General features: G+C 64.4%; 56 protein-coding genes and 1 tRNA gene (1 of these 57 only partly in view). 28 read left to right on the top strand and 29 right to left on the bottom strand.

Annotation, left to right across the window (positions count from 1 at the left end; genetic code table 11):
• Window positions 1-326 precede the first annotated feature (326 nt).
• Window positions 327-935, bottom strand: coding sequence for a helix-turn-helix domain-containing protein (locus ACX4ZE_RS15585; RefSeq protein WP_480274153.1), 609 nt, complete (start codon window positions 933-935; stop codon window positions 327-329).
• An 86-nt stretch (window positions 936-1,021) separates the two neighbouring features.
• Here ACX4ZE_RS15585 and ACX4ZE_RS15590 point away from each other — a divergent pair, with 86 nt between their 5' ends.
• The 4 genes from ACX4ZE_RS15590 to nrdF all read left to right on the top strand — a co-directional run bounded on the left by ACX4ZE_RS15590 (window position 1,022) and on the right by nrdF (window position 4,091).
• Window positions 1,022-1,810, top strand: a complete 789-nt coding sequence (locus tag ACX4ZE_RS15590; RefSeq protein WP_480274154.1) for an aldolase — start codon at window positions 1,022-1,024, stop codon at window positions 1,808-1,810.
• 23 nt (window positions 1,811-1,833) lie between these two features.
• Window positions 1,834-2,721 (top strand): dihydrodipicolinate synthase family protein, encoded by an 888-nt coding sequence (locus tag ACX4ZE_RS15595; protein ID WP_480274155.1) that lies wholly within the window; start codon window positions 1,834-1,836, stop codon window positions 2,719-2,721.
• A gap of 205 nt (window positions 2,722-2,926) precedes the next feature.
• Complete coding sequence (locus ACX4ZE_RS15600) at window positions 2,927-3,133, top strand: hypothetical protein (RefSeq protein WP_480274156.1); 207 nt, start codon at window positions 2,927-2,929, stop codon at window positions 3,131-3,133.
• The gene (gene nrdF, locus ACX4ZE_RS15605) at window positions 3,123-4,091 is read left to right on the top strand and encodes a class 1b ribonucleoside-diphosphate reductase subunit beta (RefSeq protein ID WP_480274157.1); all 969 of its coding nucleotides are present in this window, start codon (window positions 3,123-3,125) and stop codon (window positions 4,089-4,091) included. The genes ACX4ZE_RS15600 and nrdF overlap by 11 nt, the downstream gene beginning before the upstream one ends.
• A 39-nt stretch (window positions 4,092-4,130) precedes the next feature.
• Here nrdF and ACX4ZE_RS15610 read toward each other — a convergent pair whose 3' ends face one another.
• Window positions 4,131-4,442, bottom strand: coding sequence for a hypothetical protein (locus tag ACX4ZE_RS15610; protein ID WP_480274158.1), 312 nt, complete (start codon window positions 4,440-4,442; stop codon window positions 4,131-4,133).
• A 209-nt stretch (window positions 4,443-4,651) separates the two neighbouring features.
• On the opposite strand from ACX4ZE_RS15610, the gene ACX4ZE_RS15615 reads away from it, so the two are divergent.
• Window positions 4,652-5,842, top strand: a complete 1,191-nt coding sequence (locus ACX4ZE_RS15615; protein ID WP_480274159.1) for a hypothetical protein — start codon at window positions 4,652-4,654, stop codon at window positions 5,840-5,842.
• Window positions 5,843-5,963: 121 nt separating this feature from the next.
• On the opposite strand, the gene ACX4ZE_RS15620 is transcribed toward ACX4ZE_RS15615, so the two are convergent.
• The 3 genes from ACX4ZE_RS15620 to ACX4ZE_RS15630 all read right to left on the bottom strand — a co-directional run bounded on the left by ACX4ZE_RS15620 (window position 5,964) and on the right by ACX4ZE_RS15630 (window position 8,637).
• Window positions 5,964-7,520, bottom strand: a complete 1,557-nt coding sequence (locus ACX4ZE_RS15620) for a hypothetical protein (RefSeq protein WP_480274160.1) — start codon at window positions 7,518-7,520, stop codon at window positions 5,964-5,966.
• A 379-nt stretch (window positions 7,521-7,899) separates the two neighbouring features.
• Window positions 7,900-7,973 (bottom strand) — tRNA-Val (locus tag ACX4ZE_RS15625).
• A gap of 67 nt (window positions 7,974-8,040) precedes the next feature.
• On the bottom strand, window positions 8,041-8,637 hold the full coding sequence (locus ACX4ZE_RS15630; RefSeq protein WP_480274161.1) for a TetR/AcrR family transcriptional regulator: 597 nt from the start codon (window positions 8,635-8,637) through the stop codon (window positions 8,041-8,043).
• Between the two features lie 104 nt (window positions 8,638-8,741).
• Here ACX4ZE_RS15630 and ACX4ZE_RS15635 point away from each other — a divergent pair, with 104 nt between their 5' ends.
• Entirely contained in the window at window positions 8,742-9,950 is a 1,209-nt protein-coding gene (locus ACX4ZE_RS15635; RefSeq protein ID WP_480274162.1) for an acyl-CoA dehydrogenase family protein, read from the top strand.
• Window positions 9,947-11,002: a phosphotransferase family protein gene (locus ACX4ZE_RS15640; RefSeq protein WP_480274163.1), complete on the top strand. Its 1,056-nt coding sequence runs from the start codon at window positions 9,947-9,949 to the stop codon at window positions 11,000-11,002. The genes ACX4ZE_RS15635 and ACX4ZE_RS15640 overlap by 4 nt, the downstream gene beginning before the upstream one ends.
• A gap of 193 nt (window positions 11,003-11,195) precedes the next feature.
• Here the strand turns inward: ACX4ZE_RS15640 and ACX4ZE_RS15645 are convergent, their stop codons facing one another.
• The 5 genes from ACX4ZE_RS15645 to ACX4ZE_RS15665 form a co-directional block, all read right to left on the bottom strand.
• Window positions 11,196-11,570, bottom strand: a complete 375-nt coding sequence (locus ACX4ZE_RS15645) for a hypothetical protein (RefSeq protein ID WP_480274164.1) — start codon at window positions 11,568-11,570, stop codon at window positions 11,196-11,198.
• Between the two features lie 21 nt (window positions 11,571-11,591).
• Window positions 11,592-12,116, bottom strand: coding sequence for a DUF3558 domain-containing protein (locus ACX4ZE_RS15650; protein ID WP_480274165.1), 525 nt, complete (start codon window positions 12,114-12,116; stop codon window positions 11,592-11,594).
• A 189-nt stretch (window positions 12,117-12,305) separates the two neighbouring features.
• Window positions 12,306-13,574, bottom strand: coding sequence for a lipase family protein (locus ACX4ZE_RS15655; protein ID WP_480274166.1), 1,269 nt, complete (start codon window positions 13,572-13,574; stop codon window positions 12,306-12,308).
• 130 nt (window positions 13,575-13,704) lie between these two features.
• Window positions 13,705-14,382, bottom strand: coding sequence for a DUF8176 domain-containing protein (locus ACX4ZE_RS15660; protein ID WP_480274167.1), 678 nt, complete (start codon window positions 14,380-14,382; stop codon window positions 13,705-13,707).
• Between the two features lie 215 nt (window positions 14,383-14,597).
• Window positions 14,598-15,617, bottom strand: a complete 1,020-nt coding sequence (locus ACX4ZE_RS15665) for a crotonase/enoyl-CoA hydratase family protein (RefSeq protein WP_480274168.1) — start codon at window positions 15,615-15,617, stop codon at window positions 14,598-14,600.
• 105 nt (window positions 15,618-15,722) lie between these two features.
• Between ACX4ZE_RS15665 and ACX4ZE_RS15670 the strand changes: the two genes are divergently transcribed.
• On the top strand, window positions 15,723-16,322 hold the full coding sequence (locus tag ACX4ZE_RS15670) for a TetR/AcrR family transcriptional regulator (protein ID WP_480274169.1): 600 nt from the start codon (window positions 15,723-15,725) through the stop codon (window positions 16,320-16,322).
• Between the two features lie 46 nt (window positions 16,323-16,368).
• Here the strand turns inward: ACX4ZE_RS15670 and ACX4ZE_RS15675 are convergent, their stop codons facing one another.
• A complete protein-coding gene (locus ACX4ZE_RS15675; RefSeq protein WP_480274170.1) occupies window positions 16,369-16,914 on the bottom strand; it encodes an Rv3235 family protein in 546 nt (181 codons plus the stop codon).
• A 297-nt stretch (window positions 16,915-17,211) separates the two neighbouring features.
• Between ACX4ZE_RS15675 and ACX4ZE_RS15680 the strand changes: the two genes are divergently transcribed.
• The gene (locus tag ACX4ZE_RS15680) at window positions 17,212-17,760 is read left to right on the top strand and encodes a YceI family protein (RefSeq protein WP_480274171.1); all 549 of its coding nucleotides are present in this window, start codon (window positions 17,212-17,214) and stop codon (window positions 17,758-17,760) included.
• Between the two features lie 102 nt (window positions 17,761-17,862).
• Here the strand turns inward: ACX4ZE_RS15680 and glpK (ACX4ZE_RS15685) are convergent, their stop codons facing one another.
• Both glpK (ACX4ZE_RS15685) and ACX4ZE_RS15690 read right to left on the bottom strand, forming a co-directional pair.
• A complete protein-coding gene (glpK, locus tag ACX4ZE_RS15685; protein WP_480274172.1) occupies window positions 17,863-19,380 on the bottom strand; it encodes a glycerol kinase GlpK in 1,518 nt (505 codons plus the stop codon).
• Between the two features lie 64 nt (window positions 19,381-19,444).
• Window positions 19,445-20,209 carry an IclR family transcriptional regulator gene (locus ACX4ZE_RS15690; RefSeq protein ID WP_480274173.1) on the bottom strand — a complete coding sequence of 255 codons (765 nt, stop codon included), beginning with the start codon at window positions 20,207-20,209 and terminating at the stop codon, window positions 19,445-19,447.
• 206 nt (window positions 20,210-20,415) lie between these two features.
• On the opposite strand from ACX4ZE_RS15690, the gene glpK (ACX4ZE_RS15695) reads away from it, so the two are divergent.
• The 10 genes from glpK (ACX4ZE_RS15695) (at window position 20,416) to ACX4ZE_RS15740 (ending at window position 31,626) form a co-directional block, all read left to right on the top strand.
• Complete coding sequence (gene glpK / locus ACX4ZE_RS15695; RefSeq protein ID WP_480274174.1) at window positions 20,416-21,936, top strand: glycerol kinase GlpK; 1,521 nt, start codon at window positions 20,416-20,418, stop codon at window positions 21,934-21,936.
• A 76-nt stretch (window positions 21,937-22,012) separates the two neighbouring features.
• Window positions 22,013-23,692 carry a glycerol-3-phosphate dehydrogenase gene (glpD, locus tag ACX4ZE_RS15700; protein ID WP_480274175.1) on the top strand — a complete coding sequence of 560 codons (1,680 nt, stop codon included), beginning with the start codon at window positions 22,013-22,015 and terminating at the stop codon, window positions 23,690-23,692.
• Window positions 23,693-23,893: 201 nt separating this feature from the next.
• Complete coding sequence (locus ACX4ZE_RS15705; RefSeq protein WP_480274176.1) at window positions 23,894-25,111, top strand: cytochrome P450; 1,218 nt, start codon at window positions 23,894-23,896, stop codon at window positions 25,109-25,111.
• Between the two features lie 500 nt (window positions 25,112-25,611).
• Window positions 25,612-26,871, top strand: a complete 1,260-nt coding sequence (locus ACX4ZE_RS15710; protein ID WP_480274177.1) for a phthiocerol/phthiodiolone dimycocerosyl transferase family protein — start codon at window positions 25,612-25,614, stop codon at window positions 26,869-26,871.
• 162 nt (window positions 26,872-27,033) lie between these two features.
• A complete protein-coding gene (locus tag ACX4ZE_RS15715) occupies window positions 27,034-27,357 on the top strand; it encodes a hypothetical protein (protein ID WP_480274178.1) in 324 nt (107 codons plus the stop codon).
• Complete coding sequence (locus ACX4ZE_RS15720) at window positions 27,354-28,646, top strand: hypothetical protein (protein WP_480274179.1); 1,293 nt, start codon at window positions 27,354-27,356, stop codon at window positions 28,644-28,646. Before ACX4ZE_RS15715 ends, ACX4ZE_RS15720 begins: the two co-directional genes overlap by 4 nt.
• 337 nt (window positions 28,647-28,983) lie before the next feature.
• Window positions 28,984-29,625, top strand: a complete 642-nt coding sequence (locus ACX4ZE_RS15725) for a DUF8176 domain-containing protein (RefSeq protein WP_480274180.1) — start codon at window positions 28,984-28,986, stop codon at window positions 29,623-29,625.
• Window positions 29,626-29,729: 104 nt separating this feature from the next.
• Window positions 29,730-30,458: a VIT1/CCC1 transporter family protein gene (locus ACX4ZE_RS15730; protein WP_480274181.1), complete on the top strand. Its 729-nt coding sequence runs from the start codon at window positions 29,730-29,732 to the stop codon at window positions 30,456-30,458.
• A gap of 290 nt (window positions 30,459-30,748) precedes the next feature.
• Window positions 30,749-31,249: a MarR family winged helix-turn-helix transcriptional regulator gene (locus ACX4ZE_RS15735; protein ID WP_480274182.1), complete on the top strand. Its 501-nt coding sequence runs from the start codon at window positions 30,749-30,751 to the stop codon at window positions 31,247-31,249.
• Window positions 31,246-31,626: a DUF5313 family protein gene (locus tag ACX4ZE_RS15740; protein WP_480274183.1), complete on the top strand. Its 381-nt coding sequence runs from the start codon at window positions 31,246-31,248 to the stop codon at window positions 31,624-31,626. Before ACX4ZE_RS15735 ends, ACX4ZE_RS15740 begins: the two co-directional genes overlap by 4 nt.
• 47 nt (window positions 31,627-31,673) lie before the next feature.
• Here ACX4ZE_RS15740 and ACX4ZE_RS15745 read toward each other — a convergent pair whose 3' ends face one another.
• Both ACX4ZE_RS15745 and ACX4ZE_RS15750 read right to left on the bottom strand, forming a co-directional pair.
• Window positions 31,674-32,774 (bottom strand): calcium:cation antiporter, encoded by a 1,101-nt coding sequence (locus tag ACX4ZE_RS15745; protein ID WP_480274184.1) that lies wholly within the window; start codon window positions 32,772-32,774, stop codon window positions 31,674-31,676.
• Between the two features lie 188 nt (window positions 32,775-32,962).
• Entirely contained in the window at window positions 32,963-33,358 is a 396-nt protein-coding gene (locus ACX4ZE_RS15750; protein ID WP_480274209.1) for a nitroreductase/quinone reductase family protein, read from the bottom strand.
• 262 nt (window positions 33,359-33,620) lie between these two features.
• On the opposite strand from ACX4ZE_RS15750, the gene ACX4ZE_RS15755 reads away from it, so the two are divergent.
• The 4 genes from ACX4ZE_RS15755 (at window position 33,621) to ACX4ZE_RS15770 (ending at window position 36,342) form a co-directional block, all read left to right on the top strand.
• Window positions 33,621-34,346, top strand: a complete 726-nt coding sequence (locus ACX4ZE_RS15755; RefSeq protein ID WP_480274185.1) for an HNH endonuclease family protein — start codon at window positions 33,621-33,623, stop codon at window positions 34,344-34,346.
• A 218-nt stretch (window positions 34,347-34,564) separates the two neighbouring features.
• A complete protein-coding gene (locus tag ACX4ZE_RS15760) occupies window positions 34,565-35,440 on the top strand; it encodes an oxidoreductase (RefSeq protein ID WP_480274186.1) in 876 nt (291 codons plus the stop codon).
• A 129-nt stretch (window positions 35,441-35,569) separates the two neighbouring features.
• A complete protein-coding gene (locus ACX4ZE_RS15765) occupies window positions 35,570-35,980 on the top strand; it encodes a transcriptional regulator (protein ID WP_480274210.1) in 411 nt (136 codons plus the stop codon).
• Complete coding sequence (locus ACX4ZE_RS15770) at window positions 35,977-36,342, top strand: DUF3817 domain-containing protein (RefSeq protein ID WP_480274187.1); 366 nt, start codon at window positions 35,977-35,979, stop codon at window positions 36,340-36,342. The genes ACX4ZE_RS15765 and ACX4ZE_RS15770 overlap by 4 nt, the downstream gene beginning before the upstream one ends.
• A gap of 23 nt (window positions 36,343-36,365) precedes the next feature.
• Here the strand turns inward: ACX4ZE_RS15770 and ACX4ZE_RS15775 are convergent, their stop codons facing one another.
• From ACX4ZE_RS15775 to clpS, 10 genes are all read right to left on the bottom strand, one after another.
• The gene (locus tag ACX4ZE_RS15775; protein WP_480274188.1) at window positions 36,366-36,977 is read right to left on the bottom strand and encodes a non-canonical purine NTP pyrophosphatase; all 612 of its coding nucleotides are present in this window, start codon (window positions 36,975-36,977) and stop codon (window positions 36,366-36,368) included.
• Complete coding sequence (gene rph, locus ACX4ZE_RS15780; protein WP_480274189.1) at window positions 36,977-37,747, bottom strand: ribonuclease PH; 771 nt, start codon at window positions 37,745-37,747, stop codon at window positions 36,977-36,979. Before rph ends, ACX4ZE_RS15775 begins: the two co-directional genes overlap by 1 nt.
• 82 nt (window positions 37,748-37,829) lie before the next feature.
• Window positions 37,830-38,594, bottom strand: a complete 765-nt coding sequence (locus ACX4ZE_RS15785; RefSeq protein WP_480274211.1) for a cyclic nucleotide-degrading phosphodiesterase — start codon at window positions 38,592-38,594, stop codon at window positions 37,830-37,832.
• A 69-nt stretch (window positions 38,595-38,663) separates the two neighbouring features.
• Window positions 38,664-39,389 (bottom strand): rhomboid family intramembrane serine protease, encoded by a 726-nt coding sequence (locus ACX4ZE_RS15790; protein WP_480274190.1) that lies wholly within the window; start codon window positions 39,387-39,389, stop codon window positions 38,664-38,666.
• Between the two features lie 64 nt (window positions 39,390-39,453).
• Window positions 39,454-40,416: a PLP-dependent cysteine synthase family protein gene (locus ACX4ZE_RS15795; protein ID WP_480274191.1), complete on the bottom strand. Its 963-nt coding sequence runs from the start codon at window positions 40,414-40,416 to the stop codon at window positions 39,454-39,456.
• A gap of 7 nt (window positions 40,417-40,423) precedes the next feature.
• Window positions 40,424-40,696, bottom strand: a complete 273-nt coding sequence (locus ACX4ZE_RS15800; RefSeq protein ID WP_480274192.1) for a MoaD/ThiS family protein — start codon at window positions 40,694-40,696, stop codon at window positions 40,424-40,426.
• A gap of 59 nt (window positions 40,697-40,755) precedes the next feature.
• Entirely contained in the window at window positions 40,756-41,175 is a 420-nt protein-coding gene (locus ACX4ZE_RS15805; protein ID WP_480274193.1) for a M67 family metallopeptidase, read from the bottom strand.
• 124 nt (window positions 41,176-41,299) lie between these two features.
• Window positions 41,300-42,361, bottom strand: coding sequence for a P1 family peptidase (locus tag ACX4ZE_RS15810; protein WP_480274212.1), 1,062 nt, complete (start codon window positions 42,359-42,361; stop codon window positions 41,300-41,302).
• A 51-nt stretch (window positions 42,362-42,412) separates the two neighbouring features.
• A complete protein-coding gene (aosR, locus tag ACX4ZE_RS15815) occupies window positions 42,413-42,982 on the bottom strand; it encodes an oxidative stress transcriptional regulator AosR (RefSeq protein WP_480274213.1) in 570 nt (189 codons plus the stop codon).
• Window positions 42,983-43,004: 22 nt separating this feature from the next.
• Window positions 43,005-43,343 carry an ATP-dependent Clp protease adapter ClpS gene (gene clpS, locus ACX4ZE_RS15820; protein WP_480274214.1) on the bottom strand — a complete coding sequence of 113 codons (339 nt, stop codon included), beginning with the start codon at window positions 43,341-43,343 and terminating at the stop codon, window positions 43,005-43,007.
• A gap of 159 nt (window positions 43,344-43,502) precedes the next feature.
• Between clpS and ACX4ZE_RS15825 the strand changes: the two genes are divergently transcribed.
• From ACX4ZE_RS15825 to ACX4ZE_RS15835, 3 genes are all read left to right on the top strand, one after another.
• The gene (locus ACX4ZE_RS15825; RefSeq protein ID WP_480274194.1) at window positions 43,503-44,813 is read left to right on the top strand and encodes a nicotinate phosphoribosyltransferase; all 1,311 of its coding nucleotides are present in this window, start codon (window positions 43,503-43,505) and stop codon (window positions 44,811-44,813) included.
• Between the two features lie 153 nt (window positions 44,814-44,966).
• A complete protein-coding gene (locus ACX4ZE_RS15830; RefSeq protein WP_480274215.1) occupies window positions 44,967-45,533 on the top strand; it encodes a nicotinamidase in 567 nt (188 codons plus the stop codon).
• Between the two features lie 57 nt (window positions 45,534-45,590).
• The gene (locus ACX4ZE_RS15835; RefSeq protein WP_480274195.1) at window positions 45,591-47,639 is read left to right on the top strand and encodes an ATP-dependent DNA helicase; all 2,049 of its coding nucleotides are present in this window, start codon (window positions 45,591-45,593) and stop codon (window positions 47,637-47,639) included.
• Between the two features lie 183 nt (window positions 47,640-47,822).
• Here ACX4ZE_RS15835 and ACX4ZE_RS15840 read toward each other — a convergent pair whose 3' ends face one another.
• The 3 genes from ACX4ZE_RS15840 to glgP form a co-directional block, all read right to left on the bottom strand.
• Entirely contained in the window at window positions 47,823-48,356 is a 534-nt protein-coding gene (locus ACX4ZE_RS15840) for a DoxX family protein (RefSeq protein ID WP_480274196.1), read from the bottom strand.
• Between the two features lie 70 nt (window positions 48,357-48,426).
• Window positions 48,427-49,788, bottom strand: a complete 1,362-nt coding sequence (locus ACX4ZE_RS15845; protein ID WP_480274197.1) for an NCS2 family permease — start codon at window positions 49,786-49,788, stop codon at window positions 48,427-48,429.
• A gap of 119 nt (window positions 49,789-49,907) precedes the next feature.
• Entirely contained in the window at window positions 49,908-52,481 is a 2,574-nt protein-coding gene (glgP, locus tag ACX4ZE_RS15850) for an alpha-glucan family phosphorylase (RefSeq protein ID WP_480274198.1), read from the bottom strand.
• Window positions 52,482-52,671: 190 nt separating this feature from the next.
• Between glgP and ACX4ZE_RS15855 the strand changes: the two genes are divergently transcribed.
• Both ACX4ZE_RS15855 and glgB read left to right on the top strand, forming a co-directional pair.
• Window positions 52,672-54,672, top strand: coding sequence for an alpha-1,4-glucan--maltose-1-phosphate maltosyltransferase (locus tag ACX4ZE_RS15855; protein ID WP_480274199.1), 2,001 nt, complete (start codon window positions 52,672-52,674; stop codon window positions 54,670-54,672).
• Window positions 54,672-56,825 (top strand): 1,4-alpha-glucan branching protein GlgB, encoded by a 2,154-nt coding sequence (gene glgB, locus ACX4ZE_RS15860; protein ID WP_480274200.1) that lies wholly within the window; start codon window positions 54,672-54,674, stop codon window positions 56,823-56,825. The genes ACX4ZE_RS15855 and glgB overlap by 1 nt, the downstream gene beginning before the upstream one ends.
• Window positions 56,826-56,946: 121 nt before the next feature.
• On the opposite strand, the gene ACX4ZE_RS15865 is transcribed toward glgB, so the two are convergent.
• Window positions 56,947-57,516: the 3' portion of a tetratricopeptide repeat protein gene (locus ACX4ZE_RS15865; protein ID WP_480274216.1), read on the bottom strand. Its footprint extends 279 nt past the window's final position; the window shows 570 of its 849 coding nt (coding positions 280-849); its start codon lies beyond the right edge, outside the window — the gene reads right to left on this strand; it ends in the stop codon at window positions 56,947-56,949.

Genomic DNA, 57,516 nt, shown 5'->3' on the forward strand with positions numbered 1-57,516 from the left:
GCTCACACGTCAACAGCGGGCGATACTGGCCTTGTCGACCCGTTCGGGACTGCTCCGAGTTCGGTTGGCTGGTGGGTGTGGGCCGTCGCGGTCTGATTGCAGACCGCATATGCGACCAATGTCAGGCAGCCGAGGCCATGTTGCCGACAGCATCGGTGGTCTAGTGTCCGATCCAACTGACGATGGCCGGGCCGTAGCTCCCGCGCTGATGCGCAAGCGACGGTAGTTGAGCACGTTGTGGACAACATCCGGGCGGAGAGTAGCTTTTCCTCGACTACCTCGATGGGACCTATTCGGGGTACTACGGGGCAGCGGAGTCCATCTATCTATGTTGTCCGGAAATTCACCGCCTCCGGCCGCAGTGCGATTCCCGCGACGCCACCCATACCGGATTCTCGTTCGGCGACGACAACCACCAGCTGTGCTCGGTCGGGCGAGATCGACCGGATCCGGTGCGGGGTGGTCGCGGCGAAGTAGAAGCTGTCGCCCTGCCGCAATGTGATCACCTCACCCGGCACCATGATCTCCACCGCGCCGCTGTGCACGAAGATGAATTCATCGCCGATGTGCGCCAGATAGTTCGGGCCCTCATCGGCGGCCGGTGGATCAGTGGCCGGTCGAACGAGGAAGGGCTGCATCGCCTTTCCTAGCACTTGGGTCGCCAGCGGGTGGTAGTCAGCGACCGGTGCGGATAGGTCAGGCGTGTGCTCGTCCGCCCCGTTCACCTGCATCAATGCGGGGTTCGGAGTGTCAGAGAACAGTTGGGCCACATCGGTGTTCAGTGCATCGGCGATCTTCAGGGCCATTGCGATAGACGGCGTGCTCAGCCCACGCTCGACTTTGGACAGATAACTCTTCGTCGCACCGGTCCGCTCGGCGAGTGCCTCGAGCGTGAGACCTGCCCGGCGCCGGTGTGTCCTCAGGTATACCGCCACCTGTCCTCCTCTCACGTGTCGAATCCAAGACTAGCCTGATGACACAATGTGTCTTATAGTCAACTAGTGTCCTCAAGGAGGTTCTGATGGCCACCACAATGACGCTCGGAAAGTCCGAGCTGATGACCATGGCGAAGCGGTCCATGGAGACCGAACTCGAGCTGGGCGACTGGAACGACCGACAGAAGCTCGCCCTGACCTGTCGCTCGCTATACGACGCCGGGCACGATTCCGGCTTGGCTGGGCAGATCTCCGCTCGCGGGGAGCAGCCGGGGACGTTCCTGACCCAACAGCTCGGCCTCGGCTTCGACGAGATCACCGACCGGAATCTGGTGCTTGTCGACGAGGACCTGACCGTGCTGGCGGGAGATGGGATGGCCAATCCGGCCAACCGTTTCCACAGTTGGATCTACCGGGCTCGCCCCGATGTCAACTGCATCGTGCACACCCATCCGCTGCATTGCGCGGCGTTGTCGATGCTGGAGATGCCGTTGCGGGTCGCGCAGATGGACACCACTCCGCTCTACGACGACTGTGCCTTCCTGCGGGATTGGCCGGGGGTGCCGGTCGGCAATGAAGAGGGGGAGATCATCTCCGCCGCGCTCGGCGATAAGCGGGCGATCTTGCTGGCCCACCACGGTCAGCTTGTCGTGGGCGCGACCATCGAAGAAGCGTGCTCGCTGGCACATCTCATCGAGCGCGCAGCCAGGCTGCAGCTCTTGGCGATGGCCGCGGGCGAGATCAAGCCGTTGCCGCCGCAGCAGGCCGAGGAGGCGCACGACTGGACGCTCACGCCACGGCGCAGCCAGGCGAATTTCGCCTATTACGCGCGTAGAGCCCTGCGCAACCACCCGGACACCCTCGCGCAAGCCTGATCCGAAGAGAGGAACAGAAACCCATGCGGGACAACGCTATTTCCGGCATTGTCGCCTATCCGGTGACGCCGTACTCCACCACCGAGCAGGTGGACGCCAATGCCCTTCGCGCACTGCTCGATCGAATGATCGATGCCGGTGTGGACGCGATCGCACCGCTCGGCAGTACCGGCGAAAGCGCCTACCTCGACCGCGCCGAATGGGAGGAGGTCGCCGCCATCTGTGTCGAGCAGACTGCCAGGCGAGTGCCGACGGTGGTCGGGGTGTCGGATCTGACCACCGACGGCACCATCGCACGCGCCCGCTTCGCCGAGGCAGTGGGGGCTACCGCGATCATGGTCCTGCCCATCTCCTACTGGCCGCTCACCGAGCGGGAACTGCGCGAGCACTTCACCGCGGTCGCCGAATCGGTGGGTGTTCCGGTGATGGTCTACAACAATCCCGTCACCACGAGTATCGACATGTCTCCGGAATTCCTGGTCGAACTCGTCGAGCAGACACCTACCATCCGGATGATCAAGGAATCCAGCGGCGATATCGGCCGTATGAACCGGATCAGGGAATTGAGCGGAGGAACCATTCCCTTCTTCAATGGAAGTAATCCGTTAGCACTGCAAGCCTTCCAGGCGGGGGCGGCAGGCTGGTGCACCGCCGCGCCCTGCCTGGTGCCCGAGCAGGTCGTCGACCTGTGGCGGCTGCTGCGCACCGGCGAACACGACCGCGCCGCTGAACTGTTCGCTCGTCTGCGGCCGCTGCTCACCATGCTGGTCAACCGGGGCCTGCCCACTACCGTCAAGGCGGGCCTGCGCGCCCTCGGAGTCGAAGCCGGCGATCCCCGTCGGCCACTGTTGCCCCTGGAACCGGAGGAGACGACGGAGCTGACTGCGCTGATCAGCACGGTGCGCGGCTGAGTACAGCGGGCGTTCGACGCCGAGCCGTGACGCCGCGGCTACCGGACCAACGCCCGCAAACCCGGCACCGATTACACCTTCATCGAACCGACCGCCAGTTGGCAGCGCTACGGACCACTTGCGCGAGCGCTGCCGAGCGGCACTTCGGCATGTCCGTTGACGCCACGCCGGGTGCGACGACGCGAGACCGTGCGGCTGCCGGTAATTGACCTATGACTGCGGTGTGCTGGAGCCTGCGATCAATGGTGAGATCATGGAGTTACAGCACAGCGCGCACCACGCGGCCTATGACATCGAACGATTGCGGTCGCTGGTGAACTGGACGGGTGTCACCGCCCACTTCGATGCGGCACGGGCAGGTCGCCCGATCGGCGGTTCGGCGCACAGGAGAGTGAGCCGCAATGAACGATGATCTCATCAACCGGGTGCACGCGATCAATTGGAATCGGCTGCCCGACTCCAAGGACGCCGAAGTGTGGGATCGATTGACCGGCAATTTCTGGTTGCCGGAGCGAATCCCGTTGTCGAACGACGTGCCGTCGTGGCACTCGCTGACCGACCAGGAGCAGCAGATGGCGATCCGCGTGTTCACCGGGTTGACCCTGCTGGATACCGCGCAGGCGACGGTGGGCGCCATCGCGATGATCGCCGATGCCGCCACCCCGCACGAGGAGGCGGTGTTGACCAATATGGCGTTCATGGAGTCGGTGCACGCCAAGAGCTACAGCTCGATATTCTCGACGCTCTGCTCGACTCGCCGAATCGACGCGGCATTCGACTGGTCGGAGCGCAATCCGCATCTGCAGCGCAAGGCGCGGATCATTGTCGACTACTACCGCGGGGACGACGCGCTCAAACGTAAGTCCGCGTCAGTGATGCTCGAGTCGTTTTTGTTCTATTCGGGCTTCTATCTACCGATGCACTGGTCGACGCGGGGAAAGCTTACCAATACCGCTGACCTCATTCGTCTGATCATCCGAGACGAAGCGGTGCACGGCTATTACATCGGGTACAAGTGCAGGCGTGGGCTTGCCGAATCGACCGAAGCCGAACGCGCGGAGCACCGCGAATACACCTACGACCTGATGCACACGCTGTACGCCAATGAGATCGATTACGCGCGGGATCTCTACGACGAGGCGGGCTGGACGCCCACGGTCCTGGCGTATATGCGATTCAACGCGAACAAGGCACTGACCAATCTCGGCTACGAGCCCGCGTTCGATCGCGCGGAATGCCGGGTCGATCCCGAGTTACTGGCCGCACTCGATCCAGGGGCAGCCGAGAACCACGACTTCTTCTCTGGATCGGGCAGCTCCTATGTGATCGGCGCCCAGGAACCAACCGAAGACGACGACTGGGATTTCTGAGGGTATGCACACTTCTCCAGCACGTGCGGAAACAACCGGCTACGACAGCTCATCCGCTGTCGCGGCGAATTTCACCTCGCCTTGGCCGAAAGACATCACGCCGGGGTGGTTGGCAGCCATAGCGTGCACGATCTGCTGGGCGACGGCCTGCGCACCCCTCCGGGAGGCCAGGCCGCTGACCAGTACTCGCGAGACGCGCTCATAGGCGAACACGCTGGCACTGATCTGGAATGTCTCCGACACCGGTGGCTGTGCCTGCCTCGTGCCGATAGTGAGCGCGATAATCTCGTCGGCACGGATCCATTCCTCACTATCTCGCTCGATGATGCGAATCCACAGCGCACTGGACATCTGGGCGTTTCCCCTTCGGGCCGGATCGATATGGCCGAAGTGTCGCATACGTTCGACCAGGTCAGCGGTATCCCGGTGAAACTATTGGCATGTCCGCACCCCAGTGCGACAGCGGCAGTGGAGCGCGGTGGCGCATTCCAACCGTCGGGCCAATCATTGGTGACCGTTGTGACGAACCTCCTAATAAACATCCGAGCAGAGGTGAACTCATGGGAGTCACAGTCGGGATATCGGCGGAGCAGACCGTAGTGCGCGGAGTCATGCTCTCATTCGAAGCGCGGCAGGGGACGGGACCGATCGTGCTGCAGGAGGTCGAGCAGCCGGTCGGAAGCTCGGCTGCCGCGGCGGTCGCCGCTACCCTCGATGCACTGGTCTCCGCCGCTGGGCCCCACACCAAGGTCGATGATGTCGCCGTCACCTACCGCACGGTGGCCGAGCGACGGGCGATCGTATCGCAGCTGTCGGCGCAATCGCCGTCGCTGGTGTCGATCAGGACAGCACTGCTGGCATTGCTCGACGATCTGCCCGGTCCGGCGACATACAGCACTGTGCTGGTGTTGGAGGTGGGCGATGCGTACACCTCCTATTTCGTAGCCGGTCCGCAGCATGGTGCGCTCCTCGCTTCGGATGCGTGGTCGTTCGGTGTTGTCGATGCCGAGACCGCGGGGCAAGTGGTCAGCCGGGTGCGGCCGGCCCTGGATGCGGCGGGACTGGCGCCGGACGCGGTCGTGCTGTGCGGCTCGGCGGCAGGGAATCCGGAGATCGTGTCCGCGCTGCGGCTCGGGCTCAACGTCCCTGTGATCGGGGGACTCGATTTCGTCTACGCGGCCGCGTACGGTGCCGCACTGGTGGCCACCCCTCGCGCTGAAAATATTTCGGTAGCGACTCCCCCAGCCGCACGTCGGCGCACCGGGCGAACGCTGTTGGCCGCGTCAACGGTCGTTGCCCTGCTCGGGGGGGCCGTGCTCGCGATCACGCAGATACGCGCAGACCACCTCGAGCCGAAATCACCCACCGCTGTCTCCGCGGCAGCGTCGCCATGGGCCTCTCCCACCACGGAGCCACATCCCATGCCGCGCCGGACTGATGAACAGCCACCTGCGCCGCCTCCGCCACCCGCACCGCCTCCGCCACCTGCGGAGCCCGCTCCACCACTCGAGGAAGAACCTCTCCCGTCGGAGGAAGAGTCGACTCCCTCGCATGAGCAGACACCGCAGTACACCGCTCCGGCGGCTCCAGCGACAGCCGCTCCACCGGCAAACGTCGGCGGCACTGCCAACAACATCTTCCTGTTCCCTGGTGAGCCCCCACCTCCGCCGTGGAATGCCGATCACACCGCTGTACACGACTGGTGGGACAACCACACGAAGTTGACCGAACGCTGGCTACACGGCCGATGACGGCAGGCACAGCACCGTCACATGCGCACATCACCGCGTGAATACGGTTGCGGCGGGCGGCTGCTCGGCGAGGCCATGGCCTTGCCGAAAACCGATCAGCGGGAGATGCGCCTGCGCCGACTCAGGACTCTTGTCCAGCAGCCGAGATGGACCGCTGCCTGCTGGTACGAGCGCGGCGGCGTTCGGCCTGCAGTTCGGCGAGTTCCTGCTCGAGGATATCGGCGACGCGGAAGGAGCCAGTGTCGTAGATATCCGGCGTGGGGGCGGCCTGCGGGGCATCATCGGAGGCGGAACCGTCCTTGCCGTTCTTACCTCCGTTCTTCTCGGTGACGCCCTTGGCGTCAGCAGGCGGTCCACTGGTCGTCGCGGTCGCCTTCGGCAGCACGGCGGTGATCTCGGTCTCTGATATCGGGGTACGTGACTTCGCGGGGCCCTTCCGCGAGTCGGCCGGCTTTTCCGCGGCAGGCGCAGGCGGCGTCGCCCGATTCTTGCCCTGGGCCGAGGAATCCGGCTTCGGTGCGATGGGCTTTTCCTCCGGAGCGGGCTGCTTGTCGGCGCCTGCGGCAGAATCGGCCTTGCCTGCCTGCCCGGAAGCGGCGCCCGTGGCCTGTGCCGTCTCGGTAGGACGTGGCTCGAATGCCACCATCGCGTCGAGTGCTTCGATAGTTTCCGGGAGCACCAGCTTCCTGGACGTTTCGGCCGGTGCGCGTTTCTTTTCGGCCTTCCCCGCGGTTATCGGAGCAGGACGCTCAGGTGCGCTGGTCGTTCCAGCGTCTGCCATCGAGTCGTCCTGGGGCATGGCTTCGCGGCGCGGCGCCTGCTGTGTTTCACGTTCTCCTGGATGAGGCGGCGCGTCCGAAGAAGCGGCCGCGCTGTACCCGGGCGCCCGGAGCCGGATACGCTCAGCCGGGTCGGGAAGCTCGCGAATCTGCTCGGTGGCCTTGGCGATGGCGAGGCCGTAACGGATGCTCGCGGCATCATGGATGAGCAGCGCGACACCGATCATCACCGGTGCGATGGCGTGCACGGCAGCGTCGTACCATGCGCTCTCGCGCAGATAGGGGTAGGTGTTGAGGCCGATAGTCAAGGTCAGCAGCGCGATTTCGGCCGCAGCGACCTGGCGCCGGTTGTCCACCACACCCCATTCGGCGACCTTGTTGGTGCCGATCATGATGATGATCAGGCAGACACTGATCATGCCTTCCAGAAGGTAACTGAACCAGTACAGCGGATCGGTCACCCCGCCTGGCGCGATATTGTGCTGCACATTGACTGCGGACCACAGCATGCCTGCTGCCACAACACCGGCCAGAGCGCGCAGCGACCAAGCCCGATGCCGATAAAGCGAGGCCAGCTTCGCGTGCGGGCTGGATTCTCGGCGCTGCGCGGCAATCGCCTTGCGGGCAAGCAGGAGGTCTCGCATGTCGGCCTTCTCGATCGCTTCGGTGGTATGCCTGGCCCGGTCGGAAGCCACGGCAGCGGCCTGCACCTCTTTCCACCGCTGCTCCCGTTCCTGGGTGCGGATACGTTCGGCGAGTTCACGTTCGGCATGCAGTTCGTCCTCCGACAGCGCCTCGGTCAGCGCTGGATCGAACTGGTAGGCGAGCCGGCCACGGGCTTTCTCGACCCTTCTCGCCAGCTGGGTGACCTCATCCTCGATGGGATGTTCGACGACCATCAGCGGTCCTCGTACGGGAGATTCGACGGCAGACAAATAATCGCGTATGGGAACGACACACCCCATTCATAGCCGATGCACCGTGCGCAGCGAAACCGCGCATTTACCACGGCGGTGAACTATCCATCCATGTCATGGGCAACACCTGCGGCACGATGCGATTTCCGCGTCGGCTACATCCTGTTTCGGTGCTATCGGCTACCAGTCCTACACGCATCCGCTTCATCGTGTTCTCCGACACATCGAGCCCTGGGCCGCTCCGGAGCACCGACTGTTCAGGGCAGAGCACGCGCTCGCGCGGAACATTCGGATACGCCGATATCCCTCGAGATTCGCCGAGCCCGATTGATAGCGCTTTCGATGCCCGGTAGTAAAGGAGCCATGGAGGCGTGGAATCGAACCAGCGACCTCCGCCTTGTCGAGTCGGCGCTCTACCAACTGAGCTACTCCATGGCCAACGGAATAGTAACAACTGAGCAAGTATCTGTGACAACTATTTTCACGCTGTGGCCGATCAGCTCTACCGCGCCGGGAATTCGGCGGCTGCCGAGTCGAGTACCCGAGATAATGTTTCGAACAGCAGAGAGTCCAGCTGGTCTTGATCCACATCGTCACGGGCCACCCACTGCACCGTCAATTCTTCGGCCATCGCCCACCACGACCGGACCAGCAAACGCTCGCCGGGCGACGAGGCGGCTCGGCCGAGGGCAGCGAATACCCGGTCGGTCAACTCATCCTGCATCTGATCGATGATCGCCGCTAGCACTCGGTCCTGCCCAGCCGCGCGGAGCAATCCCGTCAGCGGCCCACTGCGTCTGCGCATATAGCGCACGAAGTTGGCGATCATGGACGCGAGCGGATCGGCACCAGGGTCGGGACCGGTGGCGCGCAGGAATCGCTGAGCGGCGGCACCGACGAGTTGGGTGTAGTAGTCCTGTTTGGTCGGAAAGTAGTGGAACAACAACCCACGCGAGATGCCTGCCTGCTGGGCGACCGCGTCGATGGTGATCTGATGCCAGGGGCGGTCGAGGAGCATACCGAGCCCGATCCCGATCAGCTGTCCGCGGCGGTCGTCCGCCGAACGGCGACCGCTGGACTGCGCGGCGCCCTCCGTCATTCGATCTCCTCTAGCGAAGCTCCTCTATTGAGCAATGCTCAACGGTATGCTACCAATGACCGGACCGGAAGTTGAGCAACGCTCAGCAAACCCTGAGGATGGGTATGGACTTCACACATTCCGACCGAGCCGTTCTTCTCACCGACCAGGTGCGGCAATTCGTCCGCGACGAGATCGAGCCCCGCGACCAGGAACACACCGACTTCCTGCGGGAATCACCGTGGGCGGTGCCCCCGGTGGTCGAAGAGCTCAAACAGAAGGCACGGGCGGCGGGCCTGTGGAACCTTTTCCTCCCCGATCCGGAACTCGGCGCGGGTCTGAACAATGTCGACTACGCCCCCATGGCCGAGGCCATGGGTAGTTCCAGTTGGGCGTCGGAGGTGTTCAATTGCAATGCCCCCGACACCGGGAACGCCGAGGTGCTACTGCACTACGGCAGCGCGGAGCAACGGCGGGAATGGCTGCGACCACTGCTGGACGGCACGATTCGCTCGGCATTCTGCATGACCGAACCCGAAGTCGCTTCCTCCGACGCCACCAACATGGCAGCGAAAGCCGTGGTCGACGGCGAGGAGATCGTGCTCGACGGCCGCAAGTGGTGGAGCACCGGTATCGGCCATCCGAACTGCAAGTTCGTCATCTTCATGGGGCTCACCGACCCGGAGGCTCCTCCTTATCAACGCCACTCCATGGTGCTCGTTCCGCTCGACACGCCTGGCGTGCGGATCGAACGCATGCTCACGACTTTCGGCTATCTGGACGAGCCCTACGGACACGGCGAGGTCACCTTCACCGATGTGCGGCTTCCACTGGATGCCGTGATCGCCGGGCCGGGACGTGGATTCGAGATCGCGCAGGGTCGTCTCGGCCCCGGCCGTATCCATCACTGCATGCGCGCCATCGGCTTAGCCGAGCGGGCGCTCGAACTGGCCTGCCGGCGCAGCCTGTCCCGCACCGCATTTGGCAAACCATTGGCTAACCTTGGTGGAAACCGGGAGCGCATCGCAAACGCGCGCGTCGCGATCGACCAGGCCAGGCTGCTGGTCCTACACACCGCGTGGCTGCTGGACACGAAAGGACTGGCAGGCGCGCGCAGCGAGGTCTCCCAGATCAAGGCAGTCGTACCGCGGATGGCGCAAGAGGTGGTCGACATGGCGATCCAAGTGCACGGTGGCGCTGGGCTCTCCGAGGATTTCCCGCTGGCCAGGGCTTTCTCGGGCATTCGTTCGCTGCGTTTCGCCGACGGCCCCGACGAGGTGCACCTCGGAGTAATCGCTCGTCAGGAACTCCGCAAGTACGGAACCGATCGATGAGCGCGTCGGAAGCCACCGCCGTTCGCGCCGAAGACGCCTTCGATGTCGCCGCGATGCACGAGTGGCTCACCGACCGGATGCCCGGCCTCGCCGGGCCGCCACAAGTGCGCCAATTCTCCGGCGGTGCTTCGAATCTCACCTATCTGCTGCGCTATCCGGAACGGGATCTGATCCTGCGTCGCCCGCCCGGCGGCACCAAAGCTGCTTCCGCGCACGATATGGGCCGGGAATTCCGGGTGCAACAACGGTTGCGTCCGCACTACCGGTATGTACCGCGGATGATCGCCCACTGCGCTGATCCCGATGTGATCGGCAGCGAGTTCTATGTGATGGAGCGCGTGGCGGGCACGATCCTGCGCGGTGACCTGCCGGAAGGGATGAGCCTTTCCGCCGAGCAGGCGCGGCGGCTTTCCATTACCGCGTTCGATTGCTTGATCGAATTACACACGGTGGATCCCGTGGCGGCCGAGCTCACCGAAATCGGCCGGGGAACAGGCTATGTCGGCAGGCAAGTCTCGGGCTGGTCGCGTCGTTTCATCAATGCGCGTACCGATAATGTCAGCGATTTCGCCGCAGTGCTGGCCTGGTTGGAGCGCAACCAGCCCGAGGACGTCGCGAACACCGTCATCCACAACGACTTCCGGCTGGACAATCTGGTACTCGACCCATCTGGTTCCGGTGCGATCGTCGGTGTACTCGACTGGGAGATGGCGACTCTCGGCGATCCGCTGATGGATCTCGGCGGTGCGCTGGCCTACTGGGTACAGGCCGATGACGACGAGGTCATCCGGTCCTTCCGCCGCCAGCCCAGCCACCTACCCGGCATGCTGACCCGCGCGCAGATCGTCGAGCACTACTGCGACCGCACCGGATACTCCACCGACAACTGGCCTTTCTACGAAGTTTTCGGGCTGTTCCGTCTCGCGGTCATCGCCCAGCAGATCTATTACCGCTACCACCATGGACAGACCACCAACCCAGCATTCAAAGACTTCTGGATGATGGTCAACTACCTGGATTGGCGCTGCAAGCAGATCGCCGGAATCGAATAGGGCATTCGCGCGGGATGCCTCCGATGCAGCAATCACCTATCGGCAAAGAATCGCGCAAGCACCCGGGCCATCGTGGCCGTACCGTTCTCGCATCGGCTCGGTTCGGCCTGGTCAGCGCATGAGCGCGATCAAGCCGACAGTCCTTGTTGTGCGGCCGTTATCCGCCGAAGCCGCGACAGTAACCAGGTCGCGGCTACATCGACTCGATGACCGCCGTAACGGCGGCCGCGTTGGTGTAGTCCTGCCCACGAATGCGGGCAATGGAGATCGCCATGACATCGCGCATGTTCTTGACCACTTCGATGTCCTGCTCGAGGACTTCCTTCAAGGAATGTTCGGTACCGCGGGCCTGACTGCGGAACTTCGCCTCTAGCACCCGAGCCATCTCGAAATCACCGAAGCCGGAAACAGTCTCGGCTCGCCAAACAAGTAGAACTAATTCTTCTAGTTCCTGGATGCGTTGCGCGCAGGCCCGTAGACTCGCCCGCGCTACTTCTTCGTCGTCCAGATAGAGTTCCCCGGCCTTGGCCTGCGCCGCCAGATTCCGCCAGTTCACCGCACTATTCATCGAAATACCCCCTCCAGTCGCCTATGCGGGCAAACTCGGAACTATCGCTGCACCGACACGGCCGAGCACCACACACGGATCTTCCGGATCGTCCTCGGACACGCGACCCAATACTTGGAGATGCACTGCACCCCGTTCAATGGGGAAAACGACACTACATCCACGATCCCAGCCTTCGGATCGGAACTCCCGGCCCTGCCGTCCGGCGATCGTGATGTCCCGCTGCCCGATATTCCCCGGCTTGTTCTCGATCTCCCCTGGCGATTTGGCGGTGCTGTACACAGTGATCGAATACTTGGCGCCCATCCAACCGCAGATCTCCCACCCAGATATAGGCACCTCGGCGACCCCGATATCTTTGGTAGCCGGATCGACCCCAGCAGCCCGCAACGCATCATCGGGGATGCCGGTACAGGGGTCGAACAAGGCCGCCGGAACTGCACTCACACTCGGCCGCACATCACCGCTCGCGGCATCACAACCGGCCAACGCCACTACCACGAACAAAAGACCCGCCGCGCGGACCGCGCCAACGGTCGACCGCATATACCCACCCCCGCTTTCCATTACGCCTCCCTACCGTCTGCGGCGACTATACCGGCGACACGACGAACGAAAGCCCTGAGGCGTGTGCAGGCTGGACAGGCGCGCTGCGGACCGGATCGTGTCGCAGAGTTCGACATGCTCCGGACCACTCGGTCACCACGGATTCGGGTTTCGGTGCGCCGACCTGGATCAGCGCATGAGCGCGATCGAGCCGATATTCCTTGTCGTGCAGCCGTTCTCCGTAGATATCCCGGCGAATCGGTCGCGCAACCAAGTGACCACGCGATGCTGAGCGAGAGTGTTCAGCGTGAGATGTTCGCTCGCGTGATCGCGGAGATAGGTGATCCGCGCGACAGGGTCCTGACAGTAAGCAGCGACGAGGTCGTCTACCGGGCCGATCGGAACGAGCCAGTCCGCCACCGCGTGATAGAAGAGAACTGGAGTGTCGGGAACCGTCTTTCCCATTCTGGTGCGATCGAACACCTCACGGAGCACCGGGGCCCGCAACAGGCCGCCCCGCACCAAGCTGTCGATATCGAGGAACGGCTCTATCGCGGCGTGCTTCAGCGCGCAGATCTGGTCCTTCGCCGCCAGCAACCGTTGCCCGCGTGGTGTGGCATTATCCCGCAGGAATGTCTCCAGCGCTTGCTCTTCCCGTGCGAGCCCGATGATGGCGGCGGCGACCAAGCCTGCGCCAAGCCCTCTGTTGGCCTCGTGCATCAGGACCTCGAGATCGACATCGGTACCGCCGGAGACGACACCGACGATGTTCACTTCCGGTGCGTACTCGGCACGCAGCTCGGCACCGTGCATTGTGGGGATCGAACCGCCGGAATACCCCCACATCGCCACCTCAGTGTCCGGACCGGGCAGACCAAGAGGGCCGAAATTCTCCGCGGCTCGGATGCCGTCCAAGGCGATACGGGCGGCCAGTGGACCGTGCGCGAACGCCGACTCCGGCCCCTGATGGTCCGGTACCACCACGGTCCAGCCTTGCGCCAGCAGTGCCTGCGCGCCGAGCAACGGATCGAGCTGACCATCCAGCAAACCTGCCTGCGGTGACCGGCGCACCATGTACGACGGTGCGCAGTACTGCCCGGTGGAGTCCTCGGCGGTGTGCAAAGACACCAGTTTTCCGGTCCCCTCGCGCGGTGCCAGGACCGTCGCGACCGCGGCTATCGGCTGATCGGCGCTATTGTTCGACCGGTAGGACAGCTGCCATGCCGCGGCGGCCGAAGACGCGCCGAACCGGCCGGCGATCTCGATCGGCCGCACGGCGAGGATTTCACCTGGTTTCCGCGACACCACCAGGTCTGCAGGTGGTCGATAGAACGCATCCTGTTCCGGCCGTACGGGCTCGGCCATCACGGTGTCCTGCGCCGATGACAGCGCACCCGGCATAACGAGCAGCACCGAAAGCACCGCAGCCGCAACGCTGCCACACCGCGCGAATCCCACCGACGACCTCCCCTGCAATCGATCCGCCATGCTTCGCATTCCGCCGATCGACCACTTCGGCAGTGGCAGCGTAGCAAATTTATGGCAATTATCAGGGGGGGTGCGCGGCGCGGCGGGAATTCGGCGCGGATCAGGTCGGTGAGGTGATCTTGGTGATGCTGGATTCGCCGCCGCTGGTGGCTACTGTGACGAACTGTCGGTAGGTGCGATACGCGGAACCGGGCCGCATTTCGGTGACGACTACGTCGTACCGGCCGTCCAACATGGGGGTGATCAGTACGCAATGCCGTGTCCCCGCGGGGGTGGAAGCGATGCCCGCGTCGATCACGGCCGCCGGCGGTACGGCGGCGTTCTGGGTGGTCAACGCTCGAGCGAGCGTTCCGGAGCGAGCCACATAGTAGGCGTGATGAAAGGCCAGGACCACATCCGGGCCCGAGTCGCGCGAACCTGTACCGCTGCCGCGAACCAGCTGATCACTGCGGCTCGGCTCACAACCGGGACCGCCGCCGAGCACCGGGTCGGCGAAGCTCGCCGCTTGCCGTGGTGCCGGCGTCACTTCCGTATACGCCAGCACCAGCGCGACAGAGGCGAACGCGGCCAGCACACTTATTCCACTGACCAGCCAGGCACGCCCGCCGCGCCGACGCGCACGGTGCCGCGCGCGCGACGGCTGGTGGCGGTGGCGAGCACCGCGTGGCGGTGACGGTGGCGGTGGCACGATCATCCCCGGCCACAGGGGCAAACGTTCGGTATCGGCCTGCCTGGAGCGGCCATGCGAGCTACCTGGCTCGGACGTGTTCGACGACATGATCTCGTCGCACCCCCTTTACCGGCACCTATTCGGCTGCCGTGGGTCCTTCTCGATGCTGTTACGCAGTAACAACATGGCACATCGCAGCGGATTATGTCGGCGAAATGGACACGAAACAGTAGCGAACTGTTTCCCGACTCTGATCAACACCATGGTCGATCGCCGCCGTGCCGCACCAGGACCGCGCTCGGCCGAGGGTCACATCAAGCGGATCAGCGTTCGCGTCGACTGTGTTTATGGTCGCCGAATGGTTCGTCGCGCTCCCGGACTGTCTCGCGGAAACCTACTGCGGCAGCCCGTGCCTGGAAGCCGTAGCCCTCCTCGGTATGCCGGGATATACCGTCGAAAACCGTGCTGACCATGCCGGAAGTGGCGACGCCCTGCGCGTACAACGCCGAGTTGAGCGCTAGCTTGGCCATCATGAGCTGGTTGATCGGCATGCGCGCGATCCTCGCGACGAATTCCTCGGTGCGCTCGTCTAGTTCGTCGGCCGGCCAGGACTCGATCGCAAGTCCCCATTCCACGGCCTGGGTGCCGGTCAAGCAATCACCGGTGAACAGCAGACGCTTGGCGCGCTGATCACCGAGCCGGTGCGCCCACATACCCGCCGCTGGTATGCCCCAGACGCGTGTGGGCGGGTAACCGATCTTGGTGTCGTCGGCACAGATGATCTGGTCGGCGAATAAGGCGATATCGCTGCCTCCGGCCACGGCGAAACCGTGCAGCTTGGCCACAGTCGGCTTGTTCGCCTGCATCAAGCTGGCGAAACCGCGATTGAATCGGCTCATCATCGCGTAGTCGATCATCGGATCCCAATTCCGATGCGGGTCGTGGTTGCGACCCTGCACCACCGGATCCATGACCGTTCCCGTCACCTCGTCGGGACCTTTGTCGACCGCGAAGCTCCGCTCGGCGAACATGCTCAGGTCGTACCCACCGCAGAATCCCTTGCCACGCCCGGACAGCAGGATCACATGCACCCGCGGGTCAAGGTCGGCGCGCTCGACCGCGTGCGCGAGATCGTGCGGGGTGTCCGGAGTGATCGCATTGCCCTTCTCCGGTCGGTTGAAGGTGATCCGGGCGATACGGCCGTCGCGCTCGTAGGTCAGCGTCCGGTACGTACGCGCGGCACCCGGCTCCGGGCGGCCCACCCACGGCGAGTCCGGCCGTTCGGTCCAGTTGTGGTACCACGCGGCCGCATCGCCCTCGGTCTGGATCGCATCGTCAGTCATCGCTTTCCCTTCGATTCGCCGGAACCCCGGATATCCGCAGTCTGACGTACCATCATTTGGCAGTCAATACTGACTGTGAAAGTATCCCCGCGACGAAGGAACCGGATGGCAGGACTACGCGAAGAGCGGAAGCAGGCGACCCGCGTCCACATCCTCGACGCCGCGGTAGAGCTGCTGGCCGAGCGAGGCTATCGCGCCCTGTCCACACTGTCGGCGCAGCGCGCCGCTGGGGTCAGCCGCGGCGCGCTGCTGCACCATTTCCCCACCCTCGACGCACTGGTATCCGAACTGGTCGCCCATCTAGTCCTGCGCAACGAAGCGGCCGTCCAGGAGGTCGCGGCTCGACTCGGCGACAACTCCGACCCGGTAGTGCGCGCGCTGCATGCGTTGTACGAGTCGATGACCCGGCCCGCGGCGCAGGCCGAATTCGAATTGTGGGCGGCCGCGCGCACCGATCCAGCACTCGCCGAGACGTTGCGTGCGGCGGAACGGCAGGCTGGGCGCGATCTCTACCGCGTGGCCGACACACTGTTCGGTCCCACTCTCGTCGCGCATCCGCGCTATCCCGCCGTCCGCGATCTCACTGTCGCGATACTGCGCGGTACCGCACTGTCGCGTCCACTGCGCACCACCGAACGCGCCGCCGCGGCGACCATCGACCGATGGGCACGAGCCGTTGCGATACTGCTTGCACCCGATCGATAGCCGCTACTGCACAGCTACCTCGACCGAATAGCTTCCACGGGCCGCTTCAGCGGATGCGCAAGGCCGTCAACCTCCAGCCCGCCGTACGAGTACGGGCGATCCGCGCCGCCAACGCGAAACAACGACCGCCACGGGTGTATCGAGCGTAGACCTCGGCGGTTTTGCCATTCACCAGCACCACACCCACCCGGATCGGCATCGCGGTGCCCAGATCGCGCCCCGGCACCAGATCGGCGTCGATCAACGTACGCACCGCGGCGACCACAGTGTCATCGGCGACGACCGCCAGCTGCGATACCGGTCTTTTGCGATCCAACGCCTCCAGCACGATTCGCACCGTGGATTCGGCGAAACGACGTGCCGCCGACAATGCCTCACCATTGGCCCGCACTTCGGACGGATGACTACGATGCGGGACCCGCCGCACCCCCGCACCCGGCCGCGCGGACGACGCCAGAGAGCGCGAGCAGCACGGCGATACCCGTACGCCCGCCGGATCTCGTGCCCTCCCGACCGCCTCGGACCGGCGCCTGCTGTCCAACAGCGGCTCTGGATTCGGCGCAGGCAGCAACCAATCGCGATATCCAGTCATCCGGATTCCTCCCAACCCCCGGTAGCGAAAACTCTGTGGCGACCGATTCTGCGGAACCACCACCGGATGTCGCGCGTAGTCGACTACCCGATTCCCCCGCACGCGTCGCCTGAAGCCAGCCGAGGAGTACTTGGCGAAACCTCCATCACCCCGCCGGCGGAATAGCGGTCCATACCTCACCGTTAGAGTGGTTGCCACATCCACCAAAATGCGGCCGAGTCGGGAACGGGCAAGCCATAGCTGCGACGCACTCGACCAATCGTGTAGTTTAATTTTAAATCAAAAGAGGAGAATGGCATGACGACCGACACCACCCCTACCTTGACCGCGGGCACCTGGGCTATCGACCCAGCTCATTCCAACCTCGGCTTCTCCGTGCGCCACTTGATGGTCAGCAAAGTGCGCGGCCGCTTCACCGACTTCTCTGGCACGCTGGTCATTGCCGAAGACGGCTTCGCCTCGGCCGAGGCGCATATCCGAATCGACTCGATCAGCACAGACAATGCACGGCGTGACGCCCATCTGCGCACTGCGGACTTCTTCCATACCGAGCAATTCCCAGTAGCCACTTTCAAGTCCACCGAGTTCCACGTCGACGGCGACGACTTCGTAGTGCACGGCGAATTCACCCTCCGCGACATCACCGCACCGGTCACGCTGAAGGTCGAGTTCCTCGGCACGCACCCCGGCACAGGGCAGGGCCCGGTCGCAGGCTTCGCAGCCAAAACCGTGCTCAATCGCCGCGACTTCGGCATCACCATCGACATGCCGCTGGCCGACGGCGGCGCGGTGATCGGCGACAAGATCACACTCACCATCGAGGTGGAGCTCGGTTTGCAGTCCTGAGCCGCTGCTGCCGCCGGAGGACACACTGCTCCGGCGGCACCGCCGGAGCAGACCCGCACCGCTATGGCGGCGAGCACGCGCACACGACTGCCCTACGGTGACTCACCGGTCCACTCGCGGCTTCGCACGCACCCATCCAGAAGCCAGCTCTACCGCGCGCTTCCAGTTGTCGTACTCGTCCGCGCGATGCGCCGGGTCCATCCGCGGCATCCACTGCGCGGCAAGGCGCCAATGGGTGCGCAGCCCTTCGAGATCCGGCCAGTATCCGACGGCGAGGCCCGCTGCGTATGCCGCACCGAGCGAGACCGTCTCGGCGACAAAAGGGCGTAGCACAGGAATATCCAGGACATCGGCCACGATTTGCATGAGCAGGTTGTTCGATGTCATACCACCGTCTACGCGCAATGCATCGGCCCGCAGTCCGGAATCGGCGTTCATCGCCTCGACCACATCGCGGGTCTGCCACGCAGCAGCCTCCAGCACAGCCCGCGCGAGGTGCCCCTTGGTGATGTAGGAGGTCAATCCGGCGATGAGACCGCGAGCGTCGCCGCGCCAATGTGGCGCGTACAGCCCGGAGAAGGCAGGCACGATATAACAACCGCCGTTGTCGGCGACAGTACGGGCGAGAGTTTCGATCTCCGGCGCACTGGCGACCAGCCCGATATTGTCCCGGACCCATTGCACGAGCGAGCCGGTGACCGCGATCGGTCCTTCCAGCGCGTACACCGGCTCCCTGCCGATCTGATAGCCGATTGTGGTGAGCAGACCGTGCTCGGAACGCACCAGCTCGCGTCCGGTATTCATCATCAGGAATCCGCCGGTGCCGTAGGTGCACTTGAGCTCACCCCGCGCGAAACAGGTTTGGCCGAATAACGCGGCATGCTGGTCGCCGAGCGCGGCGGCGATCCGGATACCGGGCACCACGAGACGGGCGACGCCGTACGGCGCGGTAGAGGGTTGAATCCGCGGCAACATCGCAGCGGGAATGCCGAAGAACTCCAAGAGTTCGTCATCCCAAGCGAGGGTGCGGAGGTTCATCAGCAGAGTACGACAGGCATTGGTGACATCGGTCAGGTGCGACCCGCCCGCGACCCCACCGGTGAGGTTCCAGATCAGCCAGGTTTCCATGGTCCCGAACAGCACCTCACCGCGCTCGGCGCGCTCGCGCAGGCCTGGGACGGCATCCAGCATCCAGCGCAGGCGGGGTGCCGCGAAATAGGTGGACAGCGGCAGACCGCACCGCACACGGATCCGGTCCGCATCTGGGCGCTCCTGTAGCGTGCCGACCAGTTCTTCGGTCCGCACATCTTGCCAGACGATAGCCCGTCCTATCGGTATCCCGGTGCGGCGATCCCACACCACGGTAGTCTCGCGCTGGTTGGCGATGCCGATCGCGGCGACCTGCTCGGCGGCGACGCCGGAATCCCGCAGCGCGCGCGGCACGATCCGCTCGACATTGCGCCAGATCTCCATCGCGTCCTGCTCGGCCCAACCCGGCCGCGGGTAATGCTGTTGATGCGGGCGCTGCGCGAGGCCGACCAGCCGGGCGCGCTGGTCGAACAGAATACAGCGCGTCGAGGTGGTGCCTTGGTCGATAGCCAGTACATACCGTTGCGTCATCCTCGGCCACTCTCTGTTGTATCCCACTGCCCGTGTATCCCACTACCCGCAGACCCAGCGGAGCTCAGTGTCCCGCACTGAGATCCCTCGATATCGCTCGTGCCGCATCGAGCACCTGGCCGATCAACATCCGCCGAGGCCGCAACTGTGTGTCGCAGAGCCGGTCTACTGCCCCGGTAATGCCGATTGCTCCGACCACAAGTCCCCCGCGCGCCCGGATCGGCGCCGCGATGCCTGCCTCGCCCAGCCGGAATTCCTCGATATCGCCGGCCCATCCGGCCCGCCGGACGTCGGTCAGCACTCGGCCGAGCGCGACCAGGTCGACAAGGGTGCGGTGGGTGAACGGGACGGGTTCGCCCGCATGCAACGTGGCGGCCAGTTCGGTGTCGAAGGCGAGCAGGACCTTGCCCAGAGCGGTGGCATGCGGTGGCAGAAGCTCACCGAGTTCGAGCGCCTGCTCACTGTTGTCCGGCCGGAACACGTGGTGGACCACCACCACCGCGCCATCCACCGAGGCACCGATCCGCGCCGACTCTCCAGTACGCGCCGCCAGCGCGTCAGCCCAGTTGATTGCCCGTGAGCGCAGCTCATTGGCATCGAGATAGCCGCGGTCCAGCTGAAGCAGTGCCGAACCGAGCTGATACTTGCCACTCGCTGGGTCCTGTTCGACGAAACCGACCCCTTGCAAAGTACGCACAATGCCGTGTGCGGTCGGCTTGGCCAAACCGAGCGCGCCCGCGATGTCGCCGAGGCCGAGACGGCCGGAACCACGAGCAAGCAGCCGCAATACGGCAGCGGCCCGTTCGATCGATTGGATCGGCCCCGGCATGCCGGGAAACCTATCCGGGTTATCGAGATTCGACAATGTCGAGCAGCCCTTTTGTTCGACATTGTCGAACGCAGGCTATATCCCTTACCGGAATCCCGTCGTAGTTTCCGTATCAGCACAGTCGCATCCGCACCTACATCCGGCAAGACGAGCAGGGACTCGTTTCGCCGCACCGGTACCGCAGGCACCGCAACAGAAGGAGCACGATGAGCCAGTTCGTCGGCGCCATCGACCAGGGCACCACAAGCACCCGCTTCATGGTGTTCGACCATCACGGCACCGAAATCGCCCGCCACCAGCTCGAGCACGAACAGATCCTGCCGCATCCGGGATGGGTGGAGCACAATCCGACCGAGATCTGGGAACGCGCCCGCGTGGTTATCCAGACCGCGCTCACCAAGGCTGATCTCGTCGCGAGCGATCTGGCCGCGGTCGGCGTCACCAACCAGCGCGAAACCACCGTGGTGTGGAACCGCAAGACCGGACGGCCATATTGCAATGCCATCGTCTGGCAGGACACCCGTACTGATCGGATCGTCGCCGAAATCGAGCGCGCCGGACACGGCGACACCATTCGACGCAAAACCGGCCTGCCGCCCGCCACGTACTTCTCCGGCGGCAAACTGCGTTGGATCCTGGACAACGTCCCTGGCGTGGCCACAGACGCCGAACGCGGCGACGCACTCTTCGGCACCACCGATACCTGGTTGCTGTGGCACCTCACCGGCGGTGTCGACGGCGGCGTGCACGTCACCGACCCGACCAACGCCAGTCGCACCATGTTGATGAACCTGGAGACCTTGGATTGGGATGACGAGCTGTTGGCCCTGTTCGGGGTTCCGCGCGCGATGCTGCCCGAGGTCGCCCCCTCGGCTAACCCGGATCTGTTCGGCACCACCCGCGCAGATGGCCCGTTCGGCGGCGCGGTCGCGTTGGCAGGTGTGCTCGGCGATCAGCAAGCAGCCACTGTGGGACAGGTCTGCTTCCAGCCCGGTGCGGCCAAGAACACCTACGGCACCGGGAACTTCCTGCTACTCAATACCGGAGCGGAGATAGTACGCTCGCGACACGGTCTGCTCACCACAGTCGCCTATCAATTCGGTTCGGCGAAGCCGATATACGCACTGGAGGGTTCGATCGCGGTCACCGGATCAGCCGTACAGTGGCTGCGCGATCAACTCGGCATCATCTCCGGTGCCGCACAGAGCGAATCACTGGCCCGGCAAGCGGAAGACAACGGCGGGGTGTACTTCGTCCCCGCGTTCTCCGGACTGTTCGCGCCGTACTGGCGCTCGGACGCACGCGGCGCCATCGTCGGCTTGTCCCGCTACAGCACCAACGCCCATCTCGCGCGCGCGACACTGGAATCAATCTGCTACCAGACCCGTGATGTGGTCGAAGCCATGCAAGCCGACTCCGGCATAGAACTGGACGTGCTGCGCGTGGATGGAGGCGTCACCGCAAACGAGCTGTGCATGCAGATCCAGGCTGATCTTCTCGGCGTGCCGGTATCGCGCCCAGAGGTTGCCGAGACCACCGCACTCGGCGCCGCCTACGCGGCCGGTCTCGCCGTTGGATTCTGGCGCGATACCGACGAACTCGAACGCAACTGGCACGAGGCCAAGCGCTGGTATCCCACCTGGACGGCAGAGCAACGGGAGCGCGGCTACGCGCGCTGGCAGAAGGCGGTCGCACGCACCCTCGACTGGGTCGACATCAACGATTGAACTGTGCCGTTCCGATATCCGCGAACACCGCAATCCCCGACTGAACCCTATCCCTGCAACGAGGAGACCTACCACCGTGTCCGCACGATTGGACCCCCAGTACCGCGCCAACGCGGTGAACTCACTCAGCGACACCGAGCTCGACGTGCTCATCATCGGTGGCGGCGTAGTCGGCGCGGGCGCAGCACTGGACGCCGCCTCACGCGGCCTCACCGTGGCCCTGGTCGAAGCCAGGGATTTCGCCGCAGGCACCTCCAGCCGTTCCAGCAAGCTCATCCACGGTGGGTTGCGCTATCTGGAGCAGCTGGACTTCTGGCTGGTGCGGGAGGCGTTGAAGGAACGCGGCCTACTCCTGAACCGGCTCGCGCCACACCTGGTGCGCCCGGTGTCGTTCCTGCTGCCACTACGGCATCGCGTGTGGGAGCGGGCCTATATCGGCGCAGGCGTAGCCCTCTACGACACCATCGGCGGCGCCAGAGCGCTACCCATGCACCGGCATCTGTCGCGCACGCGCGCATTGGACCTGGCGCCCGCGCTCCGCACAGACACGCTGACCGGGGCGATCCGGTATTTCGACGCACAAGTCGACGATGCCCGCCACACCATGATGATTGCCCGCACCGCGGCTCAACACGGTGCCACAGTGCTCACCCGGATGAAGGTGACCGGACTGCTACGCGATGGGGAGCGCGTCGTCGGCGCGGAAGTCACCGATCAGGAGACCGGCCGGGTGCACACCCTCCGCGCGCGCAGGGTGATCAGCGCGACCGGTGTGTGGACCGACGAAATGAACCAGCTGACGGGCGTCGAATCCCCGTTCCATGTCCGTATGTCCAAGGGCGTGCACATTTTGGTGCCGCGTCATCGCCTGAACCTGGACACCGGGCTGATCATGCGTACCGAGAAAAGCGTGCTGTTCGTCATTCCGTGGTACCGGCACTGGATCATCGGCACCACCGACACTGATTGGTCGTTGGACAAGGACCACCCGGCCGCCAGCAACGCCGATGTTCAGTACTTGCTCGATCACGTCAACCAGGTGTTGCGCGAACCGCTCACCCAGAATGACATTGTCGGCACCTACGCGGGTCTGCGCCCATTACTGTCGGGCGCGTCGGCCGATACCGCGACCCTCTCGCGGGAGCATGCGGTTGCCGAGCCTGCCCCCGGCCTGTTCGTGATCGCGGGCGGCAAGTACACCACCTATCGTGTGATGGCCGCCGATGTTGTGGACGCGGCGGTGGCCGGACTCGGCCGCGCGGTCGCCCCGTCGGTCACCGAGCATCTGCCGATCCTCGGCGCGGTGGGCTACCACGAACTCGCCGCCGATCTCGACAGCCTCGCGCAACGCGCCGAACTGCCGAGAGCGACAGTCGAGCGCCTACTCGGCCGCTATGGTTCCGCGATTGCCGATGTATTCGACCTGATCACCCGCGAACCCGAACTGGGCGCGCCGCTGACCTCCGCACCGGAGTACCTCGGCGCGGAGGCGGTGTACGCGGTGACCCATGAGGGTGCCATGCACCTGGACGATGTGCTCACCCGCCGCACCCGGATCTCCATCGAAACCGCCGACCGCGGTCTCGCCGCCGCCGCGGAGGTCGCCTGGTTGATCGGCGGCCACCTCGGCTGGGATGCCGCAGGCACCGAGCGTGAGGTCGGCCGCTACCGCGATCGAGTGCATGCCGAACTGGCCGCCAACCAGGCGGCCGACGATGAATCCGCCAACGCGGCCCGGCTAGCTGTCGTCGCCTGAGCCGAAGCGGACTCTCGCCCATAGTCCACCGATCGGCTCCTGCCCCTGGGGCAGGCAAGCCATCGGCTGGGCTGTGCGGTGGAGTAGGCGATATCGACGACAGCTGTCCGCGATGGTCTCAGCAATTCAGCAGTAACCTGGCAGTAGGGCTATACAACGTATATAACCTGGCCTGATTGCGGCGGAGAGCTGAGGTTATCCATGAAAACCTTTGACATCATGCACGAGCTGATGCTGCTGAATGCCCCCGAAGCGCGCCCGGACCCCTATCCGATCTTCGCGCGGATGCGCGAAGCCAGTCCGTTCCGGATGGGCTCCGACCCCCTGGTCGGGATGGGCTGCTACGCCGATTGCGAAGCCATGTTCCGCGATCCGTGGGCGAGTTCCGACCTGACGCGGTTCCAGAGGAAGATCAACACGGTTCCGATTATGGAGTCCATGTTCATGATCCTCGATCCGCCGGACCACACCCGATTGCGCCGGCTCGTGTCCAAGGTGTTCACCGTGCGCGTCGTGCAACGAATGGAACCTCGGATCACCGAGATCGCCGATAATCTGCTCGGCGAACACCTGCACACGGGGTCTATAGACGCCGTCAACGATTTCGCCTATCCGCTCCCGATGACTGTGATCTGCGATTTGCTCGGCATACCGGCCGAGGACGAGGCACGGCTCAGAATCTGGTCCACAGTGCTGAGTCGCGTCCTCGACCCGAATACGAGATTTCTCGAGCAGCGCAGCGGCAGCCAGGAGTTGGCCAATACCGCGGGAGCCTCGATGAGCGCCTACTTCGACGAACTCATCGGTCGCCGCCGCCTGGCACTCGGCCAGGACCTGCTCTCGGAACTCATCACCGCCGAAGACGCCGGGGACAAACTCACCCACGAAGAAGTCATATCGACCTGTGCGCTCCTGCTGATCGCGGGCCATGAGACCACGGTCAACCTGATCGCCAACGCCCTTCTCGCCTTGCTACGCCGACCACACGAATTCGCCGCCGTATCCACGAATCCTGACCGGATAGCGGGCGTCGTCGAAGAAACACTGCGCTTCGAACCGCCGATCCAAATGGTTCCGCGCGTCGTAACCGACAATCTGACCATCAATGGCTTGGACCTCCACCATGGCGATGGGGTGATGTTGATACTCGCCGCCGCCAACCGCGATCCCCTGATGTTCGATGACCCCGACCGGTTCGACCCGACACGTAAGAGCAAGCACCTGTCCTTCGGACAGGGGGTGCACTTCTGCCTCGGCGCGGCACTGGCTCGTTTAGAGGCCAGGGTGGCTTTGACCCGATTCATCCAGCAGATCGACTCCCCCACACTCATCGTGGATCCACCACCCTATCGTGCACACGTCTCCGTGCGTGGGCCCGCGCGCCTGCCGATCAGATTCACCGCGACCCGGTCCAAGTAACGGACAGCCATCCGATCGATCCCAGCTCCCGAGCCGGTGCGCGACCGGACAGCCGTATCGGCTGGTGTCTACGGCACCGACCGGTTTTCGGTACCGAAGCTCCGAAGCGATATAGAGCGCCCGACTGTGCTGCGGCAGTCAGGAATCGATACTGTTTCATGTCGCCGTACGCACTCGCGGCTCGGTCCGGACATGCGCCCCGAGATCGATTCCGCATCAAACGATGCGCTTCGGCTATCGCACGAGTACGTGACTCGTCCGCAGACAAGCTCGGCCGAGACGACCTCCGCTAGAGGAGAACTCTGGATTATCGCTCCGGACACTACCTACACTCATGGAGTTCCGACCGAGCGACTGCTCACGGGCACAACGTCGTTGGAGCAACGACCAGAAACAGCATCTCCACATTCTCCGATACAGGATAGAGGCGAGGATGCCGCTAGCCTGACGCGTCCGGATTTCGAGCCGGCCTCGGGGACAGGCTAGATGAAGGAAGCGACATGACCGCAGCAACCGTCATCCGTCCGCTGGCGCCGAGCGAAGCGATTTTTGCCAATAGTGAAGTCCTCGTTGGCTATTCGCTTCGATTTTCCGGTCGTTTGGATCTCACCGCACTGTCCACGGCGTACGCGGCGGTGACAGCCGCTCACCCGATCCTCAGCGCCCGTCTGGAATCGGATGGACCTGGTAGACATCTGCTGCTCGAATCTCCTGGCGCGCCTCCGGAAATCTCAGTCGCCGAAGGTGATCCCGAGCTGCTACTCACCGGCGCTCGACTGGATCAACGCAGGGGGCTCGGCGCATTATGTGTGGTGCGCGACGGCGACGCCGCAGGCGTCACGCTGGTGACTCACCACAGCGTCGCGGATGCCTCCCATTCCCTGACTGTGCTCGCCGAACTGTGTTCTTGCTACACCGATCTCATCCAAGGCCGTCCGCTCCAACTGGAACCATGCGAGTTCCCGAGCTCGGTGGAAGATCTGCTCTTAGTGCGCGGCATCGAAAAGATCGATATTCCCGCGATGCCACCGCGCACCCCAGGCACCGCCCGAATCGATTCCGGCCCGCAAGATTCCGACTATCTCATCCCGCGCACCGCACGCTGCAGACTGACCGCGGCACAGACCGCGGCACTTGTCGAACTGGGACATAGGGAAAACACTACGATCAACGCGCTCGCCTCCGCCGCAATTCTGCTCACCGAGGCCGAGCTGCGCGACCTGCCATTGACCGAGCTGAGATATACCTACTCGGTCGACCTACGCAGCCGGGTGACGCCACCGATCGGCTTGACCGAAGGCACCAATGTACTCGGCTTCGCGAACTTCGTCCCGCCCCCAGGCGACAGCGCGACGTTGGTCGGGCTGGCACGCGGCATCAGTGACGCACTGCGGCGTGAACTCTGCAGTGGTGTCGTGCAACAGACTCCGCTACACATCCCCGAAATCACCGCAGGCCCCCCGCCACGCGAGCCGGGAATCGTGCTCACCACCAACTGGGGTCGAATACACCGACCCTGGACGCCAGATGGTCTGCGCATCACCGACTTCCGTTCGATCATGCTCGGCAAGCCGGACAAGACCGGACATCGGCTCCAACAGCCGAGCGGCACCATCATCATCAGTACCTTCGACAACCGGCTGAGCATCGAAATCCATCATCCCGAGGAGACCACCGCCGAACAGCGAGTGCGTGTGCGGCTGCTTGCCGCGCATCTGTCGGCGTCCAGCACGGCGAACATCGAGCCGCCGATCCTCTGATCGCGGTGGTATCCGCGGGCGCGGTGACTTAGGGGCCACCGACACGCGCTGCTATGGCATGCACGGCAACAGCACCCGAGGATTCGGACGCACAACCCCCATCAGCGCAGTACGCTTAGCAGTGAAACATGGTGCGACATGCTGGGTTCCGGGAGGGGAACAGTGGACACGCTCAGACTCGATCCGGCGGCAATGACCGCTTACACCGCGATCGCGAACGCGGTGTCCGAACAATTGTCCGCAGCGGCCGCAGTTGTCTCCAACGCAGTGCGTCAAGACCAGCTGACTACCGATCTCGGGCTCGTCGGCGCGGAATTCGCGGCGCGGTTCGCGGCGGCCATCACCGAACACGCGCAAGCGTTGTCGACCGCGGGACAACTGGTCGGCGCCTACGGTGAGGCTCTGGACAGTTACCGCGAACGAGCACACAGCGTCGACACGGCCACGGCAAAGGCAATCATCCAGGCTGGAGAGACAATGCCATGAGAACGCTGCTCGGACCGCGAAAGCGGGCGCATACCGCTCCGTCCGTCGACGAAACCGCCAGGCCGCCGGGCAGCGAACCAGGCGCCGATCCGCCGATCATCGCCGCACTGGTACGCCCACTGTTGCTGCTGCGCTCCTCGCTCGGCTCCGGCTCCTTCGTACCGAATACGGCAGTGAACAGCGCGCTTTCGGCAGCCACCGCACAAGCTGCCGATACCGAGGGGCCACACCGCACAGGTGTGTACGCACTGGAATCGACCTGGACCTCACGCGCCGCCGACGCCGCAGTGCCCGCGCTGCGCGTGGCGCAGAGCCAGATCGGCGACATCTCCGATCGGGGACCGGCCTATCTATCGATTCTCGCCGAAGCGCACGCCACATCCGGGCGCGCGGCCCGACACATCGAAGAGATCATCGCCGAGTTCCGGCGCGATGCACGCGAGATCCTGGACAACGCGACCACAGCGCCAGAAACCGACGCGATCATCGCCCGCGCCGCCTATGCATTGCGTGACGCCCTCACTACGGTGTCCGTCGCGCGCTCCGAGATGGATAGCCATATCAAAAGGCTCGATGACATGGAACCACTGCCGGTCGACACGCCACCGGACGCCACCTACGTCCGTACCGCCCGCTCCAGCGCCGCCGAAGAATTCGGGCTCGGCACCACGACATCCGCCCCCGTACCAGCATGGGATCCAGCACTGGCCGCGCAGCTGCAATTGCAGCAGCAGCTCATCGCCGCGGGAGTTCAGCTCGGTACCGCGGCGATCACCGCCGGTGTCGACATCGGCACTCATCTCATCGACAAAATCGCCGCGGTCGCCATCCACACCATCGATACCGTCGCAGCATCAACGGACAGGGCGATTCCGGAACTGGTCGACCCTGGTTCCACCCTCCCCTCCGGCGCGAGCGGCGATGGCGCGCAGAACTCCGCGAAACTGTTCGACTTCGGCGACCGACCGCAGGAACACAAGCCCGCGACCGGCACAGGCGCGGGGCCTCCGCCCGGCGACCTCGCACCTGCCCCGAAACCGGACCCGCCGAAACCGGAGGGCAAACCCGCGCCTACCGGCACACCGCCCATCATCGGTTCCACCCCGTCCCCGGCCGACCCTCCTGGCCGACAAGGCCCCACCGGCGGCATGGTGCTGCCACCTGCTCCGCCGCCGGGCGGTAGCGACCAGCAACACAAACCACGTGACGGCCAACTCGGCGTAACCATCCCCGTCGCTGCGACAGCGGTACCGCCGGTGCTCGGCGTTTTCGACGATGACGTCCCCTGACCGAGAGCCCCCGTATCCAGGCGCCACCCGCGATAATCCATTCGACACGGGCCTACCGATGCTGCGAACCCCCATCGGCAAGCCGCCCCTATCACACCGGCGACCGCGCCGCCACAAGCAGATGCGGCAGCGCGGCCAGGAGTCCGGCACTGCGCGGGCCCGGATACCGGAAGGACGGTACCCCGAGCCGCAGTTGGGCGAATGGCAGCACTGGCTGAGGCCGGTCTATACAGATGAACGCCGGCCACCACAGCCCGCCGTCCAGCGACCGAGCGTCTCCGTCGAATCGGAGCTACCCGCAGCACCCACGGTCGCGGCCCACCTAGTCCAGGCGCCGATGATCGTCAACAGGTCCGGCCCCCATCCGGGCACTCCGGTGCGCCGGCCGAGACGACGCGCTGAACAACTGAACAGTAAGCGATCACTGACCGTGTTGATCGTGCTCGGCATCGTGGTCACGACCGTTTCGATCGTCTCGACCATCATCTACGGTACCGGCACAAGGATACACACTGATGCCGCTACCCCCGCTTCCGATACTGTGCCGATCACCTCGGTTCCCGCCGCGAGGGCCGCTCCTGCTGACGGCATCGCGACCCCAGGATGCACGCAACAACGGACTGCTGAGGCCGTTTCCGGCACCGCCCCTGGTGGCACCGGTAGCGGCCCCGACGCCATCCTCGCCTTCGAGTACGCCTACTACGCCGAACGGTCGGGGTATCGGGCCCGTACTGTAGTTGCCTCGGACGCGGCGGTGCCGTCCGCCGATCAGATACAACGCGGCATCGACCGGATTCCCACCGGTACCCGATACTGCGTCCTGATCACTCCGGCCGGGGACGCCCAAGAGGGTCGAGCACGGTGGGAGGTCCTGCTGACCCAGCAATTGCCTGGCACAGAGCCGAGCACCTTCACACAGATCATCACGACTCGAACCGGTGGCGACCAGACCCTGATCACCGGGATAACAGCAGGCTGACCGTACGCGCACAGCGAATGCACTGCTGTACGGCGCGTTCGCTGTTGTGGTTATCACACAGGGCCCGGCTGCTGCGTCGAACGCGATGACATACTCTGCGCCTTATGGACCGCACAATCGGCCTACCCGATACACATCCACACGAGCCGCACAGCAACGGTTTCGCATCCAAACTCAACTGGCTACGAGCCGGGGTACTCGGCGCGAATGACGGCATTGTCTCCACCGCAGGCTTGGTCGTCGGCGTCGCCGCAGCCACGACCAACACCACGGCATTGTTCACCGCGGGTATCGCGGGCCTGTCCGCAGGCGCGATCTCGATGGCGGTGGGCGAATACGTCTCAGTCAGCACTCAACGCGATTCGGAGCGCGCTCTGCTGGCAAAAGAACGCAGGGAGCTGCACGAGGAACCAGAATTCGAGTTGGCTGAGCTCGCAGGCATCTATCAGGCCAAGGGCCTGACGCCGGAAACCGCTCGCAAGGTCGCAGAAGAGCTCACGGAGCACGATGCGTTCACCGCGCACGCTGAAGCCGAGCTGGGCTTGAATCCGGACGAGCTGACCAACCCATGGCTGGCGGCGCTGTCCTCGGCAGCCTCGTTCCTTCTCGGTGCCCTGCTTCCGCTACTGGCCATCCTGTTGCCCCCGGTCGGCGCGCGCATTCCAGTGACCTTCGCGGCTGTTCTGGTGGCACTCGCACTTACTGGTTCGATCAGCGCCCGTTTGGGCGGAAGCCAACACGGACGGGCAATAGTCCGAGTGGTGCTCGGCGGCGCGCTGGCCATGGCAGTCACTTATGGCATCGGAGGACTCGCCGGTATCGCGGGAGCCTGAGCACCCGGCCGGAGCGTGACGTAGCGCGACTCCGGTGCATGTTGGCGGATCACGGTCGCCCCGTGGTCCGCCAGATGTCGGTTACCAGAATCCCGCATTACGCGAGACCACAAGATCGTGCCTCTTAGGAAGCCCTCTCCTAGGAGGCACGACGATCCCACTGAGCACGCGTGAATCAGTTGGGAACGAACAACTGCGCCGGGGCCTGGAGATGATAGGGAGTTCTCACCCACAATACTTAGTGCACTAATTATTCGTGTACTAATATCATCGGCGAGCAAGGAGGAGACATGCCCACCGAGGACGACGATCCGTTGCGATTGGATCGGCAGGTGTGTTTCGCGTTGGCAGTGGCCAATCGCGCAGTGCTGGCCGTCTACCGGCCATTGTTGGAGCCGCTTGGTCTCACTCACCCGCAATATCTGGTGATGCTCGCGCTCTGGGGCGAGGCACCGATGTCGGTCAAAACGATCGCCGATGCTGTCCAGCTCGATTCCCCCACACTGTCGCCGTTACTCAAGCGCTTGGAAAACGCCGGGCTGATCACCCGCGAACGCGACAGCCACGACGAGCGCAGCTTGGTAGTGAATCTGACCGAGGCCGGGACCGAACTACGCAAACAGGCCGAACAGATCCCACCCGCGGTCGTACGGCAGCTCGGTGTGACAGTAGTCGACCTCGAAGAGCTCCACGAGGTGCTCACCAGAGTCAACAACGCGGCCCGCCAGGCGACGCTCACCACACCCGAAAATGCCCCACCCCTCACCAAACCCCGAGGAGCCCAGGTATGAACCAAAAGCCGCGACGACCCAATCCCATTCAATGGATCGGCTACGTTTTCGGACGCCGCCTGCCCGATTCCATGCTCGATTGGGTGCGCAACGACCTGACCGGCAAGCATGCCGTCGCTCGGCATGTGCTACGCGGAGTAGTGCCGTTCATCCCGGTGTTCGTGGTGATCGCGCTGCTTCCAGGCGAGCTGTGGCTACGCGGCGCGACTACGGCGCTCGTGCTGTTTCTGCTGCTGTTCTATACGGTCGCCTTCATGCCGATGAACCGCGCGCACCGCTTGCTCAAACACGGATTACCCGCGGATTTGGAGAACCCGCGACGAGCGCGGCAACGGGCACAGGAGCGCGCCATCTACGAGGCACAGTATCCGCGCTGAATGGCAGTACCTGCCGGGACCGCATGAAATCCGGCGCTTTCCTCCAGTCAGGGACTGGCGGCGAGGAATAAGAAAGCCGCGAACAGCGCCAAATGAACGCCGCCTTGCAAGAGAGTCGCCCGCCCTGGCACCACCGTGAGCGCACCCACTATCACGGTCAAAGCCAATAAAACCATCTGGGTCGCCCCCAAGCCGAGTACTAGCGGCCCCTCCAACCAAATGCTCGCCACGGCGATCGCCGGAATGGTCAGACCGATGCTCGCCATGGCCGAGCCCAGCGCTAGGTTGAGGCTGATCTGCACGCGGCCCCGGCGAGCAGCGCGCACCGCAGCCAGTGTTTCGGGGAGCAACACCAACAACGCGATCACCACTCCGACCGCCGACTGCGACAAACCCACCGAGTCGGCCATCGACTCGACAGTAGGTGAGATCATCTTGGCCAGCCCGACAACACAGACCAAGGCGACCAGTAGCAGAGAGAAACTGAACCGAGCGGTACGCGTGCTGGGCAGCTGAGCGTGCCGGTCCTGCTCGGCAACGATGCTTGTGGTCTCGACCGGCAGAAAGTCGTCCGGGTGCCGCACTGTCTGCACCATCACGAACAATCCGTACAGCGCGAGCGAGGCCACTGCGGCGAAAGCCAGTTGCGCCACGGAGAACTCCGGACCCGGCTTGCTGGTGGTGAAAGTCGGCAACACGAGACTGAGCGTGGCCAGTGTCGTAACGGTAGCCAACGCCGCTACAGTGCCCTCCGCGTTGAATACCGCGATCCGCCTGCGTAACGCACCGACCAGGAGCGAAAGTCCTACAATGCCGTTGCAGGTGATCATGACCGCGGCGAAGACCGTATCGCGAGCCAGAGTGGAGGACTGCTCATCCTCCGAGGTCATCAAGGTAAGGATGAGCGCGACCTCGATCACGGTCACCGCGACCGCGAGCACCAGCGAGCCGAATGGTTCCCCGACCCGACGCGCGACCACCTCAGCGTGGTGCACTGCCGAGAGCACCGCCCCGATCAGCACAGCCATCACGATCACCACCGCGCCGCCGGGCAGACTCCGGCTCCAGATGACCGCGAGGATGAGAAGCGCAAGCAGTGGCGTGAAAACGGTCCAGCGGCCGAACAACGCACTGATCATAGTCACCATCGTTCCAGCGAATCGCACGCATTCCGGTCAGGTACAGTCGTTCGCGACCGAACTAGAGCTCACCAGGAACTGTTGGATCAGGTGGCGGCGACATGCCGGAAAGATGCTCCTGGACCGGGCGGTGCGGAAAGCGCGGTGACACCCGAAATCGTTCCGACGATGACGGTTTCGGTCAGCCGCCCGCAGGCTCAGTCCTTCAGATCGATGCGCACGGTGAGCAGATCGGTGCCAACGAGCCGAACAGCCGTGCTATTGGTGCGCGGCAAGGCGGCGAGCCGGGCACGCGGGTCGTCCTCGGGCAGCAGGTGCGCGGTACCTGCCTGCCAGCGCCCGCCGAGACGAAGCCTGACCCGGTTGTCCGCCTTGATGTTCCGGATGTACTGCGACCGCTCGCCGAACTCGGAAACGAGCCAGAACTCCCGCCCGGTCTTCCGCCCACCGATCGGGGTGATCCGCGGCTGCCCGCTGATCCGGCCGGTGGTCTCCAAAAGAGTCTGCCCGGGCACCCTCCGAATGATCGGGTTACCGACTCGGCGCTGGAGCGTCGTCACCACCCGATGCTGAATATCGCGCATATCCGGCATGCCGAGACGGTAACACCCGCTACCCGACGACAGACTTCGACGCGCCGATCCACCACCCCGCAGCGAAGAATATCGCCCCGCGAGAATGTCGTCGGGAGCGGATACGCGATGAACGAGCGCGGATACCGGATGGTGGCGTTCCCACAGTGACACGCCCGCTCTCCCAGTGATATTCGTCATAGGTACCGGCTGCGGCGCCCGCACGCCACCAGGTACCTTGTCGCCAGACCCAATAGCAGGGGGGAAGACGTTAGGAATTCGGATGGCGCTCACCACACAACGACGGACTACTCTGATCGGCCTCGTCGTCGCAGTCGTCATCGCATTGGGCTACTACTACCTCGATCAGGACAGTGATTCCACCGCTGACGAGTGCGAACCCGGAAGCCGAACATGCTCCGGCACACCGGCTCCCATCCCCAGTCACGAGGCCCTCACCCTGCTGAATTCCCTGACTGTCGCGGATCGTGCTCCTACCAAGGGTTACAGCCGCGACGAGTTCGGCCCGCCCTGGACCGACAAGGTCTCGGTCCCCGGCGGGAACAACGGCTGCGATACCCGTAACGACATCCTCCAACGCGACCTCACCGAGGTGACTTTCAAATCGGGTGCGTGCCTCGTCGCGACAGGCACACTCGACGACCCCTATACCGGCGAGGTCATTCACTTCACGCGCGGCCCGAAGTCTTCGAGCGACGTACAGATCGATCACATCGTCGCGCTCTCGGACGCCTGGCAGAAAGGCGCACAGCGACTTTCTGCCGAACGTCGCCGCGATCTGGCCAACGATCCGTTGAATCTGCTGGCCGTGGACGGACCGGCCAACCAGTCCAAAAGCGACTCCGACGCAGCGTCCTGGCTCCCGCCGAACAAAGACTACCGATGCGCCTACCTGACCAGGCAGATCCAGGTGAAGACGGCCTATCAGCTCTGGGTCACTCCAGCCGAGAAGGACGCTATGGTCAAGGTATTGAGCAGCTGCCCCTGAGCGCGGTCGTTCCGTGGTCCCGCTGCCCGGTCCGCCAGACCGACACCACCGTGAGCTCGCAGGCGACCCGCGCATACCAGCCGATCCGATACCGCTGTTCGGGCCGATCTCGATCGCCGTATCCTGGTCCTCGCCCACGCACACAAAATCCGCACGATCTCGTAGCGATACATCGGCTGTTCGATTCCTCCCGCACCTCTGCCGAGTAGGGTCGACACATGGCGTGGAAACCTACTGAAATCCCGGACCAGACCGGACGAAAATTCGTCGTTACCGGCGCAAACGGCGGCTTGGGCGCTATCACCACCGAAGTCCTCGCGAGCAAGGGCGCGACTGTGATCATGGCCTGTCGCAATACGACCACCGCGCAAAAGGTCGCCGACCGCATCGACGGTGATATCCGGGTAGCCGAACTAGACCTGGCCGATCTGGCCTCGGTGCGCAAGTTCGCCAATAGCTGCACCACATTCGACGTGCTGATCAACAACGCGGGCATGATGAATCTGCCGTTCTCCCGGACCAAGGACGGTTTCGAAACACAGTGGGGTATCAACCATCTCGGACACTTCGCGCTCACCGGGCTGTTGCTGAATCGGATCTCCGACCGCATCGTGACGCTATCCAGTATCGCGCATAAGCAGACACCGAAACTCTATATCGATGATCTCGACTACCAGAACCGGCGCTACCAGCGCAACCTCGCGTACGCTCAGTCCAAACTGTGCAATCTGATGTTCGCACGGGAATTACAGCGCAAGCTGACCGAAGCAGGCTCTACCAAGCGCTCCTACGCCGTGCACCCCGGTGTTTCGGCCACCGGCTTGTTCTCACACACCGAGACCCCGCTCGACTATCTCTCCGCACCGTTCGTCCGCCTGATCGGGCATCCGCCCGCCAAGGCGGCGCACTCCACGCTGTTCGCAGCGACCATGCCCGATGCCGACCCCGAGGTCTACTGGGGTCCGACCAGATTCTTCGGCACCCAGGGCCCGGTAGCGGCCTCCTCGTCCACTCGACTGTCGAAGAGCAAGAAGCTGTGGCAGCGACTGTGGACGGAATCCGAGCGACGCACCCGGGTGATCTACGAGTTCTGAATGACAGCGGACGCTCCACGAATGCGCGGCACCTGGCGCCACGGCCTACGTAGTAGTACGGGTACCGTGGAGCCCGTGTCCGCTCCTCCTCGCCGCTCGGCGCATAATCGCCCGGCTCTCATCGCGCTGATGATCATCACCGCGCTGGGCTGCCTGGCATTGGCCTGGTGGCAGTGGGAGCGGTACTCGTCCGCAGGCGGCACCGGCCAAAATCTCGGGTACGCGCTGCAGTGGCCACTGTTCGCGGGTTTCGCTGTCTTCGCCTACTTCCGGTTCGTCCGGCTGGAGCGCGAAGCCGGGGAAGAGGAAGCCGCAGCCGATGCCACGCCGGGTAGTCCCGCCGGGTCCGGACGCACCACGAAACCGGTCGTGCTCCGGGAGATCCCAGAAGGTCTGCTACCGGAACGCCCGAAAGTCGTGCGGGACGAGGACCCCGTGCTCGCCGAGTACAACCAATACCTCGCCGCGCTGTACACCACCGATACCGAGGAGCAGGCCCCTGTGGCGGGTCGGCACGCCCGCGAGAGGAGCGCCGGTTGACCACCAGCGAAAACCACACCGAGACCACCGCCGTTCCCCCTCGGACGGCGAACACCGCCAAGATCGCCTCGGCATTGCTGCGCTATCGCGCGCTGGCCTGGATCACGGGTCTGTGGCTGCTGCTGCTCACCGGTGAGATGATCGTCAAGTACGGCTTCGGCGTGCACACTCCCACGTGGATCGCCGTGGTGCACGGCTGGGTGTACTTCGTGTACCTGCTGTGCACCACCGACCTCGCGATCAAGGTCCGCTGGCCCGCGGGGCGCACTATCGGCACCTTGCTCGCGGGCACTATCCCGCTGTTGTCTTTCTACGTCGAGCACATCAACGCCAAGCGGGTCAAGCAGAACTTCGGCGTCTGACCCGCCTTGGTCCACGGCTCGGGTCAGACTTCGACCAGCCCGGCCAGCGCGGGCGCCAACCGGGACAGTGCCCGGCCACGGTGCGACACCGCGTCCTTCTGCGTCGGCGTCAGCTGCGCCGCCGTGACCGCTCCACCCGCCGGGATGAACAGCGGGTCGTAGCCGAAACCACCCGTACCTGCCGGCTTCCGTCCGATCGAGCCGAGCCATTCACCACGTACCACGGTCTCGATGCCGCCCGGCACTACCAGCGCACAAGCCGAGACGAACCGACCGCCGCGGCGAGCATCAGGGACATCGGCGAGCTGTGCCAGCAGCAGCGCGTTATTGGCGGCATCGTCACCGTGCCTACCCGCCCAACGCGCCGACAGCACGCCTGGCATCCCATGCAACGCGTCCACCTCGAGGCCGGAATCGTCGGCGATACAGGCCAGTCCGGTGGCTACAGCACCGTCGCGGGCCTTGGCCAGCGCATTCTCCTCGAAAGTCGCACCGGTCTCCGGGGCCTCATCGTAGGGAGGGACGTCATTCAACCCGGCGATCTCGATACCGACGATGCCCGCCTCGTCGAGAATGCGGCGCAACTCGTTCAGTTTCTTGGCATTGCGGCTGGCGACCAGCACCCGGCGGGACATCACTTCTTCTTCGCGTCGTCCTGCTCTGGAAGCAAACCTGGATACGGTAGCGTCAGGGCCTCTTTCTGCACGAGAAACAACTGCTCGCAGCCCGCGAGCGCGGCATCGAGCAGTTTGTCCAGAGTGGAACGCGGGAAAGTGGCGCCCTCGCCAGTGCCTTGGATCTCCACCAATGTTCCGGTGTCTGTGGCGACCACGTTCATGTCGACTTCGGCGCGCGAATCCTCTTCGTAAGGCAGATCCAAACGCACTCGGCCATCGACCACACCGACACTCACCGCGGCGATCGCGCACGAGATCGGTTGCGGATCAGCCAGAGCACCAGTCGCACCGAGATAGGTCGCGGCATCCGCCAAGGCGACATAGGCACCGGTGATAGCGGCTGTTCTGGTGCCCCCATCGGCCTGGAGCACATCGCAGTCGATCGCGATGGTGTTCTCCCTGATGGCGGCCAGGTCGATACAGGCACGCAGCGACCGGCCGACCAAGCGGCTTATCTCCTGGGTCCGCCCGCCGACCTTCCCTTTGACCGATTCGCGGCCACTACGAGTATGGGTTGCGGCAGGCAGCATCGCATACTCCGCGGTGAGCCAGCCCAACCCGGAATCGCGGCGCCAAGGAGGAACTCCCTCGGTGACGCTCGCAGTACACATCACCCGCGTCTGGCCGAATTCGACCAGCACCGAACCAGCTGGATGCGTGGTGAATCCACGCGTGATCCGTATCTCACGGAGTTCATCGTCCGCCCTGCCATCGGCTCGTCTCGACACGGCCACAGCCTACTGTGTTCAGTTTGCCGCGCCTGCGGCGCGGCGTGTCGGCGTTCAGTCGGGTGTGGCGGAACGGGCGGGCTCAGAGGTCGAAGGTCTCGCCGGGGGCTACCGCGTGCACCGGACCGGTGAACTGTTCCTTCGCCTCGGCGATCACATCTTCGCGAGAAGTCCACGGTGGGATGTGGGTGAGTAGCAACTCCTTCACTCCGGCCTCGGCGGCGATCATGCCCGCCTCGGTACCCGAAAGATGAATACCAGGTGGTCGATTCGCCGGGTCGTGCGTCCAGGATGCCTCGGCCATCAGGATGTCGGCCCCCTGCGCGAGTTCCCGGACCTGCGGGCACAACGCGGTATCGCCGGTATAGACGAAGACGCGCCCGCTCGCACCGATGATCCGCAGGCCGTAGGACTCTGGCGGATGGTACATCCGGCGCGCGATCACTCTGTGCCCCGGACCGAACTCCACCGGCTCATCTTCGGTCCACGGACGCATATCGATCACATCCGACCAGTCGTCGCACGCACCGCCGACTTCGGCGGAGGCGTTACCGATACGTTGCGAGGTATCGGTAGGGCCACGCACGATCGCCTTCCCTGTCGGCGGCACCGGATGGTAGCGCCGCCACACCAACAGGCCGGGCAGATCCAGGCAGTGGTCAGCGTGCAGGTGGGTCAAGAAGATATCGACTTCACCTGGATCGGCATAGCGTTGCAGCGCACCGAGTACTCCCGGACCGAAATCCATGACTGTCGGCCGCATATCCTGGCCGGTCAGCAAGTACCCCGATGCGGGAGAATCCGGGCCGGACACGCTGCCCGAGCACCCGAGGACGGTAAGGCGCATGCCCTCATGCTGCCACGCGGAATTCTCGTTCAAGAAGGGATCCCCCACATTTCCCGGCGAGCAACGCGCTTATCGAGGCAACGCGCTGACTCCGACTCTTTCCCCTCGGCGGCGTCGACGTTCATCAGCAGAGAGTACCCATCCGGCGAGGAGTCCACCCAATGCGCCGAAAAGATGGCCCTGCCACGATATCCCGGGTAGTCCGGGCAAGACACCCCACAACAGCGACCCATAGAGGGCGAGCACAACGAGGCCGAGCACGATGTACGCGATATTCCTGGCGAACCAGCCACGCGAGATGAGCAGCGTCAACCAGCCGAACACCAGCCCGGAAACACCCAGATGCAGGCTGCCCAGGGCTCCCGTGAGCCAGATGCCGACTCCGGACACGAGCCAGATGAGCGCGGTCGCGGCCAGACCACGGCCGATACCTGTCAGGAGCACCAGGAAACCCAGCACCAATGCCGGGACCGTATTGCCGATGAGGTGGTCCCACCCTTCGTGCAATACCGGAGCGAACAGTATGCCGGACAGCCCATCGACCCGACGCGGCTGGATACCCGCATTATCGAGTCGATGACCGACCACGGTATCGACCCCCTCGATGGCGTAGAGCAGCCCGATGAATCCGGAGATCAACACCACTGCCCGCAGCCATAGCCGCCCGACTGCGGCGAAGCCGCTGTTCGATGCTGGAGCGGACAGCTCGGACGCACCGCCGGGACGACCCGGCTGCGCACGAATCGCCGCGATCCGATCCGGGTCGAACGGCGGACCGAACTGCGCGCCGATCATGGCCACCTCCTCGCCACGCGGGGTTGTGGCCCCGCCGCCCTCAGAGTACCGGCATGGCGGTTCCTCAGGCCCAGAGCTGGCCGTCGAGCCGATCCCCCGCCTCTTCCAGAGTGCCTTCATAGGCGCCGGTGGACAGGTACTTCCAGCCGCCGTCTGCGACCACGAACGCGATATCGGCGCGTCTGCCCGCCCGCACCGCTTTGCGAGCGACACCGAGCGCGGCGTGCAGAATGGCCCCGGTGGAGATCCCGGCGAAGATTCCTTCTTCGCCCACCAGTTCACGAGTTCGTTTGACGGCGTCGTGCGGACCGACCGAGAAACGGGACGTCAGCACGCTCTCGTCGTACAGTTCGGGGATGAAGCCCTCGTCGATATTGCGCAGGCCGTAGACCAGCTCACCATAGCGTGGCTCAGCGGCGATGATCTCGATGTCCGGCATTTTCTCGCGGAGGAAGCGGCCAATGCCCATCAAGGTGCCCGTGGTACCGAGACCTGCGACGAAGTGCGTGATCTCCGGCAGGTCAGCCAGTATCTCCGGACCGGTGTGCTCGTAATGCGCCAGCGCATTCGCCGGGTTGCCGTATTGGTAGAGCATCACCCACTCCGGGTTCTGCGCCGCGATCTGCTTGGCCAGCGCCACTGCCTGATTGGAGCCGCCTGCCGCGGGGGAATCGATAATCCGCGCACCGAACATGGTGAGCAACTGTCGTCGCTCCACCGACGTGTTCTCCGGCATCACGCAGATCATCCGGTAGCCCTTGAGTTTGGCGGCCATAGCCAGGGAGATACCGGTGTTGCCGCTGGTCGGTTCCAGAATGGTGCAACCGGGGCGCAACAGCCCCTCGGCCTCGGCCTGCTCGATCATGCGCAGCGCGGGCCGGTCCTTGATCGAGCCGGTGGGGTTATGGTCCTCGAGTTTGGCCCACAACCGCACATGATTCTCACCATCCCACTGTGGGGACAGAGTGCGCAGTCCCACCAGCGGTGTGTCACCGAGTGTCGCGATCAGCGATTCATAACGCGCCACGAACCGCTCAGCCTCCGGCCACGGCGGGAAGGATGGTCACGCTGGCATCCTGGGGCACCTCGGCCGCGAGACCGCCCGCGAACCGCACATCCTCATCGTCGATGTAGATATTGACATACCGGTTCAGCTTGCCGTCCTTGAGCAGACGCTCAGCGAGACCAGGGTGATTGACCTCCAGGTCATCGATCAGCGCGGCCAGTGTGGCCCCCTCGGCATGCACCCGCTTCTCACCTCCGGTGAGGCCGCGCATGATGGTCGGGATGGACACGATTACCGGCATGGGTACTCCTTGATCTCACAGTCTGGCATTCACGGGCAGGTGTCGGTTCGCGGTGTGCGCTAGCTTTCGTACGCCTCGACGATCCGCACCGGCTCCTCGGTGACCACACCGTCGACGATCCGATAGCTGCGCAGTTCATGTCGCTCTGGATCACGAGTGGAAATCAACACATAGTGCGCGAACGGTTCGGCGGCATAAGACACATCGGTCCGGCTCGGATATGCCTCGGTGGCGGTATGCGAGTGATAGATCACCACCGGTACCTCATCGGCGTGGTCCATCTCGCGCCACACCTCCAACTGCTCGCCGGAATCGAAACGATAGAAGGTCGGTGAGCGCTCGGCATTGACCATGGCGATGAATCGCTCCGGGCGGTCCGATCCTTCCGGCCCCGCGAGGACACCACATGCCTCGTCGGGATGGTCAGCGCGCGCGTGCGCCACTATCGCCTCCACGAGGTCGGCTCTGATCACCAACACGGGTAGTGCACCTTTCCACAACGCCGATCCATCGCCGTCGACAACGAGCCAGGATATTCGGGTATTCCCAGCGCATTGTCAGCCGGTCCCCGATTCGGCCGCTCGCGGATACCGATTCGGTGGTTCAACCGGGGAACAGGTCACGGTAAGCGGGGATACCCGCGACCGCGTGTGCCGAACGGATCGCATCGACGATGGCGCGTTCGACACAAATGGCGGCCGCCGTGGAAATCTGGTCCACAACAAGCAGATCGGCGGGGAAGGCAGGTGGTAGTGGTGGACTCGCAGCCGCCTCGACCGTTCCGGTGGCCAGCGCGAAGAGCGTGTCTCCGTCCAGCGGGGAATGCGCGGGACGGACCGCCCTGGCCAGACCGTCGTGCGCGGTGACAGCCACGCGTCGACACCCAGCGGGATCGAGCGCGGCATCCGTGGCTACGACTCCGATGGTGGTGTTGAGCACTGTCCCCTTCACCGGCAGTGCGTTGGCCACCGCCAACTGCTCGGCAGTCGGCGCGCGCAGCCCGAAGAAGCCCGGCCCCTCGGTGCCGCAGCCCCATGGAAACCCGGTGCGCGGATCGAACACCGAGCCAACCGGGTTGGCCACGATCAATGCGGCAACAGTGATACCGGCGGCGGCACCGTCGCTCAAGACGATGCTCGCGGTCCCCACACCGCCCTTGACCGACCCGGCGCGCGCGCCGACGCCTGCGCCGACCGACCCGCGAGCGAAATCGGTGGCCGCCGCGGCGGCCGCGCGGTAACCGAACTCGGCGGTCGGTCGAATATCCCACGCACCGACGGGAAGGTCGAAGATCACCGCGCCGGGGACGATGGGCACCACTCGGCTCGGGTCCGCCGGATCCATCGCGATGCCCGCGCCGTTCTCCTCCAGCCAGCGCAGCACACCGTCGGCTGCGGCAAGACCGTAGGCGCTGCCCCCGGTCAGCAGAATCGCATCGATCCTGCGGACGGTATTACTCGGATCGAGCAGATCGGTCTCGCGCGTACCCGGCCCACCACCACGCACGTCGACCGCCGCTACCACGCCACCCGGCACACGCACGACCGTGCATCCCGTCGCCGCCCCGGCGCCCAAGGTGGCGTCGAGGTCGAGAACATGGTGATGACCGACCAGTATTCCGGGGACATCGGTGAGCGAATCACGGTGCCCCGAAACGGCATTCATCATCACCACTCCTCATCGCGCGGACATGCCCGATTTTCGCACCAGAGCCGATCAGGGGGCCAGTGCCTGCAGCAACGAGTCCTGCATCCAGGTCAGCCAGTGATACACATCCAGGTGCGGAGCGCGCGGATCATCGGGCTCGAGCTGGTCGGGCGTGTCGGTGTCTATGCTCAGCACCGTGCCGAGCGCAAGCCTTACATCGGTGAGCGCGGTCAGCCACGCATCGGCCTGCTCAGGGGTGAGCATGATCTTGCCACCCGAAGTCGGCACAGTGTTCAGCACCACCGAGCTCGCCGCCAGCTTGGCGTCGATGATGTCGGGCTCGTAGAGTCCGCGCAACGCACTGTTGAGGTCGGCGCGCTCGGCATCCGGCGAGCCGGGTTCGCTTCGATGGAAGTCGGGAAGGAGCCTCCGCAGCCGCGGATCTTCCGGCTGGGTGGTATTCCCGGAGCGCAGACCGGTCAGCGCGACCAATTCGTCTTCAGGGGCGGACCCGGCACGATCGGTGAGCAACCCGGAAACTGCTCCTATCAGCGATCTGAGCACGTCGGCCTCACGTGCGTCCACCTCGGAACGCAGTTTGAGTCCGCTCAGCGAGTTCTTCCTGCTCCATTTACGCACGGCGTCAGGGTAGTCGTCCCGGTCAGTCATCCCGCTGCATGGTGGCCCAGAGACCCGCCGCGTGCAGGCGCTGGACATCGTGTTCCATCTTGTCCCGGGAACCGGACGAAACCACAGCCTTGCCTTCGTTGTGTACTTTCAGCATCAGTTCGGTCGCCTTTGCTTTGCTGTAGCCGAACAGTTTCTGGAAGATATAGGTGACGTAGTGCATGAGATTGACCGGATCGTCCCAAACCACTGTCACCCAGGGACGATCCTCCGCCTCCAGAATCTCGGTGTACTCGACCGCCTCAGGCGTCGCTTGTGCTGCTGACAATATCGGGTTCGCGGCGCCAGCGACAGCACAGGCGGCAGCGCCCATGGTGACGTCGCCCCGGACTGTATTGCACAAGGCCATAACGTCAAGAGTACGACGTGAGCCCAGATAAACAACACCCACACAGCCTCGATTCGTACATTTCGGAGTTCACCGGCGCGATGCCGATCACCGTACCCCGGTCGTGACATCTACAGTGGTTTCGTGGTTACGCGGGACGACGTCGACAGCACGGCGCTGCTGACCGACCAGTACGAACTGACCATGCTCGCCGCGGCACTCGCCGATGGTTCCTCGACGCGTCAATGCACGTTCGAAGTGTTTGCTAGAAGTTTGCCACATGGACGTCGGTACGGTGTGGTCGGAGGCACCGGCCGACTACTCGACGCACTGCGGAGATTCCGGTTCAGCGAGGCAGACCTGGCTGTCGCCGCATCGTTCTCGGATCAACGCACCCTCGACTGGCTGCGCGACTACCGATTCGCCGGTGATATCGACGGCTATGCCGAGGGTGAGCTCTATTTCCCCGCCTCTCCGATCCTTTCGGTGCGCGGCAGCTTCGCCGAGTGCGTGGTGCTGGAGACGCTGATTCTGTCGATTCTCAACCACGACAGCGCCATCGCATCCGCAGGCGCGCGCATGGTGAGCGCCGCCGGTGGCCGCCGGATGATCGAGATGGGCTCGCGACGCACCCATGAGAAGGCCGCGCCCGACAGCGCCCGCGCCGCGTACCTAGCTGGTTTCGACGCCACATCGAATCTGGCGGCTATGCGCCATTACGGTATTCCCGGCGCAGGCACCAGCGCGCACGCATTCGTCCTGCTACACAGCGGCCCGGATGGGACGCATGAGGCCGACGCCTTCCGCGCCCAGGTACGCAACCTCGGGGTCGGGGCAACGCTACTGGTAGACACCTTCGACATCACTTCGGGTGTGGCGACTGCCATCGAAGTGGCCGGCACCGAACTGGGTGGCGTCCGGATCGACTCCGGCGATCTCGGCGTACTGGCACGGCAAGTTCGCGGCCAGCTCGACGCACTCGGCGCCACCCGGACTCGCATCATGGTCTCCGGCGATCTCGACGAATACGCTATCGCCGCGTTGCGCGCCGAACCGGTTGATATATACGGCGTCGGGACGGCGCTAGTCACCGGAGCAGGCGCGCCGACCGCAAGCATGGTTTACAAACTGGTCGAGGTGGACGGGTTACCGGTTGCCAAACGCAGTAGCCAGAAACAGTCGCGCGGCGGCACTAAGAAAGCCGTCCGCCTGGCCCGCGACACCGGCACGATTGTCGAGGAAATCATCTATCCGGCGGCCGGACCTGCACCACCCTCGAACGGCTTATCCGCCCGCGCGCTGCTCAGACCGCTGATCCGCGACGGCGAACAAGTCGCGGACCTGCCCACCTTGGCGGAGAGCCGCGAACTGGTCTCCCGCGGACTTATCAGTCTGCCGTGGGAAGGACTGAAGCTGTCGGCCGGCGAACCTGCTATCGCGACTACCTTCGCCTGAAGGGCCACACGCGCTCAGCACAGCCGCACACACATCCTGAGTCTGTTTTCACCACGTGCTCACTGGGCATTTCCCACGCGCCGGGTGAAGCGTTCCACCGGCCGACCGGAAGAATCAGGAGAGATCACCCCACTTACCCCGCGGGAGGTCACCATGCTTCGAGCATTGATCATCGTCGATGTCCAGAACGATTTCTGCGAGGGTGGATCGCTTGAGGTCACCGGGGGCGCCACGGTGGCCACCCGCATCAGCGCACACCTCGCGGTGAAGAACTACAGCGCGGTCGTCGCGACCCGTGACTACCACATCGATCCCGGTACCCACTTCTCCGACGATCCCGACTATGTCGACAGCTGGCCACCACACTGTCGGGCCGGAACCTCCGGCGCGGATTTCCACCCGGCCTTGACCATGGGCCCCATTCAGGAAATCTTTTCCAAAGGCGCGTACTCGGCGGCCTATTCGGGATTCGAGGGCGCCACCGTAGACGGCACCAGCCTGGCCGATTGGCTGCACGAGCGCGGTATCGACGCCGTGGACATCGTCGGTCTCGCCACTGACCATTGCGTGCGCGCCACCGCTCTCGACGCACGTATCGAGGGATTCGATACCAGAGTTCTGCTCGATCTCACCGCCGGTGTCGCACCTGCCACTGTCAGCGCCGCGATGGATCACATGCGCGGAGCCGGAGTCGATCTCGAAGGGAACATCCCACATTAGTCCATCCGGTCGCGCGGGCCTGTCTGCGCTGTCACCGGCACCAAGTAGGCTGCTGACGTGCCCGAATTGCCGCCCGTTTCCAGCCTTTTGACCATTGCCGTGCAGGCGCTCGGCGGCAAGGAGCGCACCGGGCAGATGACCATGGCGACAGCAGTGGACCATGCGATAGACACCAAGGAGCACCTCGCGGTGCAGGCCGGGACAGGCACCGGCAAGTCGCTGGCGTATCTGGTGCCGAGTCTGCGGCACGCAGTGCGTACCGGGCGCACCGTTGTGGTCTCCACGGCGACCATCGCGCTGCAACGACAACTGGTCGACCGCGATCTGCCGCGATTGGCCGATACGCTGCACGTACCGCTTGGGCGCACCCCGCGATTCGCGATACTCAAGGGCCGCAATAACTACCTTTGCTTGAACAAGATCAATAGTGCTGTCCCGGACGACCCCGCCGAGGCGGAACTGTTCGACGCGTTCGCGATCTCGCGCCTCGGCCGTGAAGTGCAGCGGCTCGATGAATGGGCCTCCGACACCGAGACCGGCGACCGCGACGAACTCACCCCAGGAGTGAGCGAACGTGCCTGGCGACAAGTCAGCGTGTCGTCGCGGGAATGCCTCGGCAAATCACGCTGCCCGTTCGGCCAGGACTGCTTCGCAGAGCGCGCCAGAGCCGAGGCAGCGCAGGCTGACGTGGTGGTGACCAATCACGCGCTGCTCGCGATCGACGCGATCAGCGATATTCAGATCCTGCCGGAACATAATGTGGTGATCATCGACGAAGCGCATGAACTAGTCGACCGAGTCACCGGCGTGGCCGCTGCCGAACTCGCCCCCGCAGCGATCAGCATGGCCGCCCGGCGCTGCGCCAAGCTCGTCGACGAACAGGAAATCGACCGTTTGGAAAGCGCGGCCGACGCCTGGCATACCGTGCTGGAGGAGCTGCCGGCCACCCGGTGGGATGTCCTGCCCGACGGCATCGCCTCAGTGCTGGCCCTTATCCGCGACGCCGCCTGGAACGCACGCGTCGCTCTCGGGCCTCAGCCGGGCACTTCCGCCCAAGGTAATCAGGAAGACGCCGCCGCCCACACACTCGCGCTGGCTTCGATCGACGAGGTACACGACAGCGCAGTCCGCGCGCTGACCGCATTCGATGAGCCCGACCCGGCCACCCGGCACGATGTTATCTGGCTGGAGGCTGACGAAATACGCGGCGTCGTACGCCGCACCCTGCGTATGGCACCGCTTTCAGTAGGCGGCCTGCTGCGCAGCAAGCTCTTCGGCGCCGCGACCGTCGTGCTGACCTCCGCGACGCTACAGATCGGCGGCTCGTTCGACGGGCTCGCGGCGACCTGGGGTCTGCCCGCACAGTCGGGTACTCGCACCGATCCGGCCACCGCGAACGGCGCCGAAGCACCAGCGGACGCCGACACCGTCCGCTGGAACTCACTCGATGTCGGCTCACCATTCGACCACGCCAAATCCGGCATTCTCTATGTCGCCAAGCACCTGCCCGCACCCGGCCGCGACGGGCTCGCGCCGGTATATCTGGACGAGATCGAGCGTCTGATCACTGCGGCGGGTGGGCGCACCCTCGGACTGTTCTCTTCCATGCGCGCGGCCCGCGCGGCCGCCGACGCATTACGCGACCGGCTGCCGACGCCGGTGCTGTGCCAGGGCGAAGACGCCACCGGCGCATTGGTCCGCGCGTTCGCCGACGACCCGGCGACCTCACTGTTCGGCACACTCTCACTGTGGCAAGGGGTTGATGTGCCCGGCCCTTCGTTGAGCCTGGTGATCCTCGATCGCATCCCGTTTCCGCGGCCGGACGACCCGCTACTCGCGGCCAGGCAGCGCGCGGTACAGGCACGTGGCGGAAACGGTTTCATGACCGTAGTCGCCACGCATGCCGCCCTGCTGCTCGCTCAGGGCACCGGCCGCCTGCTACGCAGCATCGACGATCGCGGTGTGGTCGCCATCCTCGATTCTCGCCTCGCCACCGCTCGCTACGGCGGATATCTGCGCGCCTCGCTACCTCCCTATTGGGAGACCACCGATCCGGAGATCGTGGTCGACGCGCTGCGCCGGCTTACCGGGACAATGGTGGGGTAACGCATTCCGGTCGGATCGTGTAAGGCAGCGGGATCGCCGACCTCGACGGCCATCGTTATCTTCGCGCTCCGCGATGTCCTGGTGCAACAACAGAATGACGATCCGGGTGGCCACGGCGTGACATCGCGTGAATCATAGACGATCCCGGCACTGTGTCCCCGGATCTACGCACTGATGGCAGACTCACAGCACCCACTTCAGAATCAGCGTGAGCATACCGGTCACGAATGCCAGCAGCAACGCACCCACCCCCCACACGAAACCGTGACGTTCCCACGGATGCCCCGCATCCAGGGAGAACTTACCGGGTCCGGTGAAGGGAAACGCTGCACCGGCTACCGCGAACATCAGGCCCATCTCGTAGCCGCCCAGTAACCCACTGCTCCATATAGCGTTGATCGCGTTGATCATGGTGCCGAGCACGATGGCCCCGGCCAGCGGTGTCAACAGACCGAGCACAAGTAGCATCCCTCCACCGAGCTCGGTCAGACCGGCCAGCGACCCGAACACCTCACCGGGGTTGTAGCCCATCCGCTCGAAACCATCGGCGTTGACCCGCCAACCCGGCCCGTCCCACCAGCCGAAGAGTTTCTGGGCGCCGTGCGCGACGAGCAATCCACCGAAGACCGCCCGGACGATCAGCAGGCCGATATCGACGGCGATGTCATCCAGTTCGGTGCTCGCCCTAGTACGTTCGACTACGGATTCACTGGACACGCCGCCCCCTTCCCTTGGCCCTGGTTGTTCCTACACCGTCTTCCCGGCCATAACCCCTGTACCATCAACGCTACTCCGCGAGGAAGAAGAAGTAACTGAGGAACACCGCCAGCAGCGCCCACATGACCGGGTGGACTTCCTTGATCCGGCCCCGGACCGCCATGATGATCGGGAAGAAGAGCATTCCCATGGCCAGTCCATTGGCAATGGAGTAAGTCAGCGGCATCACCACAACGGTGAGAAAAGCGGGAATCGCGTATTCCAGCCGCTTCCAGTCGATATCGCCGAGCGAACGCGCCATCAGGATGCCGACCACGATCAGTGCGGGCGCGGTTATCGCGCCCACGCCCGCGACCACAGCGAAGAGCGGATAGCAGAACATCGCGAGGAGGAACCAGCCCGCCGTGGTGACGGCGGTCAGCCCGGTGCGGCCGCCCGCAGAGACGCCCGCGGTCGACTCCACATAGGCAGTGGTGGTCGAGGTGCCGATGACGGCGCCCGCCATGGTGCCCACCGAGTCCGCCGCCAGCGCGCTCGCGGCGCGGGGCAGTTTGCCTTTCTCGTCCAGCAGCCCGGCCTGGTTCGCCACACCGATCAATGTGCCCGACGTGTCGAAGAAGTCGACGAACAACATGGTCAACACCACCACGATCATCTGCCCACTGAACGCGTCGGGCAGATGGACGATCGCCTGGCCGAAGGTGTGTTCCAACCCCTTCGGCGCTTCGACTACGCCGCTGGGGAGGTCGACCAAGCCGCTGACGATACCGACGATCGTGGTGAGCACAATGCCATAGAGCACAGCGCCGTGCCTGCCCAGCGCAAGGAATACCACGGTCACCAACAGTCCGAACAGCGCGAGCAGCGTCGTTCCCTTGGTGAAGTCGCCGAGTGTGACCAGCGTCGCTTCGCTGTCCACCACAATCCCCGCGTTCTGCAGGCCGAGGAACGCCACGAACAAGCCGATGCCCGCGCCGACGGCGAGCTTCAGTTGCATCGGGATGGCGTCGAGGACACGTTCGCGAACTCTGGTGATCGCGAGCACGAAAAAGATGGCGCCTGAAAGGAACGTGCCCGCCAAGGCCACCTGCCACGGGATCCCCATGCCGAGAACCACCGAGAACGCGAAGAATGCGTTGAGTCCCATGCCAGGCGCAAGCGCGATCGGATAGCGAGCCCACAATCCCATGACCAGCGTGCCGAATACCGCAGCGGCAGCGGTCGCGGTGAACACCGCTTGCATAGGGATGCCCTTGTCGCCGAGTGCTCCCTGATCGCCGAGCACCGCAGGGTTCACCGCGAGTATGTAGGACATGGCCAGGAACGTGACCGTCCCCGCCATGAGCTCCCGCTTGACGGTCGAGCCTGCGGACCGGACCCCGAAATACCCGTCGAAGTGCACGCGGGTTCGGTTGAGTACGTCGGTGACCATGGCTGACTCCAGTCGAGAACTATGCAGGCGTGTGAGGGCACGGTAACCGAAAGCTCGTCAACCCCTATAACTGGACAGTGACCGCGACGTTAACTGATCAGTGACCAGCGACACGCTTGCTAGGCGCTCGGCGCGGATATCAGGCCGAGTTCCGCGTCGGAGGCCAACAGGCCATTGTGCGGAAGCACACGCACGGTGTAGCCGACCGCGCCGGACAGCGGAAGCGGGGTATCGACGGTGAATATCTCGACACCGGAATCCGACCCGGTGTGGGTCATCGAGACCGTTGTGGTGTCACAGAGATCGTCGGTCATCGACACCCGGCCGAGCACCGCTTGTACCACCACGTCCGAGACACTCAACCCGCCGAGCCCGACTCGCGCGGTGAGCGAAAGCCGCGCACCGATGATCGGCGTATCCGGCAGTCCGGCGCTGTCCACCTGGAGCACCTTGACCGAAGGCCATGCCGACTCCATCCGTCGACGGTACTCGGCGATGGCGCGAGCTGCGGCAAAGTCATCGTCGATGGCCTGCTGATAGGCCGCTGCTGCGGGCGCATAGTACTCCACCGCGTAATCACGGACCATCCTGGAGGCCAATACTTTCGGCCCCAAGGACTGTAGGGTGCGGCGGACCATCTCGACCCACCGCACCGGCATCCCGGACACGTCGCGATCGTAGAAGCGCGGTACGACGGTGCGTTCGAGCAAGTCGTAGAGCGCGGCCGCCTCCAGGTCGTCCCGGCGGTACTCGTCGCGGACGCCCTCCGCCGTCGGAATGGCCCAACCGTTATCACCGTCGTACATCTCGTCCCACCACCCGTCCCGGATGGACAGGTTCAACCCGCCGTTGAGGGCGGATTTCATGCCGGAGGTGCCACACGCTTCCAACGGGCGCAACGGGTTGTTCAGCCAGACGTCGCAGCCCCAGTACAGATAACGGGCCATCGACATGTCGTAGTCGGGCAGGAAGACGATCCGGTGCCGCACCTCTGGATCGTCCGCAAAACGGACTACCTGCTGGATGAGCGCTTTACCACCATCGTCGGCCGGGTGACTCTTGCCCGCGACGACCAATTGCATCGGCCGGTGCGGATCCAACAACAACGCACGCAAGCGCTGTGGATCACGCAGCATGAGGGTGAGTCGCTTATAGGTCGGTACTCTGCGAGCGAACCCGATGGTCAACACCTCCGGGTCGAAGACATCACCCACCCAGGCGAGTTCGGCTTCCACGGCCCCGCGCTCCAGCCAGGATGCGCGCAACCGGCGGCGTACTTCCTCGATGAGCAGGCCGCGCAGGGTGTTGCGAGTCGACCACAACTCGGCTGGATCGACCTCGTGCAGCCGTTCCCAGCCGCGCGCATCCTCCACCAACTCCGCACCGATGTGTTCCCGGGCCTTGTCCACCCATTCCCGCGCAGCCCATGTGGTGGCGTGCACACCGTTGGTGATCGACCCGATCGGCACCTCCGCGGGATCGAATCCCGGCCACAACGAGGCGAACATAGCCCGGCTCACCGCACCGTGCAGCGTGGAGACGCCATTGGCGCGTTGCGCGAGCCGCAAGCCCATATGCGCCATGTTGAACACCGACGGGTCGGCTTCCCGCCCTAGTGCCACGATCCGGTCCACGGGCAGGCCAGGCAGCAGGACCGATTCGGATTGTCCGTGCGCACCACCGAAGTAGCGACGCACCATCGGCATCGGGAACCGGTCTATACCCGCGGGAACCGGGGTGTGCGTGGTGAACACCGTGCCCGCCCGCACTGCGGCGAGCGCGGAATCGAAATCATGCCCCGCCGCGACGAATTCCCGGATGCGCTCCACACCGAGAAAACCCGCGTGACCTTCGTTCATGTGGAAGACATCGGGATCGGGCAGCCCGGCCGCCGCCGTGTACGCGCGCACCGCTCGCACGCCGCCGATGCCCGCCAGGATCTCCTGTCGGATCCGGTGCTCCTGATCGCCACCGTAGAGGCGGTCGGTGACGGCACGCAGTTCCGGATCGTTCTCGGCGATATCGGAGTCGAGCAGCAGTAATGGAACCCGGCCCACCTGCGCGATCCATACCCGCGCACGCAGCACCCGCCCCTCTGGCATAGCCACATGGACAAGTACCAGCGACTCATCGGAGGTGAGCGCCCGCAGTGGAAGCCCCTGCGGATCCAGCGCCGGGTAGTGCTCGGCCTGCCAACCGTCTGCCGACAGCGACTGCCGGAAGTAGCCCGAGCGATACAGCAGTCCGACCCCGATCAGTGGCAATCCCAGGTCGGAGGCCGCCTTCAGATGATCACCTGCCAGAATACCCAGCCCACCGGAATAGTTCGGCAGTGCTTCGGTAACGCCGAACTCCATCGAGAAATAGGCGATGCCACGCACCCCTTCTTCTCCCGCACGATGCTGGAACCATCCTGGCGCGGCCAGGTAATCGCGCAGATCCGTGGCCACAGCATCGACGCGGGCGACATAATCTGGATCGGCCGCGAGTTCATCCAGCCGCGCCGCGGGCACCTCACCCAGCATCCGAACCGGATCATGCCCCATGTCCTGCCATCGTTGCGGGTCCAGCTCTGCGAACAAGTCCTGGGTCGGCGGATGCCACGACCACCGCAGATTCGTGGCGAGTTCCCCCAGGGCGGTCAGGCGCTCGGGCAGATGGGCACGGACGGTGAAGCGACGCAATGCCTTCATTCTCGAAAATCTACACTGTCCACTCCCGATACGCCGGGGGACGGAATCACTAAAATTACCCTTCTACCAGCAGATTTCGTCGGACTATCCGTTGACATCCGCATACGGGAGCACACGTCCGGTTCCCGTCGGGAACCTGCTCCGGTCGCTGATCGGTTCCACCCCGCCTGCTAGCGGTAGGTTGGTCACCGTGACCGGCCGCATCGCTATCGATGACACTGCCCCATCCATCGCAGGCGGCAGGTCTGCCAAGGCCGTAGTCGGCGAGGTTTTCCCAGTACGCACCGTGGTGTGGCGGGAGGGGCATGAAGCCGTCGCCGCCACGTTGGTCGTCCACGCACCCGGTGCGTCCCGACCATTTCGGGTCCGGATGACACCCGACTACGAACCCGATGTATTCAATGCCGTATTCACCCCGAACACACCAGGTAAGTGGACCTACCGCATCGAGGGCTGGGGTGATCCGTTCACCACTTGGCGCTCAGTAGTCGAAGCGAAGCTGTCCGTCGGGCAAAGTGCCTCGGACCTGGCCAATGACCTGGAGCTGGGCGCCCGGCTGTTCGATCGTGCGGCGCGGACTGTTCCGAAGGGGCAGCCCGAGCGCTTGCGCGCGGCCGCGGCGGCATTGCGTGGCGCCGAGCAGCTGCCCGCCCGAGTGGCCCCGGCCTTCTCCGAGGAGGTCGCCGAGATCCTGCGCGCCACACCCGTGCGTGACCTGGTCACCCGGGGCCCACAACACACTGTGCTGGTCGAGCGGCGACGCGCGCTCTATGGCTCATGGTACGAGTTCTTCCCGCGTTCCACCGGTGGCCGCGACGTAACCGGAACACCGGTCCACGGCACCTTCGCGACCGCGGCCAAGGAGCTCTCACGGATCGCCGCCATGGGCTTCGACGTGGTGTACCTGCCGCCGATCCATCCGATCGGCGAAGTGAACCGCAAAGGTCGCGACAACGCACTCATCGCGGAGCCGGGCGATATCGGCTCACCGTGGGCGATCGGTTCGAGACACGGTGGCCACGATGCCGTGCACCCTGATCTCGGTACCGAGACCGATTTCGTGGATTTCGTCGTGGAGGCGACGCGACTCGACCTCGAGATCGCGCTCGATCTCGCGCTGCAATGTGCGCCAGACCATCCCTGGGTGCGATCGCATCCCGAATGGTTCACCACCCTGCCGGACGGCACCATCGCCTATGCGGAGAACCCGCCGAAGAAATACCAGGACATCTACCCGATCGATTTCGACAATGACCGCGACGGCCTCTATAGCGAGGTACTGAGCGTAGTCCGGCATTGGATCGGCTTGGGTGTCAAGATCTTCCGCGTCGACAACCCGCACACCAAACCGGTCGACTTCTGGGCATGGTTGATCGCGAACGTGCGCCGCACCGATCCGGATGTGATCTTTCTGTCCGAGGCATTCACCCGTCCGGCCCGGCTCTACGGCCTGGCTCGGCGGGGCTTCAGCCAGTCCTACACGTATTTCACCTGGCGGGTGACCAAATGGGAGCTGACCGAGTTCGGCAACGAGCTGGCCGCGAAGGCCGATGAGGCTCGTCCCAACCTGTTCGTGAACACTCCGGATATCTTGCACGAGAGCCTCCAGCATGGCGGGCCCGGAATGTTCGCCATTCGCGCGGTTCTTGCCGCCACCCTTGCCCCGACCTGGGGCGTCTACTCCGGCTTCGAGCTATTCGAGCATCAGGCAGTGCGGCCGGGCAGCGAGGAATACCTCAGTTCGGAGAAGTACGAGCTACGACCGCGCCCATTCGCCGAAGCGCTCGCGCGCGGAGAATCACTGGAGCCGTGGCTCACCCGGCTCAACGAAATCCGTCGCGCGCACCCTGCCCTGCAGCAGTTGCGCTGTCTGCACTTCCACCATGTGGACAACGACGCGCTACTAGCGTATTCCAAGATCGACCCAGTCGGTGGGGACGCGGTCCTAGTCGTGGTGAACCTGAACCCGTTCGGCGCGGAATGGGGCATGCTTTCGCTCGACTTGCCCGCGATCGGCCTGGAATGGCACGACCATCCGGTGGTATACGACGAGGTCAGCGGCGAGGAATACCATTGGGCGCAGACCAATTACGTGCGCTTGGATCCTGCGCGCGCAGTCGCACACATCATCATCCTGCCTCCGGTTTCCCAGCAGGCCCGTACTGAGCTCGCGTATCGCAGGACACTGTGATGCGACGCCGCGATCTCATGCTGCTGGCAGCAGGCACCCATACCGATCCGCACACCGTACTCGGCGCCCATCCGGCTCCCGGTGGCACAGCAGTGCGCGTATTGCGACCGCACGCCGAAGCAGTATCAGTACGCATCGGCGGCACCGACCATGCGCTGAATGCGCTGGGCCATGGGGTATTCGCCGCCGTGGTGCCCTACCCGGAGCTCATGGATTACCGCATCGTGACGACATATCCTGGCGGTCGGACGAACATCAGCGCCGATGGCTACCGCTTCCTGCCCACACTCGGGGAACTCGACCTGCATCTCATCGGGGAAGGCAAACATGAGCGCCTCTGGGAGGTACTCGGCGCGCACCAGCGTCACTACACCACCCTCGATGGCGAGGTAGCGGGCACAGGGTTCGCGGTGTGGGCACCGAATGCGCGCGGCGTCACCGTCATCGGCGACTTCGATGGCTGGAGCGGCAACACCGCACCGATGCGCTCGCTCGGATCATCCGGGATCTGGGAGGTCTTCGTCCCTGGTATCGAACCGGGCACCAAATACAAATACCGCGTGCACGGTGCCGACGGACGGACTATCGATCACGCCGACCCGCTGGCCTTTGCCACCGAGCACCCCCCGGCGACGGCATCGGTGGTCACCGCAAGTCACTACGTGTGGAGCGACCACACCTGGCTGGCACAACGTGCGGTCACCGACCCGACCCGCGCGCCGATGAGTATCTACGAGGTGCATCTCGGCTCGTGGCGACCCGGCCTCTGCTACCGTGACCTGGCCGATCAGCTAGCCGAATACGTCCTGAAAGCCGGGTTCACCCACATCGAGCTACTACCGATCGCCGAGTATCCATTCGGCGGCTCGTGGGGCTATCAGGTCACCTCCTACTACGCACCGAGCGCACGGTTCGGTTCCCCGGACGACTTTCGCGCCTTCGTCGATCGGATGCACGCAGCAGGCATCGGTGTGCTGCTGGATTGGGTCCCCGCCCACTTCCCACGCGACGAATGGGCACTGGGCCGCTTCGACGGCACCCCGCTCTACGAACACGCCGATCCCCACCGCGGCGAGCAACGCGACTGGGGCACCTACGTTTTCGATTTCGGCAGGCATGAAGTGCGCAACTTCCTCGTCGCCAACGCGTGCTATTGGATCGAGGAATTCCACATCGACGGCCTACGTGTCGACGCGGTCGCTTCCATGCTCTACCTGGATTACTCGCGCGCCGAAGGCGAGTGGGAGCCCAATGCGCACGGTGGCCGGGAGAATCTGGCAGCCGTCGACCTCCTGCAGGAGCTCAACGACACGGTGCACCGCCACTATCCGGATGTGGTCACCATCGCCGAGGAGTCCACCACATGGCCCGGCGTCACCCGCGGCACCGATGTCGGCGGGCTCGGCTTCACCATGAAATGGAATATGGGCTGGATGCACGACACTCTTGGGTTCCTCGGTCGCGATCCGGTATACCGCCGCTGGCATCACAACGAGATCACCTTCTCGTTGATGTATGCCTGGAGCGAGAACTATGTCCTGCCGATCAGCCATGACGAGGTCGTACACGGTAAGGGCACACTCTGGACCAGGATGCCGGGTGACGATTTCGCCAAAGCAGGCGGTGTGCGGACGCTGCTGGCCTATATGTGGGCTCATCCGGGAAAGCAGCTGTTGTTCATGGGCCAGGATTTCGGTCAATTCCGCGAGTGGTCGCATGACCGTGGCCTGGACTGGCATGAGCTGGGCAATCCACTACACCAAGGCATCACGACGCTGATCCGTGACCTGAACGCTGTTTACCGTGCGCACCCCGCGCTGTGGAGCCAGGACACCACACCGGGCGGTTACGCGTGGATCGAAGCGAATGACCAAATCAACAACGTGCTGGCTTTCCTACGCCACGGCTCGGATGATTCCGTAGTCGCATGCATCTATAATTTCTCCGGCTTGATACACGACACGTACCGCATCGGCCTCCCCCATGCCGGACGCTGGCTGGAGATCCTCAATACCGACGCGGTCGGCTACGGCGGGTCCGGCATAGGCAACCTGGGCGAGGTGGTGGCCACTGGTGAGCCGTGGCACGACCGTCCGGCCTCGGCCACGGTGCGGCTGGCGCCGAACAGCGCAATCTGGTTGCGCCCAGCCTGACTGTGGACGAACGGCCACCCAACCCATGCCACACGGTCGTTGGCCCGGTTCGGAACCGCTCAGCACACGAAGCAACTCGATACCAGGCTCTGCGCCGGATCGGCGGCAGTGCGACAAGCGCTCAGTACAGCGCGGCGGCCAGCTTGCGCCGAGCAGCAACGACGAACGGCTCGGCCTGGTCGAACAGCTCGAACAGCTCCAGCAGCCGGGTACGCGCTGTGGTGCGTTCCTCGCCCGAAGTGCGCTTGACGACAGCGATCAGCCGGTCGAAAGCCGCTTCGGGACGCTGCTGGAACAGTTCGAGGTCGGCGGCGGCGATAGCGGCATCCACATTCGTCGGGTCGGCGTCCGCGGCCGCGATGGCCGACTCCGGAAGCTCCTGCGCTCTGACAAGGAACCGGAGCTGGCGCAGCGCGCCCTCGGCCTCCTTGTTCGCCGGCTCGGCGGCGAGAATGTCCTGGTAGACCGCCTCGGCCCCGGCCAGGTCACCTTGCTCCAGCGCCGCTTCCGCTGCCGCGAAACGCGGGTCCTCGACTTGCTCTTGCTGCTGAACGCCGCCTTCCAGCTTCCCTGCCACGGCCTCGATCACCGCATCCAGCCATTGCCGTACCTGCGGCTCCGGCTGTGCGCCTTCGAAGTCGGCCAGTGGTTGTCCGGCCGCGATCGCGATCACTGTCGGGATACCCTGTAC

The organism is Nocardia sp. TBRC8007, assembly GCF_056629435.1.

Coding starts and splice junctions, on each gene's coding strand:
- ACX4ZE_RS15590 (WP_480274154.1), top strand. CDS start 1,022: ATGGCCACCACAATGACGCTCGGAAAGTCCGAGCTGATGACCATGGCG.
- ACX4ZE_RS15595 (WP_480274155.1), top strand. CDS start 1,834: ATGCGGGACAACGCTATTTCCGGCATTGTCGCCTATCCGGTGACGCCG.
- nrdF (WP_480274157.1), top strand. CDS start 3,123: ATGAACGATGATCTCATCAACCGGGTGCACGCGATCAATTGGAATCGG.
- ACX4ZE_RS15610 (WP_480274158.1), bottom strand. CDS start 4,442: ATGTCCAGTGCGCTGTGGATTCGCATCATCGAGCGAGATAGTGAGGAA.
- ACX4ZE_RS15615 (WP_480274159.1), top strand. CDS start 4,652: ATGGGAGTCACAGTCGGGATATCGGCGGAGCAGACCGTAGTGCGCGGA.
- ACX4ZE_RS15620 (WP_480274160.1), bottom strand. CDS start 7,520: ATGGTCGTCGAACATCCCATCGAGGATGAGGTCACCCAGCTGGCGAGA.
- ACX4ZE_RS15630 (WP_480274161.1), bottom strand. CDS start 8,637: ATGACGGAGGGCGCCGCGCAGTCCAGCGGTCGCCGTTCGGCGGACGAC.
- ACX4ZE_RS15635 (WP_480274162.1), top strand. CDS start 8,742: ATGGACTTCACACATTCCGACCGAGCCGTTCTTCTCACCGACCAGGTG.
- ACX4ZE_RS15640 (WP_480274163.1), top strand. CDS start 9,947: ATGAGCGCGTCGGAAGCCACCGCCGTTCGCGCCGAAGACGCCTTCGAT.
- ACX4ZE_RS15645 (WP_480274164.1), bottom strand. CDS start 11,570: ATGAATAGTGCGGTGAACTGGCGGAATCTGGCGGCGCAGGCCAAGGCC.
- ACX4ZE_RS15650 (WP_480274165.1), bottom strand. CDS start 12,116: ATGCGGTCGACCGTTGGCGCGGTCCGCGCGGCGGGTCTTTTGTTCGTG.
- ACX4ZE_RS15660 (WP_480274167.1), bottom strand. CDS start 14,382: ATGTCGTCGAACACGTCCGAGCCAGGTAGCTCGCATGGCCGCTCCAGG.
- ACX4ZE_RS15665 (WP_480274168.1), bottom strand. CDS start 15,617: ATGACTGACGATGCGATCCAGACCGAGGGCGATGCGGCCGCGTGGTAC.
- ACX4ZE_RS15670 (WP_480274169.1), top strand. CDS start 15,723: ATGGCAGGACTACGCGAAGAGCGGAAGCAGGCGACCCGCGTCCACATC.
- ACX4ZE_RS15675 (WP_480274170.1), bottom strand. CDS start 16,914: ATGACTGGATATCGCGATTGGTTGCTGCCTGCGCCGAATCCAGAGCCG.
- ACX4ZE_RS15680 (WP_480274171.1), top strand. CDS start 17,212: ATGACGACCGACACCACCCCTACCTTGACCGCGGGCACCTGGGCTATC.
- glpK (WP_480274172.1), bottom strand. CDS start 19,380: ATGACGCAACGGTATGTACTGGCTATCGACCAAGGCACCACCTCGACG.
- ACX4ZE_RS15690 (WP_480274173.1), bottom strand. CDS start 20,209: ATGCCGGGGCCGATCCAATCGATCGAACGGGCCGCTGCCGTATTGCGG.
- glpK (WP_480274174.1), top strand. CDS start 20,416: ATGAGCCAGTTCGTCGGCGCCATCGACCAGGGCACCACAAGCACCCGC.
- ACX4ZE_RS15705 (WP_480274176.1), top strand. CDS start 23,894: ATGAAAACCTTTGACATCATGCACGAGCTGATGCTGCTGAATGCCCCC.
- ACX4ZE_RS15710 (WP_480274177.1), top strand. CDS start 25,612: ATGACCGCAGCAACCGTCATCCGTCCGCTGGCGCCGAGCGAAGCGATT.
- ACX4ZE_RS15720 (WP_480274179.1), top strand. CDS start 27,354: ATGAGAACGCTGCTCGGACCGCGAAAGCGGGCGCATACCGCTCCGTCC.
- ACX4ZE_RS15725 (WP_480274180.1), top strand. CDS start 28,984: ATGATCGTCAACAGGTCCGGCCCCCATCCGGGCACTCCGGTGCGCCGG.
- ACX4ZE_RS15730 (WP_480274181.1), top strand. CDS start 29,730: ATGGACCGCACAATCGGCCTACCCGATACACATCCACACGAGCCGCAC.
- ACX4ZE_RS15735 (WP_480274182.1), top strand. CDS start 30,749: ATGCCCACCGAGGACGACGATCCGTTGCGATTGGATCGGCAGGTGTGT.
- ACX4ZE_RS15740 (WP_480274183.1), top strand. CDS start 31,246: ATGAACCAAAAGCCGCGACGACCCAATCCCATTCAATGGATCGGCTAC.
- ACX4ZE_RS15745 (WP_480274184.1), bottom strand. CDS start 32,774: ATGGTGACTATGATCAGTGCGTTGTTCGGCCGCTGGACCGTTTTCACG.
- ACX4ZE_RS15750 (WP_480274209.1), bottom strand. CDS start 33,358: ATGCCGGATATGCGCGATATTCAGCATCGGGTGGTGACGACGCTCCAG.
- ACX4ZE_RS15755 (WP_480274185.1), top strand. CDS start 33,621: ATGGCGCTCACCACACAACGACGGACTACTCTGATCGGCCTCGTCGTC.
- ACX4ZE_RS15760 (WP_480274186.1), top strand. CDS start 34,565: ATGGCGTGGAAACCTACTGAAATCCCGGACCAGACCGGACGAAAATTC.
- ACX4ZE_RS15765 (WP_480274210.1), top strand. CDS start 35,570: ATGATCATCACCGCGCTGGGCTGCCTGGCATTGGCCTGGTGGCAGTGG.
- ACX4ZE_RS15775 (WP_480274188.1), bottom strand. CDS start 36,977: ATGTCCCGCCGGGTGCTGGTCGCCAGCCGCAATGCCAAGAAACTGAAC.
- ACX4ZE_RS15785 (WP_480274211.1), bottom strand. CDS start 38,594: ATGCGCCTTACCGTCCTCGGGTGCTCGGGCAGCGTGTCCGGCCCGGAT.
- ACX4ZE_RS15790 (WP_480274190.1), bottom strand. CDS start 39,389: ATGATCGGCGCGCAGTTCGGTCCGCCGTTCGACCCGGATCGGATCGCG.
- ACX4ZE_RS15800 (WP_480274192.1), bottom strand. CDS start 40,696: ATGCCGGTAATCGTGTCCATCCCGACCATCATGCGCGGCCTCACCGGA.
- ACX4ZE_RS15810 (WP_480274212.1), bottom strand. CDS start 42,361: ATGAATGCCGTTTCGGGGCACCGTGATTCGCTCACCGATGTCCCCGGA.
- clpS (WP_480274214.1), bottom strand. CDS start 43,343: ATGGGCGCTGCCGCCTGTGCTGTCGCTGGCGCCGCGAACCCGATATTG.
- ACX4ZE_RS15830 (WP_480274215.1), top strand. CDS start 44,967: ATGCTTCGAGCATTGATCATCGTCGATGTCCAGAACGATTTCTGCGAG.
- ACX4ZE_RS15845 (WP_480274197.1), bottom strand. CDS start 49,788: ATGGTCACCGACGTACTCAACCGAACCCGCGTGCACTTCGACGGGTAT.
- glgP (WP_480274198.1), bottom strand. CDS start 52,481: ATGAAGGCATTGCGTCGCTTCACCGTCCGTGCCCATCTGCCCGAGCGC.
- glgB (WP_480274200.1), top strand. CDS start 54,672: ATGCGACGCCGCGATCTCATGCTGCTGGCAGCAGGCACCCATACCGAT.